A 57,671-nucleotide genomic window follows, 5' to 3' on the forward strand; every position below is an offset into this window, starting at 1 on the left:
GGGCTTGTATACCACAAACGATAGTCGTTCTCCTGAGCCTGTAGCGTTATTAACGTAAAACTCCACAAGAGTGTCAATAATAGTAATTTAAGTTGTTGCCACATGATTGGTTTGTTTTAAAGCATAATTAGTACATACTGCTGATATTTTACACCATTATATTAGCCAATCATTAAGTTATTTTAGCGTTCAATGATAAGATCAAACTTAGCTAAATTGTACGGCATTAACGATTTGCTCTTTACATCATGTTAACATCTCCCTATCGATTGTTTGATCACCTTTCTATAAAGGTGGGTCTCAAATTTTGAACAGAAGATGAAGAAGTAGTATAAATATAAAATTTTCGAGTATGGACGAAAAATTTAATGCACTTATAAAATATAATTTCTGGAATGGCAATGTTCCTCAAATAGGCTTTTTGCGTATAAATTATACCGGAACTTTAGGGGATAAAGAGGGTAGACTTTGTTGCGATCAAGGGTGATCGCTTGATTTATTTGCAAAGCACCTACCTTTTGGTAAATGAGCCAACGATACAACGTGAATATGCACCACTTGAGGCCATAAAGGACAATTACGAAAAATGGGTAATTTCATTGGATGATACTACACTCGCTTCCAATCAAGGCATTAAACATATTCAGGCCTGGAATCTTTCAAAAGCATTATTATAAGCAAAAGCCCGGGATTACGCTTTAACGTGATACGCATACATTTCCATGGGAGTTTTAGTGGATCAAACACGTATAAAAACATGAAAATAACACACGTATACCAAACGATTTTGTATCTTTGTAACTAAAACAAAAGGCATGCAAACAAAATTAACGTTAACTGTAGAGCAATCAGTCATAGAAAAGGCTAAAAAATACGCTCGTAAGCGAGAAAGAAGCCTGTCTGATTTAATAGAAAACTACCTCAAATCATTAGTTGCAGAAGAAACAATAAACAAGGAAGAATTAAGTCCAACAATCATATCGTTAAAAGGTTCATTTAAAATGCCTAAGAATTTTGATTATAAACTTGAACTTACTGACCGTTTATCAGATAAATATTTATGATGAACAGGGTGCTAATTGATACAGATGTAATTCTTGATTTCTTTTTTGATAGGCAACCTTTTTCGGATCAAGCAGCTAAAATTTTGAGTTTATGTGAAAAAGGGAATTTAAAAGGTTTTGTAACACCTGTTATGATCAGTAATATTTATTACCTTTTAAGAAAAACCGCTAAACATGAAAAAGTAATTAAAAATTTAAAACTATTGATAGACATCATTGATGTTACTACGATCAATAAAGGAGTTGTAATAGATGCGTTAAATTCAGCTTTTAAAGATTTTGAAGATGCCCTGCAAAACTATGCTGCGCAAAACGAAAAAGATATTCATATGATCATCACACGAAATGTTAAAGACTACAAAATCAGTAATTTATCTATCCTGACACCTGAAACGTATTTAAAAACAATAGGTTGTTAAAACTTATTTTGTAGTACCTTCGCCCGTCGAAATCTTCACCACCGAACTGGCATAATGCTGACCATTAAAATGCAAACCCACTTTCATCAGATAATCTCCCGAATAGGCACCCCCATGTTCATCCACTCTACTTTTACTATCCGGCATCAAATTAACTTCTTCTACCCGATATTGCTTTTTCGCATCCAATCCTTGTAATAATACCGGATAAGCTGGTTTATTACGTCTTTCGGTATTCCAGTCGAATTGAAAAACCACGGCCTCATTTTTTTGCTTCGCAACATACATTAAAGCCGCTTGGGGTTGCTCGTAAGGATTCAGTAAACGATAAAGATCGCCTTGCCAAATGATAGGTGATAGCTGTTTATAGGTGGCTACCGCAAGTTTGCTGAAAGCCAATTCCTGTTCATTCATATGGCCAACCTCAATATCATAACCCAGTTTACCCATCATCGCTACATCTGTCCTAAACTTCAATGGTTGCTTTCCCCACGAAGTAATATGCGCTGCGATGGTGTTTGCCGGGAAAAAGTTGGAATAACCCCACTGAATGAAAATCCGCTCCAAACCATCCGTATTATCACTTGGCCAAAATTCCGTAAAGTATTTTAAGCCCCCATAGTCGGTACGTCCACCACCGCCAGAACATAACATCATCGGAAGATGTGGGTATTTCTGCCGAAGCCGATCCAATACCTTATATAAGCCTTGCACATAGGCAACGGCTACTTTTGATTGTTCATGCTTTAAGTAAGGCGAATAGGTATTGGTCATCATCCGGTTGCAATCCCATTTGACATAAGCGATATGTTGATCGATACTCAAGGTCTTGTCCACTACGTCATATACAAAGTCTTGCACTTTTGGATTCGTTAAATCCAACACCAATTGATTACGATAATAGTGTTCATCGCGATTCGGTAGTTTCAAAATCCAATCAGGATGCTTTTCATAGAGCTCACTTTTAGGACTAACCATTTCAGGTTCTAGCCAAACACCAAACTTAATACCTTTATCTGTCGCCGCCTTCGCCAAGTAGCCTAGTCCATCAGGCAGCTTTTTGGGATCTTCTTGCCAATCACCTAAACTGGTATGGTCATTATCCCTTGGATATTTTCTTCCAAACCATCCGTCATCTAAGAGGAATAGATCAACACCTAACGTTACGCCATTGTCAAAAAGATGCACGAGCTTCTGTTGATCAAACTTCATTCCTGTTGCTTCCCAATTATTCAATAAGGTTAACCGAGGTTCCTTTCCATCCAGCACCGCATAATTTCTCGCCCAATCATGCAAATTGCGACTAGCTTGGCCCTTACCCTGATCGCTAAAGGTAAAAATGAAAGCTGGCGTATTAAACTGTTCACCAGCCGCCAAAGGCCATTCCGAATTATAGTTATTAATCCCCGAAATGATCCGTAAGCTATTATGATTATCTACCTCAAAGGCGAACCTGAAGTTACCTGTCCATGCCAAGGTACCCGCCAGCACCTTACCTGTCGTTTCGCTGGCGGGTTTATCTTCGGCTACATAGAATACCGGCGATTGGTACATATCGGCTCTTGCACCCAATTTGCTATCTATAATTTTGATTCCCGAATTAAGCGGAACTTCATCCATCCGCATTTCAGCAGCCCAGTCGCCATGGAATTGCGTCAACCAATAGTTTGGAGCATCTAGATGCAACATGGAAGAGGCGTATTGCTTTAAGACAACTGGTTTTTTCCCTTCATTTTCAATCGTTACGGAAGAGGTGATAATTGATTCCTTCGGGAAAGCCTTTAAAATGAGGTTCACTTTTACAGGATACTGTGGATCACGTAATTCAATAATCGTTTGTTGATGCCCATCTACTTGTTGCACGTCGTGTTTTTGATAACGTAGATCAAGGGAAGGGTTTCCATCGGCTTGTAAGACTTGAATAGCGGGTTCAAAAAGATTGTCGGTTCCCGCCGGATGGTACGCCTCATGCCGTATATCCTTTATTTTAGCATAATCTGCTGGATTCAAACGCGCACCCAGATAGCTTTGATAAAGTTTTTTATCTTTTCCTATGGTGAATACCAACGTCGTCTGATCGGTCTGTATAATGAGTTGTTCTTGCCCGTAAACGAGTTGCAAAGAACATACGGTTAAGCATAAAATAAGGATATATCTTTTAATGAACATATTTTTTATTGAATTAAACATAGATGCTGGCTTAAAATTAAGTCGGCAATTTAAAAACAATTGTTGAACATCTATTTTCTGGTAAAATCTTCCAATAGGTGCATAACTTTTACACCCGCTTCTATTGGACAGGGATTCTCTCCTTGATGTTGAAAATAGCGAACCACCGCCTCAATCATCGGCTGTTGTACGTGTGCCAAAGGTGTAAAGGCAAAACGCTGCTGTCCCTGGACACGTTCCAGTAAAATAGGTTCATAACTAAAAAACGAAAAGGATAATTTGCCAGCTGAACCAATAAGTTCACAACGATCTCGCTCTTCATGGGTAGCAAATGCCCATACGCCGTTAAATAAAACGCCATGATCGAAAAGCAGCTGTCCGCTCACCAGATCATCCGCTGCATATTGCTTCGCCTGATTGGTCGCCATTCCATGGCTTTTTCGGGGTGTGCCGAAAAAGTGGATCATCAGGTCCAACTGATGTGGTGCCAGATCATGGAATAGACCACCCCCAGATTGGGTTTCATCCAGGCGCCATTGCATCTTAGGATCGGCCATTTCCTGCGTTCTTAGGGCCTGTTTAAATAATTGCAGCGTAGCGACCCTTGGTTTTCCAATTTCACCTGCTTGCAACAGTTCTTTAATTTTCTTAAAGTAAGGTTGTTCTCTCCGATAATGGGCAACAACTAATTTACCATTCCGTTGCCGTACTTCATTAGCCAGCTCTTGGGCTTCAACCGAATGAAGTGTCATCGGTTTTTCTACATAAACCGCTTTACCCGCCCGTAACGCCATAAGGCAGTATGCGCAATGGCTCGCAGGCGGTGTAGCGATATAAATAGCATTAACTTCCTCATCATGAATCAACGCCTCAGCATCGGTATACCATCGTGCGATGCCGTGCCTTTTGGCATAGTCTTTCACTTTTTCTTCATTTCGCCGCATTACCGCTACCAAATCAGATCCGGGCACTTTCTTAAAAGCTGGTCCGCTTTTTACTTCGGTGACATCACCTGCTCCAATCATTCCCCATTTAATTGTATCTGCCATCATTAACCATTTATTTCGAGGGAACCAATGTATATATTTTTCCTTTCTCCGCCTGAAAGATAAGGATTTTTCCATCCATTTTTTGTGCTTGTGCAGGCAGTTCTTGTACACGTAGTGTTTGTTTGCTGGTTACCCGACATATACCGCCGCTTATAGCTGTTAGTTGGGCTTTTTCGAGCTGACCGTTCTTCCAGACCATTCCTAGCTCAACGTTACCTCGTGCTTTGATACCGCTAATCTGCCCATTTTTCCAAGCTTTCGGCAAGGCCGGCAGCAAGCGAATGATGCCATCATGGCTTTGCATCAACATTTCTGTCATTCCAGCGGTAGCACCAAAATTGCCGTCGATCTGGAAGGGCGGATGGGCATCAAAAAGATTGGGATAGGTACCTCCACCAGCCATCGACTTTATCGTCTTATCGTTCGGATTGATGTAGTTAAATGCTTTGGTTAGTATGGTATAAGCATGTTCGCCATCGCCTAACCTCGCCCACCAATTGATTTTCCAGGCCATGCTCCAGCCCGTGCTAACGTCACCTCGATGAATTAAAGTTTGTTTGGCTGCTGCCGCTAAATCATCCGTTCGGTAAGGGTTGATTTGGGTACCGGGAAAGAGGCCAAACAACTGTGAAATATGCCGATGAGTATCCGCTGGATCATCCAAATCTTCAAACCATTCCTGTAGCTGTCCATAACGTCCAATGTGATAGGGATAAAGCTTAGTCAAAGCCGCTGTTAATTGATTTTGGAACGCCGGATCCGTATCCAATTCCTGCGCAGCTTTTAGCACATCTTGAAAGAGCTCTCGCACGATAGCCATATCCATTGTTGTCGCCTTACTGATATGAAATGCTTTCCATTCCACGGTGAATAAATTTTCTGGCGAGGTGGAAGGAGCCGTTACCAGAAACCCTGTTTTTGGATCGTTAACCAACCAATGTAGCATAAATTGAGCAGCCCCTTTCATTAAGGGATAGGCTTTCTCTTTCAAAAATTTTTGATCTTGGGTATATTGATAATGTTCCCAAAGGTGTGTACTCAGCCAAGCACCACCCATTTGCCAACAGAACGCCTGCGGAAGATAGGTTTTATCCAGATCATAATCGCCCACCGGTGATGTCTTGGCCCATACATCTGAGTTGTGGTGTGCTACCCATCCTTCTTGAATGCCATAATTTACCTTCGCTGTTTTAGCCCCATTAATAGATAGTTCTTTTATAAAATCAAATAATGGTTCATGGCATTCCGAAAGATTGGTGTTCTCTGCGGGCCAATAATTCATTTCTGTATTGATGTTTAGGGTATAATTGCTTCCCCAAGGAGGTTGGACATGATCGTTCCAAATGCCTTGCAGATTGGCAGGCCTACTCCCCGGTCGAGAGCAGGAAATCATTAAATAGCGACCGAATTGGTAATACAAGGTTTGCAAACCTAAGTCAGTCGGGTGTGCAGCAAATTGTTTTAAGCGGATATTGGTAGGAAGCTGCGAAAGATTTGCTCCATCCAAACAAAAGGAAACGCGGCAGAATAGTCGTTGATAATCAGCGACATGTTCTTGTCTTAACTGTTGATACCCTTTATTTTCCGCCGTTGTTAATCGCGCAGTAACTTCAACAGCTGGATGGCGTCCTTCCATACCTGGCGATTGGTCAAAACCGTTAAAGCTGGTTGCTTCTGCCAAATAGAAAGTCACTTCATCAGCTTCCCTTACCGATAGCAGGGTGTCTGTAACACTTACTGTTCCTCCTTTTTTCTCCACTTTTACCGATAGTTCAAATCGCATTCCTTCTTGTTCATCGTAAACCACCTGCTCGGCCAAATAATCCCGTGCAGCTACATACTTAGGGGCTCTTCCGGTTAAGGTTAGGGTATTGCCCATAGCACGGGACTTGTAATGCAATTTACTGGTTAAGCCTGCAGAAACATTGATTTTGCCTTTCCTATCTGCTTTCAATTGCACCACCATTACTTTCGAAGGATGATTGATAAAGGTAGTCCGTGTATACTTCACTCCCTCCAACAGGTAGCTAACCGATGTGGTAGCTGTTTCTAAATTCAAGTCTCTACGGTAATCGGTTATTTTACTTTCTTCCACATCAAAATCTAACCACAGATCGCCCAACGGCAAGTATCTCGCCGAATAAGGCCCCTGCATTTTATGCCAGGTTTTTTCTGCACCAGCATAGTCTTCTTTAAAGATCTGTTCGCGCAATACCGGTAATAGTTTGGCAGCTTCCGGATTATTTCCTGCTTCAGGATAACCAGACCATAAGGTATGATCATTTAACTGATAGTGCTCTTGCTTAATTCCGCCAAAAACCATGGCACCCGTTTGCCCATTCCCTAAAGGCAGGGCCTCTTCCCATATGGCTGCTGGCTTATCGTACCATAACGTTAAATATCCTTCTTTGGATTGCCCCATCACCAAAAAAGGATAGTACCATAACACCATTAAAAAGATTCTGTATAGCATAACTATTGGTTCATCTTATGGAAGAATAGAAATCTCTTTGCATAGATACTGAAAAGTATCGAGTTGCTATTCAATTTAATCGGCATAGTCATCAGCAATATTGACAATACCTACCCCTATAATCGGCTATTTTTAGGATAAAATAGCTTACAAGTTAGCTAAACCGAAAGAATAATTCATCATATCAATTTCCTATTCTTGCTATTATAGGACAAGGAGAAGTTGATGTGTAACGAGATTACACGGATTAACTAATATAAACTCAGCCGATGGCATGTTTGCTGCATGATATTGACCTCATCATGAGGATGAAGGAAGGCGATATGGAAGCTTTCAGGCACCTTTATACGCGTTATAAGGGTCCTATTTTTAATTTTACATTAAAATACGTTCGATCTGTTCCCCTGGCAGAAGATATTACACAAGATATTTTCGTCAAACTATGGGACAACAGAACGAAGCTTGATACCGTACGGACACTAAAAAGCTATTGATCAATTGCTTGCCTATTTTCCTACGGCAACCAACAAAACGGTAGATGATCTACAAATGAAGGAATATCGCCTATTCATTGAAAAAGCGATGAACGACTTACCAGCAAGAACTTCCGAAATTTTCAAGCTCTGCCGAGAAGAGGGTAAAAGTTATGAAGAAGCCGCAATGCTCATAGGAGTTTCCAAGCATGCTATCAAGAATCATATGGTTGCTGCAATGAAAAAATTAAACATGATCATTGAAAAAAAACTGGATATTACACTCGCCCTATTAACCTGCCTAGCTGCCATTCAACAATTATTTTATTTTTTTGCTACCCTACGTTAAACTTCGATTGTCTTTTAGTATATAGGCCTCGAATGAAGAATAAGGATCACTATAAAATACTGGTGGAACGTTATCTTAGCGGAGAACTCACCAAAGAAGAATTAGTGTTATTCATGCAGCTAACGAAGAAAGGTGTATTAGATGAACACTTGCAGGCTGCTATGGACAAAGACCTACCCGATTCATTACCCCAGTCTATTCCAGTTAACAAACCTTTTTATAAAACAACCTCATTTCATTGGATCGCCGCAACAATCTTAATAACACTCCTTATCTCCATTTTCTTAATACCGAATAAAACCGATCTCCAACGTTATCCAACCAATGCTGCTGCTGTCCAACCAGGAAGTAATAAAGCAACACTTACCTTAGCCAATGGTGAACAGATTTTATTGGACACAACACATCGTGCTGGTTTCGAACATATTCCCTCGATCGATGATCAGCAGAGTAAGACAGGCGCCCTAGTGTATCGTGCACAAAAAAATAGCGCTGGAGCACTCGTGTACAATACCCTTACAGTACCTGAAAATGGGCAGTTCCACATGGTATTATCTGATGGAAGCAAAATATGGCTAAATGCCGCCTCTTCACTAAAATACCCTATCGCATTTGATACAAAAGAACGAATAGTCGAATTAATTGGAGAAGCGTATTTTGAAATCGCACCAGATGTAAACAGGCCATTTTTAGTAAAAACTGCCAATCAACAAGTCAATGTTCTGGGTACAGATTTTAACTTGATGGCCTATCCTGATGAAGATGTTATAGAGACTGCATTAATCAGTGGAAAAGTCCAGGTAAGAGACACCACATTCCATAACCCGATCGTGCTGACTCCAGGAACTAAACTGCGTTTTAATAAACGTACAGCAAAGAGAAATACAGAAACCTTCGATCCAGAAGAAGTTATTGCTTGGAAAAATGGAAATTTTCTCTTTAATGAAACCCCTTTAAAAGAAATTCTTCCCAAACTTGCTCGTTGGTACGCGGTAAAGATAGATGCAAGCTACCTGCCGGATATCCGCTATAATGGATTTATTTCGCGTAATGTCCCGCTATCAAAAGTATTAAAAATGATGGAGGAAACGGGCGATATCAAATTCGCTTTTGAAGGTAACACCATAAAAATTGATAACCAAATGAAATTGCCTATGTAGATAATTTGAATAGAAAAGAAACCGATTACGCGGCAACGTAATCGGTAAGCTAAGGTAACGGCCTTAAAAAAATTCGTATTAACTAATTAAGTAACTTACCCTTAACCGAACAAATGTATGCAATTGATTACATTATGTAAAGCATTTCTTTGCATCATGCAGCAGAAATGCGCCCATCCTTGTCAACACAGGAAGATTTTTCAATGGATGAATTTAAGTGCACTAATCATTTTCCTAACCTGTTTACAATTTCCCGCCTATGCGTTATCTCAACAAATTACGCTACAAACAAAAAACCAACCACTTAAAACGGTACTTACCGAAATAAGAAAGCAAAGCGGGTATCAACTGTTGTATAATGCCCGTATCTTAAGGGAGGCTAAACCGGTCACCGTAACGTTGACGCATTCGCCTCTGGATCAGGCATTAGCTCAAATTTTTGCTGGACAACCTTTGCAATACCAAATCGAAGAAAAAACGATCCTGATTAAAACGGGTACAAAGACAGCACTTCCGCCAAGCAAAATAGCACAGATAACGATTAGCGGTTTAGTGACCGATGAAAACAAACAGCCTTTACCTGGTGTAAGTGTAATTGAAAAAGGCACGAAAAATGGCACATCTACTAACGAAAATGGCGCATTCAGTATAAAACTAAGTAATGCATCATCGGTACTCGTGTTCAACTTATTAGGCTACATTAGCCAAGAGGCACCCGCATCCAATAGTCCACTAACGATTGTGTTGAAAGAGAATCAAGAAGCATTAGAAGAGGTTGTGGTTGTGGGATTTGGTTCTCAAAAAAAGGAGAACCTAACAGGGGCTGTTGCCTCTGTTGATGCAAAGAAACTGGCTAATCGACCGGTAGCCAACCTGGGTCAAGGACTGCAAGGTCTTGTTCCCAACCTTAACATTACATCAGCCAATGGAAAACCTGGAACAGGTTCATCATTCAATGTTCGTGGCATTGGAACCATTTCCAGTGACGGGTCTACTGCTAGCGGACCCTTGATTTTGGTCGATGGTGCACAACGTGATCCAAATTCCATCGACCCCACCGACGTAGAAAGCGTTACAGTATTAAAAGACGCAGCCGCTTCGGCTATTTACGGTGGTCGGGCAGCTTATGGTGTCATCCTTATCCAAACCAAGAACCCAGTTAATCAGAAACCACAAATTAATTATTCAGGCGAATACACCTTAGGTAGGCCAACGAAAATGGCTAAATACATTAATTCCGTTGATTATATACGTATGCATCGAGAAGCGAACCGCAACGGACAAGATGGTGGTGTCACGGCTACTGAAATTTTTACAGAAGAAGACTCTATCCGAACGGCAGCTTATTTCAATGATCCGGTAAATAACTTGCCGGTTTACGTTGATCCAGCAAACCCAGCAAAATACCGTTATGTAGGCAATACCGATTGGATTAAAGAACAATATCCCGGATGGGCACCTATGCAACGACATAATCTCTCCTTACAAGGTGGTATGGGTGCCACTTCCATGTTAGCCTCGCTAGGTTATCTTGGTCAAGAAGGATTATTTAAGGCCGCTGACCAAAAATATCAACGTTTAAATCCAACACTCAAAGTTAATTCAAAAGTAGCCGACTGGATTACCCTGAAAGGTAATTTTGCCATGAGCCATATCAGCGATGACGAAGCATCAGGAACCAATACTGGAGGCACTACCAGTGGATGGATTTCGGGCGATTTACGCCCCGTAATGCCTGTACGGCATCCCGATGGCAATTTCTCGGGCCAGGGAAGCTTTACCAATCCTTTTGCCGTAGCCCTGCAAAATGGAAGAAGAAAAACCTATACGAATGACATCTGGCTAACAGGTGGAATAGAATTGAAACCCGTAGATCATATTACCGTCAACGCCGATTATACATGGAATGCCTACAGTAACTTTAACCAAACTCACCAAATACCTTTCAAGGAATACGGTGTAGATGGTGTATTATTGGGTACCTATCCATGGACCACTCCGTCTTCACTCACCGAAGGCACAGACAACAATAACTATTTTGCCCTTAATGCTTTTGCAACCTACGAAAATACCTTCGCAGAAAAGCATTATTTCAAAGCCATGATTGGACTTAACCGAGAGCGTAGCCATTATAAGTTCATGCAGGTATATGCCAATAATTTAGTCGATCCAACACTTCCAGCCATCAATTTAAATAATGATCCTCGGCCAAGTATTACTGGATACGAAAATGAATGGGCGCTCTTTGGCACTGTATTCCGTTTAAACTACATTTATAACAATAAATACTTACTCGAAGTTAACGGCCGTTATGACGGTTCATCTCGCTTTTCAGCCAATACGCGCTATGTATTTACCCCCTCCGTATCTGCCGGATGGCGAATTTCTGAAGAAGATTTTATGGCTGGAACAAAATCGGTGTTAAGCGATTTAAAACTACGGGCCTCTTATGGTGAATTACCTAATCAAGGTTTTAATCAAGATGCGCTATCCAGTACAGCAAATTTTTATCCTTACCTACCCACAATGCCCATCAACAATAGTATTGGGTATATTTTTGGTAACCAAACAGGGGTAAGTGTTGGCTCGCCTTATTTAGTGAGTACCAATTTTACTTGGGAAAAATCAGCTACTACCAATATTGGAGTTGATTTTGGCTTCCTCAACAATAGGCTAAATGGTACATTTGACATCTATCAGCGTAAAACCCGCGATATGTTAGTAAATGGAGTACCGCTACCTGCCACGCTCGGCACAGATCCCCCTGCGCAAAATGCCGGATTATTAGTCACCAAAGGATGGGAACTGAGCCTTAGTTGGAATGATCGCATTGGCGATGATTTTTCGTATGACTTGTTATTGTCATTAGCGGATAATCATTCCAAACTAACCAAGTTTCCCCTTAACCCTAATAAAGTCTTCAGCAACGACCAATGGTACGAAGGTCGCGAAGCAGGTGAAATATGGGGCTTTGAAACAGCCGGTTTCTTTACTAGCCAAGATGAAATAGACCACGCTCCTGATCAATCACAAATATGGAACGGCACTTGGAGACCTGGAGATATTCGATATGTGGACCATGATGGTAACGGTAAAATTGACCGAGGTACCAGCACCGTTGCCAACCCTGGTGACCAAAAGGTTATTGGCAACTCAACCCCACGCTATTCCATCGGCTTTAATATTGGTTTAAACTATAAGAACTTCGATTTTACCACCTTTTTACAAGGTATCGGTAAACGCGATATTTGGATAGCAAATAGCGCATTCTGGGGTTTTACCAGCGAATGGAATGTGCCTTTTGTGTATGCAACAGATTATTGGACGCCAGAAAATCAAGACGCCTATTTTCCACGATTGAGATTTGGTAACGGTGGTAATGCGCAGGCACAAACGAAGTATCTCCAAAATGCCGCCTATTTGCGGGTAAAACAAATAACATTAGGTTATACCTTGCCTAAAACCATTAGCCAAAAGATAAAACTTAATCGCATACGAGCTTATGTAACGGCACAAAACTTTTTCACGTTTACCAGTCTATTTGATGCCTTCGACCCCGAAGTGCTTAATTTCCAAGATGCTCCTCAGGAGAAATCCTTGGCCTTTGGTATTCAATTTGGCTTTTAATGAACTCGATTGATCAACATTTATTAATACAAAACAGGATGAAAACGCTCATAATAAGAATTTCGACTTTTCTAGTGTTCCCTTTGTTATGGCAATCGTGCAAACCCGATAGCTACTTGGATAGAGTCCCCTTGTCGGCCATTTCAGAGCCTACGTTTTTTAAGAATGAAAATGATTTACAGCTCTATGCCAATCAATTTTATCCTTCACTTCCTATCCAGAGTTTTATGCAGGATAATCAATCGGACGATAAGGTACCGAATAGCATTAATACATTTTTAGCCGGCCAATATGTTGTTCCGACAACCGATGCAGATTATGACTGGAGTAATATTCGAAATGTTAATTATTTTCTACATCACTACCAAAACGCCGAAGCCAGCCAAGAAATAAAAGATCAATATGCGGGTGAAGTCCGCTTTTTTCGGGCCCTTTTCTATTGGACCTTATCGAAAAGATACGGTGACGTTCCGTGGTATAGTGAAGATTTAAATGATCAAAGTGACGAGCTTTATGCTCCTCGTACACCACGTGAAACGGTAATGGATTCAGTGTTAACGGACCTTGATTTTGCTGTAGATCACATTCCGGCGGACGTCTCCGATGGCAGGATAAATAAGTTTGCTGCCTCTGCCCTTAAGGCCCGTATATGCCTATGGGAAGGTACACGCAGAAAATATTTTAATGTAGACGGAAGCGAAAAGTATCTGAGAGAAGCGGTTGCGGCTGCCCAATTGATTATGGATTCGGGCAAGTACAGTCTATATAGTACCGGGGATACCGAAAATGACTATTATAATCTATTTATTCAACAAGAGCTATCGGGAAATCCAGAAGCTATCCTCCCTATGCGTTATCTCCAAAGCATATTGATGAATAACTCCGATCGGCAATTGGGCGAGTCAGGAACAGGCTATAGCAAAAATTTTGTACAGTCATATCTCTGCACCGATGGACTGCCTACGGCCTTAAGCGATCGCTATAAAGGCGACGACACACCTGAAAATGAGTTCGCAAACCGCGATCCACGTGCGCGTCAAACGATTGCGACTAAAGGATTTGTATTCTTCCTAAATAGCGATGGTTCGCAAGACATCATCAATTTGCCTAGAATCGGCACGAATGCTGCAAATACTGGTTATCAGCTCGTCAAAGGCCGCAGTTCTGATCCGAATATGTGGACAGCCAATCAATCAACCTTAGACTTCTTTATTTTCCGTTATGCAGAAACCTTGCTTATCTACGCAGAAGCTAAAGCTGAGTTGGGCGAAGCGACACAAACAGATATTAACATCAGTATTAACCTGCTTCGCGATCGCGTTGGTATGCCACATATGGAAATTAATAAGCTACAACAAGATCCGAATGCCGACTTTCCTGACGTACCGGTATTAATTAATGAAATTAGGCGAGAACGTCGGGTTGAACTGGCCGATGAGGGTTTCCGTTTTGACGACCTATTACGCTGGAAAGCAGGCAAACAAATCGAAAAGCCAGAAACTATTCTCGGGATGAAGCTAACACCTGAACTGCGCGCAAAATATCCTGCCTCCCAAGTAAATGGCGTTGTCGTTAATAAAAACAATTATATCCGTATTTATACTAACATCGAGCATCGTACATGGAATGATAAAATGTATTTGTTCCCCATACCCTTACAAGAACTTAGTTTAAACACGAACTTAACGCAAAACCCCGGCTGGGAATAAAATTTGTTAAACGAGGGTGTCTCCTACTACATTTGTCCTTTGACAAAAGAGAAAGACACCCTCTTATAATCGAAATCAACATGAAACACTTTTTAACACTCCTATGCTTATTATTTGCTCGTTTCTATGCTAATGCGCAAAATACAGATGTTCTTCCAAGTCCTGCACACGTGGCCTGGGCAGACGCCGAAGTGGGGGCTATTTTTCATTTAGATCTGGTTAACTTCGAACCAGATTACGATTGGCGGAACTGGGGTACTCATCCAAGTGCCAAGATTTTTAATCCAAGCAAATTAAATACCGATCAGTGGGTTCAGGCTGCAAAGTCGGCTGGCGCAACCTACGCCGTATTAGTAGCCAAGCATTGTTCTGGCTTTAGCTTGTGGCCAACAGCAGCGCACGACTACAGTGTAAAATCGAGCCCTTGGAAAAACGGCAAGGGCGACATTGTAAGAGACTTTATTGCCTCTTGTAAAAAATATGGGTTAAAGCCTGGCATTTACGCAAGTGCTTCGGCCAATGGCTACTTGTATGTCGACAACCCCGGCAAGGTACAAAAAGGAAGTCCAGTTACCCAGCAGCAATATAACGCTATTGTGAAACAGCAATTAACAGAACTTTGGTCTAATTATGGCAACCTATTTGAAATCTGGTTTGATGGAGGTGTTTTGCCTGTAGAGGCCGGCGGTCCGGATTTAGCACCGTTGCTTAAAAAGTTGCAACCCAATGCAGTGATTTTTCAAGGGCCAAGCGATGCGAAAAATTTGATCCGCTGGGTGGGTAATGAAGAAGGAAAAGCGCCGTATCCCAACTGGAGCAGATCCGACTTTACGACGTCAGCTACTGGTACGATAAAAATCGACAGTATAAATGGCAATCCAGAAGGAAAAATCTGGTGTCCTGGGGAAGCTGATTTTCCGTTACGCACGGGATGGCAAGGAGGTTGGTTCTGGAAAGCCGATGGCCAAAAAATGCTTTCAACGGATGCATTATTGCAAGCTTACTATACCAGTGTTGGCCGAAATAGCAATATGCTTTTGGGTATCGTGATCGATACGAGTGGACTGGTTCCACAAGAAGACTACACGCGCCTATCGGCATTCGGATCTATCCTTAAAGGGATAAAACGAACAAACATCGGAGGGCTAAGCAATAAGAACGGCAAAAGTTTCGAGTTAGATCTCGGTCAAAGCCATGAAATCAATCAGGTCGAAATTATGGAGGATATCCGCTTTGGTGAACGCATTAGACGTTATGAAGTGCAGGCTTGGATTGATCATGCTTGGAAAACCGTCGCCGAAGGAACATCTGTTGGCCATAAACGCCTACAGGTTTTTGAAACGGTCAAAACGCCTAAGGTGCGATTAATGATCCATACTGCCCAAGGAGAACCGAGGATTAAACAATTTACGGTATCTAAATTAGCTACCCCTGTTCTTCAACCCCTGTTAACAATAAGTACTTCACGTTAATTCATCTTAATATGAATCAAGCGGTTATCTACGGGTAGACGCTCTACCGAAACCACCTTTACCAAACTAGGATAATGCGGAAAAAGTGGATTCAATAAACAATTAAATTCTTTGGGATTGACAGCGGAGCGTACACGTATGCCTACGTACTTGGCCTCTCGCATCCACTTGTCTCCTAAGCGCTTATTCTCCAGGTTACCCAGCTTCATCCAGTCTTTCGGATAGCCAGCGTCCGGTACGGTGTAGATCAGATCGGGGCTGCCGCTCACTTCAATACCTAAGATATACAATCGGGGAGGGATGATGTCTGGATCAAAGTGCACCAGACTTTCGAGGTAAGCCAATGAGCTGTTTTCACTCGTATATAAAAGGTAGGTACCCGGGTTGTTCCAGCGCCCGCCAAATGTATAAGCTCCCCTTCCTGAAAGGTCGGTAGTACGCTGCTTCGATTGGGCGATTCGGTATAACAGCATCAGGAATACACCCCTTCTTCAATACGTCCGAGTACGGTGTTAACTAATGCTAAACCAGTAGGCATAGCAAATAATTCCAATGGACGCATGCCATTAAGAGAGCGATTAGTCTTTGCCAGCCAGTCACGCACCTTGTCTTCATCTTCAAAGACCTCCACCGCATGGGCTACCACCTTGGCAATCTCAATCAGATGGGAAGAAGTATGACGATCGAGTAAATCCCCCTCCTTCTTTCGTTCAATGGTCTTTACCGACATATCGAGCATTCCTTCCACAAAGGCTTTCTTCGGTATACCCAAAAAGGTTACCAAGGCATCAAGTGATGCTTTGGTAAGGCCTTGATTACCCAGGGCAATCAGGTCAAACTCCGTCTTGATGCTGGTGCTAAGCACTTCCTGCCCCCCCAAGAGCGACGTAACATTCCAGGCTGTCTTTACCTTTTTTTGACTCATTTTATTTGCGACATTTTATCCAAATGTAAGGATAATTTGTCGTTTTACAAAATAATTATCTTAAAATAACTCAAGCAATGGTTTTTTGCTGTTATTAAAAGAAGGTTTTAATTTTACTTTTTTTATTCGTATGTCGTTTGTTTTAAAGGTACTCATGCTACTTCGTGGTCACCGCGAAAAAAAGTAACAAAAAAAGCTCCCGCTTCAAAATTTACAGAAACGGTAGTGCCTCCCGCTACAAGATGTAAATTTTGGAGGCGGTTTTTTCGAAGCCCAGCGGTAAGTGCTTTAAACCTTACGTATTACCTTGTTTTATTTCAACGGTTTACGGATGTAATTACTTTACTGCCTGCTTGCAGCGCATCTCCGTTCTGCTTTAGATATTGCCTAGGAAATTTGCGGTTTGCAGGTTGATGCACTACCAATGAAGCAAAGTTCCAAGCGATGAGTTTATTCACTACTTATCCACTTTAAAAAGTGTTCATGAACTCCCTTCGGTCGGTTTTGGATACTTTTTGCGGAAAAAAGTATCGCAAAAAATAAAAAATGTCTAAAATAAACCTTCTTTTTAACAACTACCTTGCTTCGTTAAAACCCCAATCCTTCCAAAAACTTTATGCTACATCATTTGTTACACCTTAACGATGAATTCCACGCGACATGAAAAGGCGACTATACGTTTTGCTCTGCTTTTTGCTACCCTTGGTCAGCTGGGCGCAACAGAAACAGGATACGACAGATGCGCTCGATCGCTTATTGCGTAAGCTAGAAACCTATCAGAAAAATTATCCGCAAGAACGTGTCTACCTACATACCGATAGATCTTATTACCAATCTGGAGAAGATATCTGGTTTAAAGCCTACATTACGGTAAGCCAATTCAATTTCTTATCCGCCATTAGCAAAATCATATATGTAGAGCTGCTAAATGAGCAACAGGAGGTTGTCCAATCCAGGAGATTACCGGTTATATCAGGCTTATCCATGGGGGATTTCAAATTACCGGGAACGCTTGCAGGGGGTACCTATCATATCCGTGCTTATACCAATTGGATGCGGAATTTTGATGAAACGCTCTTTTTTCATAAAACGATCAACATTACCGATTCCCTTTCTCAAGGTGTTTTTGCAGTCGCTAATTTTCAATCCCTAAAAACCGATCAAGATACGATACTGGGTACGCTCCATTTTCATGATATCCATGGTAAGCCCATTGCATCCCGTCAAGTAGATTATACCATCCGGCTGGATGCTAAAAATAGTGTACATGGTAAAGGTATGATTGATGAGGGCGGAACATTAAGCCTTAAATTTCCCAAGAATGGGCATCGAAAAAATACAGGAAGTAGCAAGCTCCACCTCACGATTGAAAACGGTAATCGACCGCCCATTGTCAAAACAATTGCCATACAAATGGGCAGCAAAAGACCAACCGTGCAGTTTTATCCGGAGGGCGGATCGTTAATCAGCGGTATCACTAGCAAGGTTGGCTTTCAATCGGCATTAGCAGATACGCCGTATCCGGTAAAGGGTTACCTGGAAAGTGATGGCCAAGAACTACTTAACTTTGCAAGCGATAGCTCGGGAATAGGTAACTTCTCGCTAATACCCCAAGCAGGGAAAGTATATACAGCGGTTATCCCGCTCCATAAGGGAGATACCTTGCGTGCACAACTACCGCAAATCCAAACGGCAGGATTCAGTTTAGCCGTCAATAACTTTACCGACGAACGTGTTCAGGCGAAGGTTACCACACAGGCATCAGCTGTCAAACAACAAACACTGACGTTAATAGCACAAAACAATGGCATGGTGTTCTATGCCGCCAAACACCAACTGACCCACCCCGAATTTGCATTTAGTATCCCGAAGGACAAACTACCTTCCGGCGTTATCCGACTTACGGTATTGGATGAAGGGATGCACTTTTTGGCCGAGCGCGCACTATTTATTGCGCATCCATCCGATAGCTTAAACCTATCTTTACAGACCAACAAGCAGTTATATCATCCGCGGGAAAAGGTTGATGTTCAGTTCAGCACAAAAAACCAGCGCGATTCCACTATTGGTACTTTTTCGGCGGCTGTTGTCAATATATCCAAAATACCGAGTGGACAGGATAACATCTTTTCTACTCTTTGGTTCAATAACAACACCTACCAATCGCCTGCGCTACCCTTCACCGATGTTCCCTTAACACCCGAACAAATAGACAACCGTATGCTATGCTTACCGTTACACCGTCATTTCTGGCAGGATATTCGAGCGGGAAAATTTCCAGAAAACGCCTATAAACCAGAAAAGGAATTAAAAATCAGTGGAACGATCACCAACGCTGAGGGAAAGCCCTTACCGCAGGCTAAGGTTACATTGGTTTCCCTACAAAACGCTACCGCGGTATTAGATACATTGACCAACGCTGAGGGCCGGTTTAGCTTTGATAAAATTCTCTTTTATAATCAGCCTGAGTTTATTGTGCAGGCCAGAGATGCCAAAGGCCGGAAAAACGTCAACATCAAGTTGGATGAAAGTCCCAATCAAGAGCTTGCCGAAGCAAAGAACGCATCGGAAATAAAAATCAAACCCAATGCATCACAGGATAGCACAACGCGCAGTAACCGCCAATCGCTGGATGAATTACAAGAAGGCGGATTTGATGGCAATAGCATTCTATTGGAAGAAGTAAAAGTAAACGAGAAAAAAGAAAGTCCGGCAAAGTATTCTTCCAACTTGAATGGCGCGGGTCATGCCGACCAAGTGATTAGTGGTGATGAACTTTTCATGAGTAGCTGCCCTTCGTTGGATATGTGTCTTCAAGGGCGTTTAACAGGTGTTATTTTTCGTGGAGGTGTTCCCTATAGTACTCGTTCGCCGAATAGGCCGATGCAAGTGGTGTTAGACGGTATGTATGTAGATGCTTTTACCTTAAATACCATTAATCCGTTTGATGTGGCTTCTATTGAGGTCTTAAGAACGGTAGGAAACACCAGTATTTATGGGATGTATGGTGCTAATGGAGTGCTCATTATCACGACCAGAAGAGGAGATCAACCGCGGGCAACGGATCACGATTTGTATAGCCCCGGAATCACGACCTTTAGTCCACAGGGATTTTATGCCATCCGCAATTTTCAAGCACCCGATTATAGTAAAATAGCAGATGGATCTATAAGCGACACGCGAACGACAATCGATTGGCAACCCGATATTATTGCGGACAAAAATGTGCCTGGACGTTTCTCCTTCTACACAGCAGATGAACCGGGTATTTACCGCATTACGGTGGAAGGATTGGATATCAATGGGCGTTTAGCACACCGCGAAATAACTTTTCGAGTAGAATAAACCTTAAGCCATTCATCCATCTATACAAGACCATCATGAGGCAATGCGTCTTGATGCGATTTAGGAATGGAATAACAAAAGATAGCACCTGTTGGATGATTTTTTTCTACCCATATACGACCGCCAAGGCGACTAATAAAGTCTTTACTGATGGATAAAGCGATACCTGTTTCTCTTTCTCCTCGAGGTAATACGTCAGATACCTTAAAAAGGTTATCCAGCATTTTGTTATCGACTCCCGGGCCTTCATCTATCACCTTCACTGTAACCGATTGTTCATCCTCTTGCGCTTCAAGGTTAATCTTTCCATATGTCGGCGAAAAACGAATGGCATTAGACAATAGGTTGCGATTGATGAACTGAATAGCTTCAATGTCCGTTTCGACCGCTAGACTTATTGAAACATGATTATTTACCGTGATTTGTTTTTCTTGTAACCTTCTCTGAAAATCAACGATTACTTCTGCAAACAATGTGTGTAGGTTTGCCGCCTCAAAGGAAAAGGGATGTCCAGATAATTGCAGTCGAATCCATTTCAAAATACGCTCAAAGGAATGGAGCATACCGGTTGTTTCTTGTTCCAACTCATTATAGAAAATCTTTTGCTCTTCAACCGACATACCGGTCAAATCACGCATAACACCAATCATTCCTACAATAGATGAAAGCGGTGATCGAAAGTCATGCGCTAGAATGGCAACCAGTTCGCTTTTGAACCGATCTGCAGCCAACAGCGAATCCCTTTGTTCCATGATTCGCATATTTAACTGTTTCTGTCGTTTGGAATATCGGCGTGAATTTAAATACAGCACATAAACAAATATGGCCACTAATACAAGGGCTAGTATCAATCCGATTAGGAACCATATTTTATAACGATTCGTTTGATTATTTACTTTTAATAGTCGATTATTGTTTTCTAAGTCATTATATTTAATATAATCTCCAATAAATTGCGTTAAGTTTCGGTTAATATCCATCATGGATTTTTCGGTAAGCTGATGAAAATGATCTAGATCAATCTTCTTATGTAGTGCATCCTGATTTCGCCAGATTACTTCAAGTGCGGCTAACCGTAGGTGAACATATCCGTCTTTTTGGATCAGCGCATACATCCTATCAAACATCTTGATCACACTATCAGGCTGGTTCTGATAACAAGCAGCATATAAATCCAAAGCATGGATTTCATGCAAATCCATCTCTTGATCTTTTGTAAATTGTAAAGATGGTCTCACCAATAGCAAGGCTTTATCAACCAATCCTTTATTTAAAAGCTGCTCAGCTCGCACCAGCGCTATTGCAACCTTAGCACGTTCGTCGTGATACTTGTTTGCTACAACCGTAGCCTTATTTAAATAATCATCGACAGTATTATCTGGCAAATTTCCCCGATTTATCATGCAATAGTTTAGATAGACCAAACTCATGATACTGTCTTTCTCTAAGTGTTGCCCCATTTGCAGCGCCTCAGACACCAGTTTTCTTCCTTGAGGAAGATCACCCAGATTCGCATATGCTATGGAAATATTCATAGTAGCTTCTACGATATTCTCCTGATTGCCGTATTTCTTAAATTTCGGCAATACACTTTTACTATACAATTTCAGTCCTTCCTGAAACATATTCCGCACAAAAAGAGAAATCGCAATAACATTATCCGCTTCAGCTTCTCCTTTACCATAGTTTAAATGTGTAGCAAGTGCTTTCGCCTGCATGCCATAATAAAAACAACTGTCCGGATTTTTCATATGGTATAGCATACCTATACGATTCAGCTTATCAACCTTTACTACGCTATCCTTAATGAAAGGTAGATTACTCAATTCCTCATTTAAGAGTTTAGATTGAGCATATGCTTTACCACCTATAAGGAAAATGAAAAAAGTAAGAATAGGTATACGAATGTAGGCCGTATGACACATGTATAAGGGATTAAGCTGAACCAACGTGAAGGCTAGTGTCTCGATGAAGAATATTTCCTTCAAACAAATAAGTAAGCGTAGAAAGTCCGATATGTGGATGGGGCGGCACATCAAAATTTTCATGATCGCTTAGGGCAGCGGGGCCCATATGATCAATGAAGACGTAGGGTCCAACCATTCGCTTTCCACGAAAGGGAAGTAAACGGCCTACTAGGAAGTTTCCGATATCGGCTGGCCTTTCTTCAATAATCATTCCGATGTTTGACATGGTTATTCGTTATTGATTATTCGTTTAGTTGATTCTTTGTTGCTGATTGTTAACTTTACAGTTTTTCGTTTAATCATTCAAACTTACCGAAAAATATTTAATAACCTGAGTTCGATTATTTTTGATGAGCTCATTATTAATGACTCATGCCAAAATTGCACAATACTTCGCCAATTAAACGCAATGAAAAGCCTATAACAATCAGGATATTTGTATAACTTCTCTATCTCCTTCTTATGAAGTGCTTTAAGGTTTGTCTGTTTATTTGCTGCATATACCTCCAATGTTTTACTGTACGAGCATTTTGCCAAACCAAGCAACGCTATGTCGCTATAGACGGAAGTGACCAAAACGAAGGGACAAAAGACAGTCCTTATGCTTCTCCCTTAAAAGCGAAAGAAGCTGTTATACAATTAAGGAAAACCGGATATAAGGGCGCAGTAGAAATCATTATTACCGCTGGAACTTATTACTTAACCCAACCCTTAACTTTCACTGCCGAAGAGTCTGGCTCTACCCAACATCCCTATACCATACGGGCGGCTCGAGGCGAGCAGGTCATATTTAGTGCTGCGCGCGCCTTAAGGCTCTCTTGGCAAAAATATAAAGGAGACCTCTGGAAAGCCAACGTTCCTATAGGCACTTCCTTTAAGCAGCTGTTTGCCGATGGCCAAAAACTCATTTGTGCGCGTTACCCAAATTTTGACCCCTCTGTTTTACCTTTTAACGGTTATGCCGCAGATGCCATTAGTCCGGAGCGGGTAAAAACCTGGAAAAATCCGGCCGGAGCTTATGTGCACGCCCTCCATCAAGGGCGTTGGGGAGGCCTTCATTATCAGGTAAGCGGGAAAAAGAACGATAGTACCTTGCAATTAATTGGTGGTTGGCAAAACAACCGACCCAGTCCGATGCATCCCACCTATCGGTATGTGGAAAATGTTTTTGAAGAACTGGATAGTCCAGGAGAGTGGTACCTGGATAGCATACAGCACACCCTCTATTACTACCCCCAACCGGGGCAGCAATTAACAGAAGTAACCTTTGAAGCGAGTAATTTAGAAAATATCATCACGTTACAAGGCAGTGCGCAAAAACCGGTTCACGATATCACAATCGAGGGGATTGACTTTGTACAGACCGCCCCAACCTTTATGAAAACCAAAGAACCATTATTACGAAGCGATTGGACAATCTATCGGCAAGGAGCGGTGAAAATAGATGGGGTGGAACGCTGTATCATACGTCATGCTAATTTTTATAACCTTGGCGGAAATGCTATTTTCGTAAGCAATTATAACCGCAATATTGTCATTGCAGACAATCTGATCGAAAATATTGGTGCCGGAGGCATTAACATCGTTGGCGATCCGGATGCTGTACGTTCACCCGCTTTCCGTTACGAAGATGTTGTGCCAGCTACTGCTATGGATACCATCCCCGGTCCGAAAACGAACAACTATCCCGCCGAATGTACTGTGAGCGATAACTTAATCCGTAATATTGGTTTAATCGAAAAGCAAGTGGCAGGGGTTCAAATTTCGATGTCTGCGAATATAAAAGTGTTTCATAACACCATATACCGCGTACCTAGGGCCGGTATTAACATTGGCGACGGCACTTGGGGTGGACATGTACTGGCCTATAACGACGTGTTCCAGACGGTACTGGAGACCAGTGATCATGGCGCATTCAACTCCTGGGGAAGAGATCGCTTTTGGCATTCCAACCGGAATACCATGGATGCTATCGTGGCGGCACATCCAAACTGGGTAAAGTTAGACGCCATTAAAACCACAATTATTCGAAATAATCGTTTTCAATGTGAACATGGCTGGGATATTGATTTAGACGATGGCTCTACAAATTATGCTATTTATGATAACCTTTGCCTAAGTGGTGGACTAAAGCTTCGGGAAGGATTTTACCGCAAAGTGTATAACAACATCCTAATTAATAATGGTTTTCATCCCCATGTGTGGTTCAAAAATAGCCATGATGTTTTTCGCAATAACCTAGTTATGCAGGCGCATCAAGATATCCAACTCCATGCTTGGGGCGATACCGTAGACTATAATTACTATACGCAATCTATAGACCTACAAAAAGACCAGCAAAAAGGTGTTGAAGCACACGGAAAGCTTATTGAACCTCATTTTGTAAATAGCAAAACGGGTAACTTTGCTTTGATGGATACTGTTGGGCTTCCCTTCAAAAAGATGAGCATGCCACATGTTGGCGTCCAAACCCCTCGATTGAAAAACTTGGCTAAACAACCTATCTTTCCCTCGATTGCTACCAATAATTCCGAGAAAAGAGATCGCATTTTTATTTGGCAAAAAAGTACCTTAAAAAACATTGAAACATTAGGTGAACAGTCGGCCGCAGGATTATCGGATAGATCCGGCGTTTTAGTAGTCCATATTCCCGAAAATTCTCCATTGGCAAGCAGTCAACTCCAAGCTGGAGATGTGATCATTGGCTGTGAAGGTACAACTATTCACGATCTGGACGAGCTTTCATCATTTCTATCCTCCTCAACGATTAAAAAATCCTTGAACCTTACTATTGTCCGTAATCAACAAAAACAACAGATTACCATTGCTTTTAATCCCAAATGATAGGATAGGTGTATAGATCATCCTACTTAAAAACGACCTCTAATTTCACCCAGGTACTATCGTTTGGCAATTGCTTCCAGGCAGACCCTTTTCGAATAATATCCTGTGCCCGCTCATTGAGCTCTTCATTTAGTCCCTTTAAAACGAATAGATCAGTTGGTTTTCCTTCTTTAGTGATGTGGAACGCAATTGTTACGACACCTTCATTGCCAGTCGAAACCTGAGTTGCTTTGGCTAAATATTTTTTATATGCTCTCCAGCCAATGAGTGGTTCCGTCACTTTCCGAGCCTCAACAATGGCTACCTTCCCAGTTGATGCGCTCGCTTGAGCACCTTGCACACGTCCCGTTAGTAGTCTTTTTTGCTGTTTCCCGTAGCCAACTACAACAACTTCGTTCAGGGCTTCGTTGGCTGGTTGCATCGCAATGAGTAGGCTATCTTCTCCTCTTCCTTGAGCATTTACCCGTTGATGTTCATAACCGATATAGGACAACGCTAGCTGTTGATTATCTTTAGGTACGGCCAATGCAAATCGGCCATTACTATCAGTTTGCGTCGCACTACCTTGAATACCATTTACAACAACGCCTTGAAGTGGCTCACGGCTAACCTGATCCGTAACCGTCCCACTAATTATTACTGGCCGATCAGCCAGACCTTCTTGACTATCTTTTTTTACCAGCGCAGCAATGGCTTGATCTGCTACTACTGAAGTCGGTGTATCGATCTTACTATTGTCCAACGTTTTGCGAGCAGTCATTTGCGGTACATCTTTTTGTTTCTTGACAGGAATAGATGCTGCTACTCTTTTTTTCATAGGAGGATTTGCCGCAATTCGTGGTGTAGAATCTACGGTATAGGGCTCGCTGACGATTGGTTGATCCCTTGTTGGTGGAGCATGCTGTACTACAGCAGGAGCTGTCGGCTGATCTCGTTTTAAGAACCAGACCCCCACAACTAAAAGTGCAAATACAAGCGTTGCAGCGGCCATCCACCTAACACCTGGTAATTTCCTTTCTTTAACGCTAGGAGAAATCCGTTGATGCAACTGTTGTTGAATCGCCGCTATTGCAGCCTCATGTTCCCGCGGCTCACCTATTTCCATTCCCGTCATCAAATCCATCAATAAAGGATCATGCTGTGCTCTTCGTTCCAGTTCATGCATCTCACGAGCATTTAACTCGCCTTTTAGATACCGCTTGATTAATGCTATGTCTCTATTATTCCTGTCCACGGTGCTTCTCCATACAAATCTTTAAATTCCGCTTTCCATTCTGGATATAGCTTTTTACTTCTTTTAAGCTATATCCCGTCAACTCAACGATTTCCTTATAGCATTTTTCTTGCAGAAAAAACAGATCCACACTTTTTTGCTGTTGCCGGGATAGTTGCTCCATGCATCTTTCCAAAGCAGTCAATTGTTGTTCCTTTTCATTCCGGTCATCAGGATGCATGCGTATCGGAAATTCCATAATTTCTTCTATAGAAACGTGATGTATTTTCTTTTCTGCGCGTAACTGCATCAAACAATGGTTACGGCTTAACACATATAACCAAGTAACGAATTTCTTAATTTCCTGTTTATGAATTTTACTAATCAACTCCTCAAAAATCTGCATCACGGCATCCTTACAACGTTCACTATCCTCCAAATAGCGTAAACATACATAGTATACCATTTCTGCATGTCGTTGAAAAAGCTCGCCCAATACTGCCAGATCGCCCGTTTTACGATAACGGGCCACTAAGGCCTCATCGTCCTCTGGAGCTGACTTTTTGGAATTGCTGAACCAATGCATATTGGTGTTAAAATAGTTCTTTTTGGGGAAATAGCCAAGAGAAAGGCTATCCTAATTCTCCATTGATGCACAAACAACCTTACTAAACGTATGCACATCAGAAATGAAGCTTTTAATCATTGCCGTTATCGGCAAAAAACACAAAAATTTCAATATTTATTTATCGTATATTTGCCGATAACGATATTTATAACAAAAAAATGAACTATATTTCAGTAAGTGAATTTGCAAAAAAATGGAATATTCCTGAAAGAACTGTGCGAAATTACTGTGCGAAAGGAAAAATTAAAGGGGTTTTTCTTACAGGTAAAACATGGAATATTCCAGAGGATGCAAGCATATCTGAAAAAGAAAATAAAAAGAAGTTTAGTAAAAATCCTTTACTTAATCATCTCAAAGAGCAAAAGGATATGAGGCTGAAAGGAGGAATTTATCATCGTACACAGATTGACCTAACGTATAATTCAAATCGTATTGAAGGTAGTAAATTAACCCATGATCAAACCCGATATATCTTCGAAACGCATACTATTGGAGCATCCAAAGAGAGTATCAACGTTGATGATATTATCGAAACCACCAACCACTTTCGTTGTATCGATTTGATCATTGATAAAGCAAAAATCAAACTGACTGAATCTTTCATTAAGGAATTACATTTTATATTGAAATCAGGAACGTCTGACAGTCGGAAAGATTGGTTTAATGTTGGAGCATATAAACAGCTTCCGAATGAGGTTGGAGGTAATGAAACTTGTCCACCTAAGGAAGTTTCAACAAAAATGGCGGCATTACTTTCCAATTATCACAGCATTGAAAAGAAAACTTTTGAAGATATTATTGATTTCCATTATCAGTTTGAAATTATTCATCCTTTCCAAGATGGTAACGGTCGTGTTGGTCGCCTGATTATGTTCAAAGAATGTCTTGCAAATACTATTGTACCTTTTATTATAGATGAAGATTTAAAGGTGTTTTATTATCGGGGCTTACATGAATGGAAACACATTAAAGAATACCTGTTAGATACTTGTCTTACTGCACAAGATAATTACAGGGCTATACTTCAATATTTCGAAATAGAACATTAATAGGTTTTACAAAAACTGCTGTCATTTTAAAAAAACCTTTTGCATAACCTTGATAGAAAGATTTCTCAATAATCCGCAATAAACAATGTTAAAAATCAAAAACGTACCATTTTACGTACTTTCCATTATTTTTGTACATTTGTATATTAGCATCATACCATGGAAATCACGAACTACACCTTATTCAGGCAACAACTCAAACTTTATTTAGATAAGGTTTTAGAAGATCATACCCCACTATATGTCACCCGGTCTAAAGGAAAAGAGGTCGTTGTTTTATCCAAAGAAGATTATGACAGCATGCAGGAAACGTTCTATTTGTTACAAAGTCCGAAAAATGCCGCCAGACTACTGGAAGGAATCACCGCTTATGAACAAGGTAAAGGAAAAGAACGTAAACTACTGGATGAATGAAGAAAATTTTCTTAGATGGTGGTTGGGAAGATTATCTGCATTGGCAAAACACAGATAAAAGTCTGCTGAAAAAGATAAACGGTTTACTGAAAGAAATAGAAGGAACATCCTATGCCGGTTCTGGAAAACCTGAACCGTTAAAATATAATCTTAGTGGCTGGTGGTCTAGGCGAATTACACTAGAACACCGATTAATCTATAGAATAGACAACGACTCCATCATTATTCTACAATGTAGGTATCATTACTAATCCTATTCACATAACCTAAAAAGCCATAAAATCAACATTCTTTTCCTTAAAGCCTAAAGATTATTGCCTCATACTTAAAGCCGATTTATGGAATTTTAACACCCCTTGCATCCTTTGCCAAAATTCAATATGATGAAGGCAACAAGTATGTTATTTCTGCTGTTCTTTAGCCTGGTAAGCTTTACCAACAGCAACGACCGCATTATTAGCGGAACGGTTTACAGCCAAGCCGACCAGCAGGCATTGCCCGGCGTTTCGGTTATTATTGAGGGCGCGTCTAAGGGGGTTATGACAGACCAAAAGGGTCATTATACAATCACAATAAGTTCAAAAGACCAATTTCTCGTGTTCCAATACATTGGATTCAAAACGACGCGCGTTCCCATCGGTCCATCCAATACCTTGGATGTTCAACTCCAGTCGGCTGATCAAGCGTTGGATGAAGTTGTTGTCGTTGGAGCTGGTAGACAGAAAAAAAGCAGACTAGTGGGAAGCAGTGCATATGGAATGGCCGTCGTACCAAGGGGAGTCACTGTATCTAATCAAGTTCGCATCTGGGGGCAACCTCGTCCGACAGAAACGTATCAGAAAATCAAAGAAAATGGTTTTACTAGTCCGATTAAAGAACCCCTATCCACCTTTGCCGTGGATGTAGATGCGGCTTCTTACAGCAATGTACGCCGTTTTATCAATAACGGTGAACTTCCACCCAAAGATGCCGTGCGCGTTGAGGAGATGATCAATTATTTCCAGTATGACCTCAAGGGTCCTTCGGATAACCGTCCGGTTGCCATCTCCACCGAACTTTCCCAAGCTCCTTGGAATCCACAACATCAGTTATTACGTGTTGCCCTCAAGGCCAAATCAGTGGACACCGACAAGCTGCCTCCCTCAAATTTTGTTTTTTTGATCGATGTATCGGGCTCTATGGCGGAAAGCAATCGCCTACCTTTAGTAAAAACTTCACTCAAAATGCTAGTCGATCAGCTACGGGATAAAGACAAGGTCGCGCTCGTGACTTACGCAGGCACCGCAGGAATTAAGCTTGAAAGTACGCCAGGTAATCAAAAGATGAAAATCAAAGATGCTATCGACGACCTCTCCGCCAACGGATCAACGGCTGGTGGTGCAGGTATCAAGATGGCCTATAAATTAGCACGGGAACAGTACATCAAGGAAGGGAATAACCGCATTATTTTAGCCTCTGATGGCGACTTTAATGTTGGCCCATCCAGTGATGAAGACATGGAAGAACTGATTACCGAAGAGCGCGAAAGTGGTATCAATCTCTCTATACTAGGTTTTGGTATGGTGAATCTCAAAGACAGTAAAATGGAAATCATGGCCGACAAAGGTCGTGGCAATTATGCCTATATTGATAACCTTTCGGAAGCGCGGAAAGCCATCATCACCGAATTCGGTGGTACACTTTTTACCGTGGCCAAAGATGTAAAAATACAAGTGGAATTTAATCCGGCTAAGGTACAGGCTTATCGTTTACTGGGTTATGAAAATCGTTTGCTTGAAAGCAAAGACTTTAACAATGACCAGAAAATAGGTGGCGATATGGGGGTTGGACACAGCGTTACCGCTTACTATGAAATCGTGCCTTTTGGTGTTCGCGACAACTATGCGGGAAATGTTGATCCACTTAAGTACCAAACAAACAGCAAACCGATAAATAATACCTATAACCATGAAATTGCCCAAGTTAAGTTTCGGTATAAAGAACCTGGCGGACAAAAAAGCAAATTAGAACAGCTTACGATAGCTGATAAACCCATTGACTTCCACCATGCCAGTGCCGATTTTCGCTTTGCCAGTGCCGTAGCGGAACTGGGAATGCTTTTACGGAATTCTGAATACAAACAACAAGCAGACTATGATCGGCTTATTGCCCGGGCTAAAGCAGCGAAAGGTACTGATGAAGAAGGCTACCGCGCAGAGTTTATTAGATTGGCGGAAAGCGCCAAACTACTGGCCAGAAGTAAAGCCGTTGCCAACCTAGGTGAATATTAGCTGAAATGAAAACGAGCGTGTCCGAAAAGTCTTGGGCTTTTCGGACATGCTCGTTAAATAACTATTTGTCCTTACCTCGAATTTCTTTAGTTTTGTATTAAAACATAACTGTTATGGTAACTGTAAGAATCAAGAGTAGCAACAAACAGGCAAAAGCATTAATAGAAATGTTAAAAACTTTTTCTTTCGTTGAAGTAGAGGAGGAAAAACGATATAATGCAGAAACAGAAAAAGCTATACAAGAGGTTCGAGACGGAAAGGTTACGAAAACCAAGAATTCAGAAGATTTATTTAAACAACTGGGCATCTAATGTACAGTATCTTCTATTCCAATAAAATCAAGAAAGACATCCGACTTGCCCAAAAAAGAGGATTGAATATAGCGCTATTCAAAGCAATTATTCAAAAGCTTGAAAATAATGAACCTCTACCCGTAAAGCACAAACCGCATAAACTAACAGGAAATTACAATGGGCTTTGGGAATGCCACATTCAACCAGATTGGCTATTGATCTGGGAACAAAATGACGAAATTAAACTTATCTCGCTTATTAGAACTGGTACGCATGCAGATTTATTTTAACGCTCAATTAATCGTTCTTTAGAAAATTTAACACAATGTGGGCAAAGGCCATTAAGTGGCATTTCTTGGTGCAATAGTCAACCGCAACAGATAATGATCGGTCGCGAACCTTTGCAAAAATGCCTGACTTTTCCTAACTTCGTTTGATACCATCAGCGAGAGTAGCTCAGTCGGTAGAGCGCAACTTTCCCAAAGTTGAGGTCGCGGGTTCGAACCCCGTCTTTCGCTCCACTTATAAACACAATAACCAATCCCCACAGTTTACTAAATAAGGAATACCAGCAATAGGATATTTCACAGAAACTTCCACGTACACAAATTCAACAACAGCAACCCATTAAACAAAGCGTTAATTAGTGTTACAACATTGTTAATAAACCACCATTAACAATGTTGTAACACTTATTTACACAAAACCACCTTAAGTTTGCCTTATTATAACTTATATAATTATCTAAACAAAAAGAATTAACTAACAACCAGATTGTCAGGTATCTCGCTTCATTGTAAACAGACCGCCAAAACCTGTTTACAAGCGCTATAGCTTGCTTTATCACATAAAATAAAATGTTAACAAATGGAAAATGACAACTAAACCAATCAGATCTATACATCGCTAAAACATTTTAACCAATCAAAAACAAAACAAGAACCATATGACACAAGAACCAATCAACATCCTCAGAAATCCGAAGAAAGGAAAATTATGCTTCATTTTCTTTCTATTTGTATTTCGAATGACGGTAGCTCAGGAAATTAAGGTTACCGGACATCCAACACCTCCTGCTACATTTTCTGGTATGGTTACCGATGCTGAACATAATCCCTTAGCCGGCGTATCGGTTAACGTAAAAGGGACAAGCAAAGGAACCTCCACCGATCCACACGGTCGGTTTTCCATCCAAGCTTACGAACACGACATCTTAGTCTTCTCGATGATCGGTTATACCAGCCAATCTATCGAAGCAAACAAAAGCTTTTTAGAAGTAACGCTTAGCTTAAGTACTCAAAATATGGATGAAGTAGTCGTGGTAGGTTATGGATCTATGAAAAGAGCAGATGTAGCAACCGCTATTGCCTCCGTAAAGCCCGAAAAGTTTAACAATGCCGGCAATAGAGATGTTCGATCTTTGCTGGAAGGAAAAGTCGCTGGCCTTACGGTCACTCGAACGGAAGGAAGCTCGCCAACTTCAGGTGTTGCCATCCAACTGAGAGGAGTAGTATCCATCAATGGCAGTCAGTCTCCGTTAATGGTCATCGATGGTATCCCCGGAGGTAATGCAGACCTACTCCGAGCAGAAGATATTGAGTCTATCGAAGTGTTAAAAGATGGATCAGCTGCAGCCATTTATGGTTCTAGCGCTAATGCTGGAGTCATTCTCATTACAACGAAACGTGGGCAATCGGGCGCGCCTACCATCGAATATAGCAGTTTTGTTAATCGCCATTACCAGACAAACACCCCTAGGTTTCTAACGGCCGATGAATATCGTTCGGCGATGGCCGACTTGGGCTACAGTGCATCGGCCTACGACAGAGGAGGTAATACCAACATGTATCAGGAAATTTTAAACAAAGACAACATTTCCCACAGCCACGACCTATCGGTATCGGGCGGTAATGAGAAAACGGTATACCGGGCATCGGTCTATTATAACAACTTAGAAGGGATAGGTAAAGCAAACGAACGGGAACAATATGGTGCCCGCATGTCGCTCGAGTCGAAAGCTTATGACGATAAGCTCACATTCCAATCCAATTTAGCAACCAATTACAATAACATGAATATGTTAGGCGATGAAGGCTGGGAAGCGGCCAGCAGAGCGAATCCTACGAACCCCATGTATAACGAAGACGGTTCATTCTATGAAGATTTATCCTCAGACGAAAATAAATATGCCCGCCTATTTCAGCAAAAATATGATCGCATTCAACAAACCAGTTCCTTAGATGCAAAACTGATCTTTGAACCCCTTAAAGACCTGAAATTTTCTGCCTTTGGAAGTATCCAGCGAGATGACCAAAAGAACAATAAGTATTATGATAAAGATTCTAGAACCTCTATCAACAGTTATAATGGAAATGGTTATGCCTATAAAAGTTCTTACTTGAACACACAGTACGCTTTTGAACCTACTATTGATTATAAATACGATCTCCAGGATCACCACTTAAGTGCTGTGCTTGGTTATAGTTACCGCTATCAAGTGGAAGAATCTTTTGACGCTACCAATTATGGTTTTTTAAATGATGCAAATGAGGAAAATGACATCGGTAGTGGAAGTTATTTAGTGGATGGTAAGGCTGGTATGAGTAGCAGCAAAGAAGATCAAACACTTATCGCCTTCTTCGGAAGGATAAACTATGTGTACAAAGATCGTTATGTTTTACAAACCTCATTACGAAGGGAAGGTTCTTCCAAATTTGGCGCCAACAATAAGTGGGGGAACTTCCCTGCAGTCTCTTTCGCATGGAATGTGAATAACGAAACGTTTATGCGAAATATTTCGTCTACCTTATCTACTTTAAAGCTCCGCGTAGGATATGGTGTTACGGGAAATTCGGGTATTGACCCCTATCAATCGATGTCGACAATCGGTACGGGAGGCTATTATTTAACTGATGAAGGTACCTGGGTGCAAACCTATGGACCCAACAAAAATCCAAATCCCAACTTAAAGTGGGAGACGAAAAAAGAATGGAACCTCGGTGTCGATTTTGGCTTATTGGCAAACAGAATATCGGGAACAATTGATCTTTACCGTAGAAAAACAGACGATTTATTACTCACCGGCGTTACATCGGCCATACCTGCCAATATCATTTCCACCTACACAACGAATATTGGCACCATATCCAGTAAAGGTATAGAATTGACAATAAATACGATTCCCTATAGCAATGAGCATTTCACCTGGAAGGCCGATTTACTGGGCAGTTATACGTTCTCCAACACCTTGGATAAGTTTTCAAACAATGCGGCCGACTATTTAGAATACGGTTCTATTGGCGGATACGGAGCGCTTGGTAATGCCATTCGTATGTATGAGGGATCAAATATTGGCGACTTTTTTGGAAAACGTTTTGCTGGTTTTGACGAAAATGGTGAGTGGTTGTTCTACAACGCGGCAGGAGAAAAAGTAAGTGGAAGCGCCATTACAGACCAAGATAAAACCGTTATTGGAAACGGTGCACCTAAATATTACCTGTCTTTTGCTAACTATTTTCAATATAAGCAATTTGATTTAACTATTGCTTTTAGGGGAAAGTTCAAGTTCGACGTCCTAAATCGTCAAAAGATGGCTTACGGAAATCTTAAAACCCTGAGCAGTGGGTATAATGTACTAAAAGAAGCGATCAATGACGGGTTAAATGCCTCTTACCAATATTCGGATTATTTTCTGGAAAACGGCGATTTTGTGAAATTGGATAACCTAACCTTAGGTTATACCTTAAAACAGCACAATCCCAAAATTCCAAGAACACGCTTATTTGTAACAGCAAGAGACCTCTTCACCATTACAGGTTATTCTGGTGAAAATCCAGAAGTAGATGATACCGGACTTGCACCTGGCCTAGCCTCCTATGTCTCCACTCCGGTAACCAGAAATTTTACGATCGGCCTTAATGTTCAATTTTAAACGGCAACCTACACACTCCTGCATACCAATCATACAGCCCAGAAGTGTGAACAAAACATATGAGATATGAGTACAACACTAAAAACGCTCCTTAAACCATTAGCAATTATCGCGAGTTTAGTCATCGCGAGCTCCTGTACTAAGTTGGATGAACAAGTTTATAGCGACCTGACTACTACCAACTTTTATACCACAAAAGACGAAGTCATATCAGCAGTTCTGAGGCCTTATACACACAGTAGGGCGGTTTTTGCGGCCCAATCTCGGGAGAATATTTGGCGATTAAACGAACTATCGGCAGACCAGCTGGCCTGGCCACAAAAAGGAATACATGGATATGATGACGGTAAATGGATACAGCTGCATTACCATACCTGGACGAACATGCACGCCACCATAAGTGATGCCTGGAATCTTTTGTTTATGGGACTTGGCTATTGCAATAGCGGCGTTGAAAACTTAGAGGCACATGAAGCGTCGGAGATGGGAATAACCGAAGAAGAGAAAAGCGAATACATTGCAGAATTAAAGGCTAATAGAGCTTTTTACTACTTGCAGGCTATCGGCACCTTTGGTAATGTACCCATCGTGACAGCTGTTGGAACTCCTGAATATCCAGCAACAAATTCAAGACAGGAAGTATTTGATTTTATCGAGTCCGAGATGCTGTCTGTCATTGATGCCTTGCCCGAAATGAGTAGTGCGAATTCGGGTAGATTCACCAAAATTGCTGGTTACGCGATGTTGGCTGATCTCTACCTCAATGCCGAAGTATGGACAGGAACTGCCCGCTGGAATGATTGTCTCACGTACTGCAATAAAGTTCTTGCTGGTGAAGGAGGATCCCAACATGGAACATTAGCGTTGGATAATGATCTTTTAACACCGTTCAGTACACAAAATACCGAAACTTCCAATGAAAATATCCTAGTACTCTCGTACGATTACCAATCTTCCTCCGACCGTTGTAACTGGGCTAGTGATTTTTATCATTTTGCACAAAAATACATTGATGGTGGTGATCGCAATGGAAATAATGGGATTGTCGTTATTCCCTCTGCTTATGATGCTTTTGACGATCATGATCTGCGAAAAAAAGAATGGATGCTCATTGGTACGCAATATTATTACAATGATCCTACCACGCCGGTTAAAGGTACCGTTGAATATGCCGGTGAACCCCTTACTTTTGTTAAGGAAATTAAACTCAACAAATCCGGAGGAACAACTTCAACCATGTACACCGGAGAGGAGAATAGCGGTGCCCGGTTTAATAAATACCGTGGCGGAGTGTATGGTAGTGACGACTTCTGTAATAACGACTACGTGCTGTATCGGCTCGCCGAATTTTATTTAATGAAGGCTGAAGTGTTAATGCGCCAAGCAGGCGGTACCGCAACTACGGAAGCTGTTGAACTGGTGAACACGGTTAGAAAACGTGCCTTCACAGAGACCGATTGGGCGACTGGAAATTACAGCTATACGACATCTTCACTCACGATGGACGAACTGCTGGCGGAAAGAGGTCGAGAGTTTATCTTTGAAGGCAAACGACGCATCGATTTAATACGGTTTGGGAAATTTGTAACAGGAACTTGGTGGGACCATAGTGCAACGACAAACACCAATTTACAATTATTTCCTATCCCTTTTAGCCAAACATCTGTGAATCCGAATCTAGTACAAAACGAGGGATACTAAGTAGTAAGCGCTTGTCTAAAAGTCCTATTATTATCCTATCGAGCGAAATGAAACTGCGTTTCGCTCGATAGGATATGGAGAAAACCACCACCCTAGTTGGCAGCACTCGCCTGAAGCGATGAACGATCAAAGCTAAAACTGCCAAACATGAATATATCGGACAACTGAAATTTTTTCTTATGTCTTTTATTCGTATTGAATAAAGTTATTCATTAGTAATAAATAAAGTTATTTAATGGTATTGAACAAATCGCTATATTTGTCCCTATACGATTCATGATGATACGCCAGGAACAGATAAGTGCTATAATAGTTTCTCAGCAAGAAAGCTTTTTAAATAAGAGGGCCGATCTTCCAAGAGAAGCATTGCCATATATTCCTATCGTTGATGGTTATGCAACGATCATAACCGGTATCCGTCGTTGTGGAAAGAGCACGATGTTGCTGCAACTATTGAAAAAAAAATATAAAAATGCTTTATATGTTAATTTTGAAGATATCCGTTTAGCTGGGTTTGAAGTTTCGGATTTCAACCGATTGAAAGAAGCCATCGATCAGCAGGGAACCCGAGTTCTGTTTTTTGATGAGATCCAACTGACCGAAAAATGGGAAATATTCGTGCACCATTTGCTACGGGAAGCATACACCGTATTTATTACCGGATCCAATGCATCACTTTTAAGTAAGGAATTAGGAACACACCTTACCGGTCGCCATTTATCCAAAGAGCTTTTTCCATTCTCCTTCAACGAATATGCTCGTTTTAAAAAGCTGAATACGGACAAACAGGCACTCCTTTCCTATCTAAATGACGGCGGATTACCCGAATATGTCAAGCACCGGGAACCGCTAATCCTACAGCAACTACTGGAGGACATCCTCGTGAGCGATATAGCCGTGCGGCACGGCATTAGAGATACAGGATCATTAAAACAGTTAACGGTTTATCTCATTTCCAATGTGGGAAGTCCGGTTTCTGCAAACAAACTGGTCGACATGTTCGGCATCCGGTCGAGTGCCACCATATTGGAATATTTTAATTACCTTACTGATGCATACCTCATTGAATTTTTACCACAATTTAGCTATTCGCTAAAAGCACAATCTCGGAACCCCAAAAAAGTCTATACGATAGACAATGGTTTCTTGTCTACAGTTGCCACCTCCTTCACCGAAAATCTTGGCAGGAAATTGGAGAACCTAATTTACCAGCAACTGCGCAGAAACTATCAGGAACTTTACTTTTTCTCAGAAAAGGGCGAATGTGATTTCATTGTATTCGTTAAAGGAAGAATCCATCAGGCCATACAAGTATGTTATCAGATCAACGACCTCAATTTTGACCGGGAATACCGTGGTTTATTGCAAGCCCTTCAATTTTTCCAGATCAAAGAAGGATTTATGATCACATGGGATCAAAAAGACGTTTTTCAGGAAAAGGATTATACCATCCACATGGTACCTGCTTATGAATACCTGATGTTAAGTGGAAAGTAACTACGCTTAAGTGTAAGGGCAGACGACCGTTTAATTTCCACGGCCCATATTTCATTGTTCTCGTCTTCCAAAATAAGGTCGATCTCTGTTTGTGTACTCGTTCTGTAATAGCTATACCGCCATTTGCTGGAAAGCCGTAAAATGATATTCTCTACAACAAAACCTTCCCAACTTGCCCCAAGTATCGGATTACCGAGCAAATTGTCAAAATTGGAAACATTAAGTAAACGATGTAAGATTCCAGTGTCTCTCAAGTATATTTTTGGTGATTTAATAAATCGCTTTTTGGTATTACCAGACCAAGGTTGAACTTGCCTGACCATATAAAAGTCAGTTAGAATATCTAAATAAGAGCGAATAGTTGTATGGCTTACTTCCAAACTTTTCCCCAGTTCGGAAAACACAGCTTGCTGACCATGGTAATGAGCCAACATCGACCAAAATGTTCGCATTCTCGAAGCGGAGACTTTGGGACCTATTAGTGGAATATCCCGTTATCCTAAAGCTCCCTAATAACCATCATATATTTTCTGTAATTCAAAAATAACCTAATACCCTGTAATTTGAAAGTTAAACTTTCAAATTACAGGGTATTAGCTATTTAAAGCTTACCAATTGAAAATTTAGCTTTCAATTTGCATCATTTTTAATGGTTCTCTAAAGTTATATGATCGAAAATTTAGTTATTGGTATTAACCGTAACGACGCCCGTACCGGAACATTTACGTTACCTTCCTATACCTTATTGAATGCCAGTATTTTCTATGATGCCAAATCTTTCCGTATTGGGTTTAAAGCAAATAATATCACCGATAAACACTACTTCAAAGGTTGGAGCACCATAGAGCCGCAAGTAGCTCGTAATTTCCTGGGCTCGATCGCTTATAAATTTTAAAAAGGCCATTGGCTATCTGCGTTTCCCGACTGTTAGTGAGGATATGACAATCAACGACTAGCAGTCGGGTTTTCTTTTTAGTAAACAAGGAAATGCGCTATAAAAGCCATTGATTTGCTAAAGCCAATTCTTCACGTGATATACTGTGCATTTTCCCTGGGTAAACATTTAACTCCACTTGTCCACCTAATCCTTCCAGTACCACCACGCTTTCTTCTACGCGAGAAAGCGGTACATGCGGGTCAGGATTGCTGGTTGTCACGAGAATAGGTGTTTGCTCAAAATCACCCTGATAATGACTGACGACTAACCTTTCCCCAATCAATCCACCTGTAAAAGCAATGATACCACCATATTTTTGTGCATTTCTTGCGACATACTCCAGCGTCAGACAAGCGCCCTGAGAAAAACCCAAAAAATAGGTGTTTGCCGGAGAAATGCCATTTTTATCGATTTCATCCATCGTCTCGGCAATAGTTGCCATAGCCGAATCTAAGGCCGGTTGGTTTTGATTTTCAGGAGCCATAAAACTATAGGGGTACCAACTGTTGCGATTCGCCTGAGGTGCTACGATGGCCATATCCTGAAGGTGTAAAAAACGCTGCAAAGAAATAATAGCTGTTGCCGAACCACCCCTACCATGGAACATAAGTATGGCCTTATTAGCTTCCGACAATGGAACTCCCGCTGTTACCAGCTGTTGTTGATGCGTGTACATGTTTTTACTAGTTATTATTGAAGAAATATCGAGGAGAAATCAATTATACTTGTTATAGGTAACTCGATTATATTGCATATAAAAAAGTATTTATCTAAGTTTGTTTTATGACAACATTAACCATAGAAGTTTTAAACAAAAAAGCCTTAAGGCTATTGAAAGATTTAGAACAACTTGACATTATACGTGTCCGAAAGCATAAATCTTCGAATCATGCTACGCCTAATCATCGTATTGCTGGATATAAAGGGGCTATGAAAGCCCAAACTATGGATGAAATCAACCAACAATTAGAAGACCTACGTAACGAATGGCAATAAATTATCTTTGGGACACCAATACCGTTATTTATTATCTACAGCAGCATTTTCCTAAAGAGGCAGAGACTTTATAGATAAAACGTTAAGTCAATCTATTCCTGCTATTTCAGCGATCACTGAAGTGGAGCTTCTCTGTTGAAAAACTGCAACAAAAAAAGATATTACTATATTAAAAAATTTCATTTCGGATGCATTCGTTATCGAATTAATTCAAGAAGTTAAAGAAGAAACGATAAAGATTCGACGACGATATAGCATTAAACTTCCTGACGCTATTATTGCAGCAACAGCAATAAGCCATAAATTGACATTAATTACCCGTAACACAAAAGACTTTTCCGCCATCAAAGGATTGAAGTCAGTCAATCCGTTTGCACTGTAAAACCTGTAATCAACGTATTTATATCTCCCTATTATGAGGAGCCTGTTTAAATTATTATCCTCTTAATCCAATGCCGGAAGCACTTTTTCCAACTGTTCCCGATAAGCTTCATATTGCGCAGGCAGCTTTAAACTCGTGCCCAATTGATCAACAGGTTCGTCTACGCTAAACCCGGGATTATCCGTTGCCAATTCAAAAAGTACGCCGCCCGGTTCTCTAAAATATAAGGAATAGAAATAATTGCGGTTGATTTTTTCGGTAATGTGCAATCCTGCTTCCTGTATTTTTTCACGATAATGCATCAAAACCTCCTCGTTTTCAACTCGGAAGGCTACATGATGCACCGAACCTCCTGCCACATGGCCAACGTGTTCGCCCGGAACTTCCACCACATCTACTACATTTGCTTGCGCTACCGTATCGGTGATGAAGCGATAACGATTGACTTCCTGTTGCAACAAACGATAACCTAAGATATCCGTTAACACCTTTACCGTGGTATCCATTTTATTCGTGGTTATCGTAATGTGGTGAAAACCACGCAAGGCTTGTTGCTCACCAAGCTCATTTGTCGTCCATGGCTTACGTTCATCTGCAATTTTTGGAACGGTCAGCTCAATTTTCAACCCATCGGGATCGAGGAAGGTCAGGTACGCTTCACCAAACTTTTCTGAAGGTTTATTATAGGTTACGTTATTTTTTTCCAATCGATCTAACCAAAAATCTAGACTACCTGCCGGTACCGCATAACCAATTTCCGTTACCTGCCTACTACCGCGCCTTCCACTACTGATTCCATCCCAAGGAAAAAAGGTCAAGATCGTACCAGGTGTTCCTACTTCATCACCGTAATAAAAATGGTAGGTCTCTGGATCATCAAAATTTACCGTTTTTTTGACCAATCGTAAACCCAATATCCGCGTATAAAAATCGTAATTTTTCTTGGCATCACCTGCTATAGCCGTAATATGGTGAAAACCTTTTATTTTATTTTCCATGTTATTTCCTTCACGCCTATGTTGATACAAATATCGGCCACACAGGGTTCGAAAAAATTGATGTACGGTAAGAAATCTCTTTGTTGTTGTCTGGATTCCCCTACCATATCTAACCTATTTCCTAACTATTTCCTGAAAAGAACAAAGATTAAATTAAGAATAAATTAATTTTAAATCTATAAAGATATCGAGTTTTACCGTTTTTTTACCGTAAAGTCACCGTATTTTTATCGTATTTTATACGATAAAAATACGGTGACTTTACGAATTAAATACGATTATATTTACCTTTTAAATACTTTTATTAGTTTTTCTTTATACTTTTTTTATACCTTTGTTTTAGGAGTTAGTAAGAATTTGGAGGGCTGTTGGACACAATATTAAACCAATTAATCGTACAATATGGGTATCATCAATCAAGGTATTAATGGTTCTTTTCGCGGAAAGGCAGGAAGCGTTATCGGAAGCGGATGGAAAAAAATTGATTACATCAAAGGAAGACCTCGGCGTTATAAAAACAAAGGCAATCCCAGCGCAGCACAATCTTTACAGCAAAAGAAATTTACGTTACTCAATCAATTCTTCAAGCCGGTCTCTCACATTTTAACCATCGGTTTCGGCAGCGCGCTCCAAAAATCGACTGCCCGAAATGCGGCTTTCCGTTATAACTATGATCACGCTTTTCTGTTTGCGGGAGAAGAACCATCGCTCAATTATAGCGCATTAAAATTCAGTCATGGTTCTTTATTTCCACCGGGACAAGAAAAAGCAGTTATGCTTAATGGAGAGATCAAGATTACGTGGAATACGAAAACCTATGGCCTCAGCGGTGGATTGGATGATGAAGTACATATTATCCTATATATCCCCAGCATAGATCAATTTGTTTTAGTGAGACCGACAGCGCTGCGCTATTCAGGGGAGGCCTCTTTTGCCATGGAAAATTTTGGGGAAAAGGGAGAATTGATTCATCTGTGGATGTTTCTATGCGATAGCCAGCGTAAACGTGTTTCACCTACCGTTTATTTAGCTGTTCAACATGATTAATACGCAACCAAGACATGGAATTTTTCTTTGATAAGCATACGCCGAAAAAACAAAAAGAACCTTACGGAAAATTAGCCAGTCAGCAAAAAATGCGCTTGGCCATGACCTTTCTCCATCCATTAAGACCGATCATCAATGAGAGCTGGGCCAAATATGGTGAGGGTAAGAAAACGAAAGCCTTCGGACAAGCACTTCGAAAGGTCATACAAGATGCGATCGAGGGAAACTATCCCGATCAACGGATTATTCCTGACCGCGTACTGATTAGTATGGGTACAGTACCGCTTTCACCCATTACTGATGTGGTACGATCGGAGGCATCGCTGGAAGTATATTTTGAAAATCAAGCCCATCCCATGGCTAAAGATGGCGATGAGGTGACCATCATTGCTTATAGTCCGGATCTAGGCATCGGTGCGAAAAATGACCAAATATGCAGTCGCAAAGACGGTCGTATTGAAGTAGAGCTTCCACCTCAATTCGAGCAAGGTGCTTTCCATGCCTATCTATTCTTTCGCGATATCAAAAAAAATAATTTCTCCAAAAGTTATTACCTCGGGTATTTTGAGCCGTTGATTTAGCGACTATTTAACCTGAATTTAGCAATAGGCAATAAGCCGTATGCTTTAAGCTATTTACACAGCCTGCAAGTCTATAAAATCAGTAAATGCTTATCGCTTAAAGCCTAAAGCGTGCGCGTTCAAAATTAACTATACCCATTTAAACAGTATCTTAATGGTTCCTAGCTGGTCAGCGATATTGTCGAGAAACGGACTTACCTTTTTCTCCAGGTTTAAGCGGTAGCGGGATCACGATATCCGTAGTGTGGCTTTCTGGATTAAACACAGCTCCTTCTCCTGTTAATTTTCCTTCAATCCGCAATTTAAAGACCGTTAATTGTTGTGTAGGGTCGCACACCGTAATTTGCAAATCTTGTTCATCCTGTTTTAGTAGGAATAAGCCTGGGGTTTCGACAATCAATTTCCTTGTTCCTTGCGTGACAGTCGCTGTTTGGTAAAAGACCCCTGCGACTGCTTGCGCTTTATCGGATTGAATGACCTGTGCACAACTGTCATTCTGAAGTAAGTGTACAGTTGGCTTTGAGGCAAATGTTGCCATTTCGTTAGGCGTTACATTAGGCACAACCATATAGGCGTAGCTTTGTTGCCGCGGCTTTACGCCATGATCAATCCACGCGGTTAACACTTGAGCACGAACAGGCGTATCCGTATAAAAAGGAGCGATCGACCGCCAGCTTCCGTTATGCTCTTCGGCACTGATATGCACTGGAGTTGGTCTAAAAAAATAGCAGGCTAATTGATCATGCAACAACCAATGTATAGTCTTTTTTTCCCGATAAGGTTGTTGAACATTTACCTGCCGTCTATCAAGCCACAACGATCCGCTTAAAAAAGTCTGATCTAAGGTGGTATGAATAGGCGTTGTCTTAGTAGAATGGATAGCAGCACCTAAGCAAGTGATGGTACCATCCAGAAAAAAATACGCTTTCTTTGCCTGTAGACTGTCTTTATACAGACTTATGGCCGCTATACCAGCGGTACCAACCGACAGTCCGCCAACAAAGTCGGAGTGATTAGGAAGATAAGGGACGGCTTGCTTATGCAAGGGCAAACCATCATCTGGGCACGTTACGCCTGGGAGATATTTCCAGTTCCAGACGGGAAAGATGTCGTCATAAGTATTACCCACCGTCCTGGTTAACAAGGTTCCATCTGCTGCATATTGCCCTTGTAGATTTTCATCATTTGTCATTTCATAACCCGTGGTTCGATTGGAGTACATCCGTATCGAAGCATAAAGACTGGACGAGCGATAAATCCCAAAATCTGACCTCGGAAAAAAGGAAAAAGACAAGGGTTCATTGCTATCCGTCTTTTCTGCTAAGCACTGTGTGATATAAGCTTGATAATAGTGCTTATAAGCCGGATCCAAACGCATCATATACCGACAGGTCATTACCAATGCTAAGGCTTTTCCACGTTGGGCATGTTGAAAAACCTGACGTCCAAGCGCGTTGGTATCCATATATCCTCCATAAATGGTCTTTAATAACCCATTTACCAGATAATTACGTAACGTTAGTACCTTTTCTGAAGGCGCCTGCAATTCGGTTCCCGAGAACACACTTAGCCAATAAGACAAGGTGCTTGCATAGGCCAATCCATAGTTACCAAACTGCATTTGGGGGCCGTGTTGATGAAAAGAATAATCCGGTTGAAGTCCTTCATTTAAAGAAACATACAACTCGGAGAAGATCGAGTCCCTCGCGCGTTGCACCAGCTCCAAGCTATCCAACAGCAGTCCTTTCATCACCTGATTACCCGCTAGCCACACTTTGTTCTGGCCGGTCATCTGAAAAACAGGGCGTCCCATGCGTTGGGCAAGCGCATGCTTCTGTTCGGCAGTCAATTCGTCTTTCAACAACAGTAGCGCAGGCCCTAAAAGTTTCGGGCATCCAATTTCATTATACCACCAATTGGGGCATACCAAATGTGCATTTATCCAAAAATCGATTGCCTCTTTCAGGCTTTTTAGTAGATCGGCGTTATGGTAATAGGTTGATTCTTTAGATTGGTAAACTTTAGCTAGCGCTTGAATCCGCGTTACATGAAAGGCAGGTTCCCAGCGGCTTCGTTTTTGATCGTGATAGTCGATATCTGGCCATGAGCCATCGGGAAGTTGTTTCGCTAGGAAGTTATGTACCCAATCGGCGGAAAGCAAGGTTGCCAGATTCACTTCCATCAATACGGCATCATTATTTTTACCCGTATCCGATACGGCCAAAAACTCTTCCGTTAAATTTTCGGTGGGTGCACTATTGGTCAGCGTTAACGTATTCAGTTGATCAACTAAAGTATGTATGGTATGCTTGTCTGCTTGTGCATGTACTGGATTGCCCATAAAAAGGATAATGCAAAGCAATCCGATACCATAAAATTCCTTCATATTGCGGTTTATCTTTGGCTAAAATAATAAAAAAACCACCTGATCGGAACTTACGGTTGTCCAATATGGACACTTAAGTTAGGCAATTCAACCTGAAGTTTCACTTTTGCTTTCAATGCGGTAAATACCTTTAGCAACGTATCCATTGTCACATTACTTGCGTTATTTTCGAGACGTGAAATCTGAGCTTTTTGAACACCAATTAGTTTTCCTAATTCTTCCTGTGTCAGATTTCGTTCTCGCCGGGTTTGTTTAATGGCTTTGCCGATCAGGTCCATCTGAAGTTCATATTCAAATAAATCCCTTTCCGCAGTTCCTATTGCTCCGATAAGCTCGTTTTGCACTTCATCTAATGTATGTGTTTTCATCTATTTATTATTTTACTATGGCTGATGAGCGCTCGATGTAAATAATCATGCGCTGTGTGTCTATATTATTTACACCTCGATTTCATACGTTCCGTTATATTTATTCTTTATTAAAGTATTTTATCCTCAATTGTATTGCTCGCTGCATTTCGTTATCTGGGACTTTACTCCGTTTCTTAATAAAACCATGTGTTGAAACAACCAGCGTATTCGATGTGGATGTTTTGTCCTAAAATGCTAAAAGCCTATATTGAATTCCCTGATATAACGTCCTAAATTCCCATATGTCGTTATTCAACTTTTTGAATAATTCTTGATCGTGTTGTATCTGAGCTTTACGAATGTTATAAAGGATCTTCTCATAGTGTTTCCGTTCCAATTTTTTCAAAAACTCAAAAGCCTCATCCAAAAACACAATTTCAAAAAAGTTTATCCATTTATTTGTAGATCTTGACACAACAAAGGTACCAAAAGTTTCATTATAACGAAACTTTTGGTACCTTTTATAAGCAAATACCTAGTCTAAATTTAATATAGATCTATGCCGTTTTAATCGAACATAAGTCTTTAGGTTTTTGCCTTTTCATACCGCACATCGCTGTCTTGATCCAGATCGGAACTTTCCCACACGATGACTTTGGGTTGCGTCGGTTTATCCTTTAAATGGATAAAATATTCATTACCTTCGGCGCTCCGATGAATCTCTTCAGTCTCATATTGCTGCTCAGGATGGGCGAGATCATAGAGTTTTCCGATTCCTTTTCCGCTCGCATTCTTGATCTTTAAGGTTCCGGAAACGGGCACATTGAACACAATCAGGTAATATTTTCCAGTTTTTCTATTCTGTGTGATGTATCCCCAATCTTGTTTCTCCAGACCGGCATAACCGCAATCATAAATAGCCTCGTGATTTATTTGCATCCAATCGCCAATTTCTTGCGCCAGTTTAGCCTCTTCTGGTCGGATTGTGCCCTGTCCATCCGGACCGAAATTAAGCACGAAATTACCGTCCAATGCCACCGATTGTGCCATCATTTCAATTAGCTCGGTACTGGTTTTTACATGTCCGCGCCATTCCGAATGATAGCCCCATTGGTTTTCCGGCACCGTCATAACACAATCCCAATCGTTACCATGTATGTCTGCTATGGTTTTGGGCAATTTACGTTCCCAGCCTTGTTCATAATCGTCCATCAGATCCCCATTGGTATCAAAATGCCGTTTACCGTTCTCATCAGCGCGAAAACGACTACCGATAATTAAGCCCGGGCGCATTGCTCGTAGTTCCGTTTCCAAGCTATCCGCAAAGGCTGCCTGCGCGACCCATGCCGCATCCCAGGTACCGTCAAACCAAAGTCCTTTTGCACTGGGATAGTTCGTTAAAAGCTCTTTTAGCTGGTTTGCCGTAAACGTTTTGAATGTTTCATAGTCTCGTTTTTCAGCAACGGTCTTCGGTGCGGCCGATTGATATCCTTTATGGTTCCAGTCGATAATCGAAAAGTAAAGGTATACATCTATCCCTACTGCATCATAAGCATCAACAATCTCCTTTAATGCGTCTTTTTTATAGGGCGTATTGGCGATGGTATAATCGGTATATTTACTTGGCCAAATACAAAAACCATCATGGTGTTTGGTTGTAATTATCACATAGCGCGCGCCCATGGCTTTTGCCTGTGCAGCCCAGGCGTTGGCATCAAAGTTTTTTGGATTGAATTGCTGATATAGATGGTCATAATCTTCGTTCGGCATACCGCTCCAAGAGCGGATCCATTCCGCCGCACCTGGATAATATTTACCTTGCCAATGCCCACCGGGAATAGCATATAAGCCCCAGTGGATAAATTGCCCTAAACCATAGTTCCGCCAGATTTCCATTTGGGCATCGGTACGCTTGCCGATATGATGTGCGCCGTGTTGCAGTGCTATGGATGAACGTTGGGCAGTAGCCCCCGGGAATTGAGCTTTTAGGGGTTGAATAATTCCTATTGAAAGGAATAAAATAAGGTATGTAAGTTTTTTCATTTTGGTATTGTTGAGTAGTTGAATCGTTGAGTAGTTGAGTAGTTGAATCGTTAAGTTGTTGAGTCGTTGAGTTGTTGCGTAGTAAAGTAGGCGGTTACCACTATCACTACTTAACTACTATCACCACTTAACTGCTTCTAACATCTCATGTCTAATATCTAATCATCAATTTTCCTCCGCATTTAGATCTTTCCTATCTTTTTTAAAATACACCGGCTCAGGAATTTCCGTTGGATCGAATGGATTATAGAAATAGATGTTTTGCTCACGGTATAAAGGCAGTTGTTGTTTTAACCTTGCTATGAATTGATCATAGTTCTTACGACCATCACGTGACCATGCTACTTCTGCCAATGCGGCTATCCGTGGAAAAAGCAGGTAATCTACGCGCTGAAGGTTGGTCACGGTCTCTGTCCATAGATTCGCTTGTATCCCTAACACTTGATTTTTTACCGTTTCCGTTAGTAAACTATCGGCATTGAAATGGTAAACCGATTGCATACTACTAATCTTTTTACCCCATTTCCTACCCGCGTGATGCGTACTATCCTGTACAAAATCAAAATAAAAGGGAAGTCTAGGGCACAATACCGTTTGATAACCTTTAGACAAAGCCGTTTGCAATTGTTCAGGTTTATCATGTCGCCACCAGAAAATGACCGTTTTCTCTTTCGGTAAGTTGATGTCGGCCATTTCGTCCCAAACCAACAATTTCGCATTCAGCTGATAAACCGAGTCGGCCATACGCTCCATAAACGCATGTTCCACATCTTTTAGATTTTTCAATTGATGTTGTTTCATCAATCGTTTAATCCCTTCGTTTTGCGACCATTTATCCGTTCCAAAACTCACTTCATCTCCTCCCAGGTGCAGCATACCCGATGGAAACAAAGCATTGGTTTCCCTCAGGATGTTAGCAAGGTAGGTATACGTTTCCTCCTTACCAGGATCAAAGGTAAAATCAGGATGTTGCGGATTACCGCCGCCACTATATTGCGGATAAGCTCGATTCGCAGCCGTTGCATGACCGGGCATATCGATTTCCGGTATAATCGTGATGTTTCGGTTAGTAGCGTAATCAACGATTTCGGCAATTTCCCGTTGACTATAAAATGCCGCAGGTTTCTTCGGATCATTATAATCCCCCACGCCGCCAAGTAACGCTAGTTTGGGATATTTTCTAATCTCAATGCGCCAAGCCGGTTCGTCTGTCAGGTGCCAATGCAGTTTATTCAGTTTATAAAAAGCCATCCAATCTAATAAACTGAGGAGCTTCTCTTTTCCAATAAAATAACGGGATTCATCCAGCATTAATCCACGCCAAGCATAACGCGGGCGATCCTTAATATTCCAACAAGGGAGTTCAATCTCCTCTTTTATTTCTTTTTGCCCAGCAATTAATTGCACCAAACTGCTAGCTCCATTGCATATTCCGGCAACACTTTGTCCTTCAATAGTAATAGCTCCACTACACATGGTCAAGCGATAAGATTCATCATCGGCAGCCCCATTTTTCAGCTGTAGCACAATAGCCGAACGGTTTGTTTTGGCTGTTTGTCTTGTTAATGGTAGCGATTTCAACCGCAGCAATTCTTGTTGGATATAGGCAGCAACAGTTGCCAACGAAGGGTCATTCCATACGAGGGCCGTCTGCTTATTCAGTTTAAAAGTTGCTGCTTGTGCCACAGCTTCTTCTGGTGCCGGTATTATGGGGCACAGTGTCTGCTGAGCGCCTACTTGAAAGGCTATGAGCAGCAAAAAGAGAACATTTAAAATCCGCATATATGTTGAGTTGTTAAATCGTTAAGTAGTTGAGTGGGAAAATTTATAGGATAATACGTAAGCCTACTCAACGACTATCACTACTCTACTACTTAACTACTATCACTACTTAATTAGTATCAAGACCTCCGTTCTTAGTTGTTAGTCGTACGTACGCATCATCAAATTGGCTAATCATCAAATTGGCTAATTACCTACTTCAATACCTAACCACTATCACTACTTAACTTTTTCTCCAACCAACTCCCATTCCATTTCATCGCTTAATGTCTTTCCCTTAGTTGTACCTTTAGCTTGAATTTTATTAACTCCTTTTTGTAAGGTGATACCCTCAAAAACCCAATGCCGCTTATTAACACCCTGTTTACCCACTACTTCCTGACCATTGACGGTCAAGGTTACCCGGTCGAGGTTAGCAAACACCTGAACTTGGGTCTGCGCATGGGTACGCTTATTGTCCCTCCGGTTGGCGATATAGATCATGGGTTCTGGGTTCCAATTGGCTTTATACCAATAAAAGCTATCTTTTTTTCGTTTCCTATCGAAACTGATTAAGCCTTTCAAGTTCCGTGCATTCACCCCTCCACGGTTCCACAGCGGCACGGCAAATTCAAACGTATTCCAGAGATAGGAAGCCAAAATATAGGGGTGCTTTTCGATGATCGCCCACTGCTGGATATGCGTTTCAGTTTGATAATTTTCGGGATAAAACGTTCCGCTAACAGGATTAATTGTTTTAGGATCAGGTAAATCTTCCGCAGCTTGGTCCATATTTCCATCGGCACCGTACTCCGTTAACATCACCTTATAACCCGGATATTCCTTTTCCAATCCGCTAGCCCATTCTTCTAAATCGCCTATTTTTCCTTCGTACCAACCATAGTAACGGTTCATTCCTTGCACATCACCAGCAAGATTTGCCGGTCGCCCCATTTCGCCATAGCCACTTACGGATGCGGTATAACGATCCGGATCATTTGTTTTCGCTAGATCATTCAATTCTCTGGTCAGTACCGGAACATGCTCATCCTTGGTTTTTGAATACACTTCGTTGTGCATCCCCCAGATATAGATCGAGGGATGGTTCATATTTTGGCGGATGAGTTCAGTGAATTGCTGCTTGGCATTATCGCCTTCTTCGAGCGAGCTGGCATTCACAAAAGGAATTTCAGCCCAAATTAAAAAGCCCATTCTATCGGCCAGTGCATATATATCTTCTGCTTGCTGATAATGCGCTAAGCGAATGGTTGTTGCCCCCATCTCTTGAATCAGCTGCATATCTTCCTGATGTTGTTCATGTGAGAGGGCATTACCATATTGCCATCGATCCTGATGACGGGTAACGCCATACATCGGATACTTTTTACCATTTAAGAACATACCCACTCCTGCCCGGAGTTCAAATGTTCGCAGGCCCAAAGGCTGGGTTACCGCATCTATTTCTTTTCCGTCTGCCAACAATGAAGTCGTAAGTGTATACAGATAAGGATCCCTTATCCCATCCCACAAATGCGGTTTTTGCATATGGATCGACTGTTCTACCAAGGTCATGCCCTGCGGGTTTACCTCGACATCTTTTTCTACTTTGGCCACTTGTTTCCCTGAAGCGTCTTTCACAAGGGTACTCACCCGGATTTGCCGGATGGACTTTTCCTTATTTTCCAATTTCGCCCTAACCACTACGTCGGCTGCCTTTTCCGAAACATGCTTCTGGGTAATATATATACCGGGAGACGCATAATCGGTTAAGGTAATATTGATTTTGTTGGTCACGATCATGCTTACTGGGCGATAAATACCACCATATAAGGGGAATAAAAATTGATTAACCGGGATAACATCCTTGCGGGCATCATTATTGGTTTTTACGAGAATGGTATTTTCTTTCCCATAATCCACCGAGTTGGTAATTTCGAATGCAAATGCAGAGAAACTCCCTTTGTGTTCGGTTAAGTAGTTTCCATTGATGTAAATCGTCGCTACCGAACCCACACCTTCGAAACGTAAGAAAATCCGTTTACCTTGCAATTCCTTTCCTACGGTAAACACTTTTTTATAAAAGGCATCACCGGTATAGAAATTTTTGTCGAGCTGCATGTCGGTACGGTTATAGGTGTGGGGTATGGTCACCTGCTCCCAGTTAGCCGTTATAAAATCGGTTTCTTTTATATAGTCATGTGCTCCCTTTTTAAACTGCCAATCGGTATTGAAAGGAAAAACTTGCCGTATCGATTGTGCCTTCACACAAGGGTTTACTAAAAAGAATACCGCTAAGAGGAATACAGCAACAAAAGGTGTTTTTTTATCGGTCGGATAAGACATGGAATGGTATCGTTTATAGCTGTTTATTAGTTAAGATGCGTTGCTTTACAATATTAATAAGGTTTTTAGTTTAAACCAAGTTAACATTTGACACAATCGGTTGCGTGATTTATCTACAACCTTTATCTTTTCTTAATTATAGCCTGGATTCTGCGGAAACTCGGCGCCCGAATTCGCATCGATGACTTCCTGTGGAATGGGCCATAAGAGGTGATGTTTTTGAACTTTTCCTGCCGATTGTTCATTTAAATCTTTCACTCTTCGCAAAAACACCTCTTCACCAAAGCGCGACAAAGTCATTCGCCGCATTTCTTCGCCGATCAATTCCCTTGCCCGTTCGTCCAGCAAATAATCCACATCTACTTCAGCCACAGCAATAGGACTTGCATTCGCCCGTTCACGCACCACATTAATAGCTTCGGCTGCCGCAGCTTGATTATGCTGTTGTAGATAAGCCTCTGCCAATAGCAAATAGGTTTCGGCAAGTCTTATCTTAACTCGGTCTTTCATGTTTCCTTCAAAAGCTGGGTTGTCTGCTGTTTTACCATAAAAGAATTTGGTCGTGGTTGGAAACAAATTACCTGAAGAGATGATTTGCTGCGTGATCGTCACTTTCTTACCATATAAGGGAGATGTTGGATCATTGTAATACCAATTCCGCTTAATGTTGTATTCCGAATTACGGATATCTTTTGCTTCATAGCTATTCAGCCACCAATCAAAAGGCCGAATTTGCCCTAGACCACGGCCTCCTAGCGAATCGGCCAAGGTAAAGCCACCCAAGTTCGCATAAAAGGGCACCCAAGCGCGCTTACTCCAATCCGTGTACAAGTCGCCACCCCCTTGGGTATTATATTCCAATTGTATAGCCCATATGGTTTCCCGATTACCCGATTTTCTATTTTGATTATGTTCAATAAACATATCATGAAAAACATCGCCATCTTGATCCTTCTCCGCACCGAAGCGCGCTTTATTTAAGCTATAGTGACCAGATGCTACCACTTGTTTTGCAGCGATAATTGCCGAGTCCGGTTTTTGGGCAATTAAATAATCCTCTGCCAGGTAATGCAGGGCAGCCCATTTCGTTAACCTGCCATCTTCCAATGCATCTGGATTATCGGGTAAATTTTCGGACGCAAATTTAAGGTCGTCAATCATGTGTTGTATTACCTCCATTTTAGGCATACGAGTAAAATCCGTCCGCGGTTCACTGCTCACTTCTTCCACCCAAGGCACATCGCCATAGAGGTTAATCAGGTAACGATAGCCATAGGCACGGAAAAACAGGGCTGTGGCTCTCACCCGTTGCGGATCATTATCCGGGTCATCCCAGGCAATTTCATTGTTATCCAGGGCATGGATAATGGTATTGGCATTGGCAATCAGGCCATAGCCAAATTTATAGTAGTTACGCACATAACTGGAATTATTATCCAGGGAATAGTTTGCAAAAGGAACCAAGGATCCATCCGGTCCATTCGTTTTAGTCGCAACAATGTCAGTACCAACCTGCAAAGCTTCCTGAGGGGTTGCTCCCTGCGTAAACAGTGACCCGGCAAAATCCCATGTCTGGAACTCCAAACGTGCGTAGGCATATAGGCCATTTAATCCCGCTTCAAAACCAGCGGTGCTGGTATAGGAATTTTCAGGCGATAGGAATCCGCTGGTATCTTCATCCAAGAAAGATTTTTTGCATCCGCTCAATGTAGCTGCCAACAATGCGATATATATGATTTTATTTGTCATTTTCTGCTGATTAAAATTGAACATTCACACCTAAAGAAAACACCCTCGGAACCGGATACGGTGATAAAATATTGGTTGATGTCGGATTTCCCGTGGTAGAACTGACGGTTAACGCTTCCGGATTATATCCCTTCACTTTGGTAAAGGTATATAAGTTACGTGCATTGATGTAGGTACGAATAGAGCCGATATGCAACTTATCCAGTTTTTCACCCTTAAAGGTATAGCTCAGGGTGAGGTCGCGGATACGCCAAAAAGCCGCATTGATATAGTATTTGTGCGTATTGACCGGCACATAGCCCGGAGAAGGCACTTCATTGCTAGGGTTTTCCGGCGTCCAGTAATCCATATCCGATAAGTAATTGGCCCCACTACCCGGTACAAAGCGTTCCACATTGGTAAAATTATCCTCCTTGGTGACACCAAAGGCCCCATTCATAAAGAAGGACAAACCAAATCCTTTATAGGTAAAATCATTACCAATACCCAGTGTATATTTCGGTAATTTCGTACCCATCACCGTACGGTCGTCTGGTGTAATGGCTCCATCTCCATTAATATCGGCCAGCTTGGCATCTCCGGGTTTTGCATCCGGCTGCCAGGAGTTAGCAATGTCATCATCTTGCTGCCATACACCAATGACCTTATAATCGTAAAAAATACGTATCGGCTGACCGATGATATAACCTGCCGAGGGGTTACTTTTCCCATCACCTGTTAATTCCACAATTTCATTGTCGTTGTAGGCGAAAGTAAGGTTGGAGTTCCATGTAAAATCATCTTTGATGATATTTTGGGTATTCAGGTTAACTTCCAGTCCAAGGTTCTTGGTTTTCCCGATATTGCTCACAATGGTATTATAACCATTCATAATGGGCACTTGCCTGCTCATCAGCAAGTCATTGGTATGTGTTTTATAAAAATCGATACTACCATTGATCCGGCTATTGAACAAGCCAAAGTCAAGCCCTGCATTAAACGAACCCGTAGATTCCCATTTCAATGTTTTGTTTCCGATAGCATCGAAACCTAAGGCCAAGCCGTTTACTGCATTTCCGGCATCACCAAAGAGGTATTGCATATTGGTGAAGCGATCGTAGGTCTGGTAAGCACTGATGGCTTGGTTACCATTTTTACCGTAAGAAAGTCTTAGCTTTAAATTATTGATCAGCGCACTTGAAAAGAAATCTTCCGAAGAGATGACCCATGCACCGGCAATGGAAGGAAAGAAAGCCCAGCGATCATCTGTTGAAAAGGCCGAATAACCATCCGATCGTCCGGTCAGGGTTAGTAAATAACGGTCTTTGAAGCTGTAATTGATCCGGCCCATGTATGAAAGCAGCGCGGTATTTACTAAGCCCGATTCAATTTGTTTATTATTAGCCGCTGCTTCCAGGTTATTATAGCCATTATCGACAACGAAATCTTCCCCATACAAGCGGGTATCTTTTATTTTTGATTTTTGGGCGCTATATAGGCCAACCACATTGATTTTATGATCACCAAAAGTCCGATCATAGGTTAATAAGTTCTCCCAAGTCCAGTCGTACGCATTTTGTCCGGTAACTTCTCCGTAACCATGCACGCCTTGACCAGATAAGGTGTTTGACCCGTAATAACTTCCTGTCTCGGTATTCCGATAATTAATGCCAAAGGTGGTTTTGAAGCTTAGGCCTTCTAGGGGAAGCTTTACATCCAAAAAAGAATTAGCATAAACCGACCGCTTCGTCTCATCATTGATTCCATTTTCATCAGCAAAAGGGTGTGCGTACAAGGTTTGTGCATACATCGGATAGGTCACAATGTTACCGTTTTCATCACGATCTTTACCATAGGGACTCATTTTGACCGCATTATCGATAGACGGTTGCACGCCATTATTGTCTGATTGCGTCAATTGCGCAATAAATCCTAGCTTCAGCCATGAATTTAAATTTTGATTCAGGTTCAGGTTTACATTATACCGCTTAAACGGAGAATTTTTCACCACTCCTTCCTGATTCAGGTAAGCAGCAGAAGCATAATATGTGGCATTTTCATTACCTCCCGAAAAACTAAGCTGATGTTCCTGAATTGGGGCATTGCTTTTAAAAATACGATCCTGCCAATCTACCTCAATTCCCTTTTGCGCTTGTTCCCACACATTCGCAAAAAGATAATTTTCCGGATCAAGCTCATCGCCTGTACGTCCCATAGCCACCTGGTAATCATGCATGTATTGCAAATACTCCGGTCCATTCATTAATGGAAGGCGCCTAGCCACGTTTTGCACGCCAAAATAACCGTTGTAAGCAATTCTAGGCTTACCTACCTCGCCTTTTTTTGAGGTGATTAAAATAACACCATTCGCTGCTCTAGAACCATAGATTGCTGTGGAAGAAGCGTCTTTCAAAACGGATATATTAGCAATCGTATTGGGGGAAATATCGCTCATAGAACCGCTAAACGGTATTCCGTCTAAGATAATTAAGGGATCGTTTGAGGCGGTGATGGAATTCTCTCCGCGCACACTGATCGATGCGGTAGCACCTGGACTAGCGTTGCCGGTATTAATGCTCAATCCCGCCACCTTTCCCTGCAGTTTATCCACAATATTTGGTGAGTTTACATTTTCCAAATCTTTGGACGAAACTGTAGCAATACTCCCCGTTAGGTCAGATTTCTTCTGTGCGCCATACCCGACAACAACTACTTCATCCAGCACATCTTGATCTTCCTGTAAAACAACTTTCATTGTGCCCGCTGTTGCCGGAAGTTCTTTTGTCTGACTACCCACATAGGAGAACACTAATATTGCTCCTTGCGGTACATCCTTTAAGGTAAATTTCCCTTCACTATTCGTGACCGTACCTTTGTTGGTAGATTTTGCTCGTATAGATACCCCTGGTAGTGGTTCACCGCTAACATCGGTAACCATCCCAGTAACGACCGATTGCTGGGGTCGTGTATTTACGTGAAGCATCTCGCCTTTTGGTTTTAAGGTAATCGTTTGGTCAACGATTTCAAAAACAAAGGGCTGATTGGCAAAAACCTGATTGATAACGTTTGTTATGGGTTGGTTATTTACCTGAATAGAAACAGGGTTGGCCTGCGCCAGGTATTTTTGGTCATAAAAAAACGTGTAACCGCTCTGCTTACTCAATTCTTCTATAACCTGTTTCAGTGAGGCCTGTTTAACATGCAGTGAAACTTGCTGTGCATATCCGGCTTGCGCAATTTGCAAGCCAGTAAGGGTTAAGAAAAGAACCGTTAACCGCGTCATACGTCTCAGTGTAGTAGTGGTTTCTTTTAAGGTAAGATAGCACTGTTTCGATAAAAAACAAGCTTTACCTACCTTATGCGTTTTAAAATTCATAAGTTTGTTTGTTAGGTTCCATTAAACATTAATTCCAGCGTTGAACGGGCCTGATTAAACCGGTGATGTTGGCGCATCGCCGGTTTCTAGCCTTGACGTAATTTATCTTATCAAGATTAACCTCCTTTCTTGTCCGTTACTTAACGGAGCTTCTATTCTAAATTTAAGATCACTCGTTAATTCAAGAATTTGTAGCACTTTGGAGAGCTTGGCCTCTCGTGTTAATTTACCATTATACGTATTGTTCGGAAATTGTTCCAATCCAACCACATCGATGTTATACCAACGTTCCAACTGTCGCATAATCGTCTTCAAGTCTGTATTGTCAAATACAAATTGACCGTTCTTCCAAGCAATAGCCGCTTCGGGATTCACCTCTTGCACCAATACTTGATGACCATAGTTTTTGACCACACTCTGTTCATTTGGTTTCAACACCTGACTATCACCGGTAGTAGCAGAAACTTTCACCTTTCCTTCAATCAATGTTGTTGTGGTTATACCTTCATTTTCATACGCATTAATGTTGAAATGCGTTCCCAAAACCTCCACCTTTTGGTTCAAGGCATAGACCACAAACGGTTGATGTGTTTTCTGCCTTGCTACTTCAAAATAAGCTTCTCCTGTCATTTCAACTTTTCGTTCTTTTGCGGCAAAGGTTAAGGGATAGCGAATGGACGATGAAGCATTTAACCATACTTT

The 57,671-nt window shown here is 41.4% G+C and carries 46 protein-coding genes, 1 tRNA gene and 1 pseudogene (2 of these 48 running past the window's edge); 26 read left to right on the forward strand and 22 right to left on the reverse strand.

What is annotated here, in order from left to right:
* Nucleotides 1-104, reverse strand: the 5' end (the start) of a protein-coding gene (locus tag ABD930_RS17135; RefSeq protein WP_345233446.1) for a glycoside hydrolase family 95 protein. The gene continues 2,269 nt to the left of window position 1, outside the view; 104 of the gene's 2,373 nt are visible here — the first part of the coding sequence; its start codon is at nucleotides 102-104; its stop codon lies off the left edge, out of view.
* A gap of 387 nt (nucleotides 105-491) precedes the next feature.
* Between ABD930_RS17135 and ABD930_RS17140 the strand changes: the two genes are divergently transcribed.
* The 3 genes from ABD930_RS17140 to ABD930_RS17150 all read left to right on the forward strand — a co-directional run bounded on the left by ABD930_RS17140 (nucleotide 492) and on the right by ABD930_RS17150 (nucleotide 1,483).
* Complete coding sequence (locus tag ABD930_RS17140) at nucleotides 492-677, forward strand: hypothetical protein (RefSeq protein ID WP_345233448.1); 186 nt, start codon at nucleotides 492-494, stop codon at nucleotides 675-677.
* Nucleotides 678-815: 138 nt separating this feature from the next.
* The gene (locus tag ABD930_RS17145; protein WP_345233451.1) at nucleotides 816-1,064 is read left to right on the forward strand and encodes a DUF6364 family protein; all 249 of its coding nucleotides are present in this window, start codon (nucleotides 816-818) and stop codon (nucleotides 1,062-1,064) included.
* Nucleotides 1,061-1,483 carry a PIN domain-containing protein gene (locus tag ABD930_RS17150; protein ID WP_345233454.1) on the forward strand — a complete coding sequence of 141 codons (423 nt, stop codon included), beginning with the start codon at nucleotides 1,061-1,063 and terminating at the stop codon, nucleotides 1,481-1,483. Before ABD930_RS17145 ends, ABD930_RS17150 begins: the two co-directional genes overlap by 4 nt.
* A gap of 3 nt (nucleotides 1,484-1,486) precedes the next feature.
* On the opposite strand, the gene ABD930_RS17155 is transcribed toward ABD930_RS17150, so the two are convergent.
* From ABD930_RS17155 to ABD930_RS17165, 3 genes are all read right to left on the reverse strand, one after another.
* Nucleotides 1,487-3,652: an alpha-galactosidase gene (locus ABD930_RS17155; protein WP_345233457.1), complete on the reverse strand. Its 2,166-nt coding sequence runs from the start codon at nucleotides 3,650-3,652 to the stop codon at nucleotides 1,487-1,489.
* A gap of 71 nt (nucleotides 3,653-3,723) precedes the next feature.
* Nucleotides 3,724-4,704, reverse strand: coding sequence for a Gfo/Idh/MocA family protein (locus ABD930_RS17160; protein ID WP_345233459.1), 981 nt, complete (start codon nucleotides 4,702-4,704; stop codon nucleotides 3,724-3,726).
* A gap of 7 nt (nucleotides 4,705-4,711) precedes the next feature.
* Nucleotides 4,712-7,174 carry a glycoside hydrolase family 95 protein gene (locus ABD930_RS17165; RefSeq protein ID WP_345233461.1) on the reverse strand — a complete coding sequence of 821 codons (2,463 nt, stop codon included), beginning with the start codon at nucleotides 7,172-7,174 and terminating at the stop codon, nucleotides 4,712-4,714.
* Between the two features lie 323 nt (nucleotides 7,175-7,497).
* Here ABD930_RS17165 and ABD930_RS21910 point away from each other — a divergent pair, with 323 nt between their 5' ends.
* The 6 genes from ABD930_RS21910 (at nucleotide 7,498) to ABD930_RS17190 (ending at nucleotide 15,964) form a co-directional block, all read left to right on the forward strand.
* Nucleotides 7,498-7,668, forward strand: a complete 171-nt coding sequence (locus ABD930_RS21910; RefSeq protein ID WP_425571140.1) for a sigma factor — start codon at nucleotides 7,498-7,500, stop codon at nucleotides 7,666-7,668.
* A 55-nt stretch (nucleotides 7,669-7,723) separates the two neighbouring features.
* Entirely contained in the window at nucleotides 7,724-7,996 is a 273-nt protein-coding gene (locus ABD930_RS17170; protein WP_345233463.1) for a sigma factor-like helix-turn-helix DNA-binding protein, read from the forward strand.
* A gap of 32 nt (nucleotides 7,997-8,028) precedes the next feature.
* Nucleotides 8,029-9,156, forward strand: coding sequence for a FecR family protein (locus ABD930_RS17175; RefSeq protein WP_345233466.1), 1,128 nt, complete (start codon nucleotides 8,029-8,031; stop codon nucleotides 9,154-9,156).
* Nucleotides 9,157-9,312: 156 nt separating this feature from the next.
* Nucleotides 9,313-12,783, forward strand: coding sequence for a TonB-dependent receptor (locus ABD930_RS17180; RefSeq protein WP_345233468.1), 3,471 nt, complete (start codon nucleotides 9,313-9,315; stop codon nucleotides 12,781-12,783).
* 38 nt (nucleotides 12,784-12,821) lie between these two features.
* Nucleotides 12,822-14,492 (forward strand): RagB/SusD family nutrient uptake outer membrane protein, encoded by a 1,671-nt coding sequence (locus tag ABD930_RS17185; RefSeq protein WP_345233470.1) that lies wholly within the window; start codon nucleotides 12,822-12,824, stop codon nucleotides 14,490-14,492.
* An 80-nt stretch (nucleotides 14,493-14,572) separates the two neighbouring features.
* On the forward strand, nucleotides 14,573-15,964 hold the full coding sequence (locus ABD930_RS17190; protein ID WP_345233472.1) for an alpha-L-fucosidase: 1,392 nt from the start codon (nucleotides 14,573-14,575) through the stop codon (nucleotides 15,962-15,964).
* On the opposite strand, the gene ABD930_RS17195 is transcribed toward ABD930_RS17190, so the two are convergent.
* Both ABD930_RS17195 and parS read right to left on the reverse strand, forming a co-directional pair.
* Nucleotides 15,961-16,437 carry an RES family NAD+ phosphorylase gene (locus ABD930_RS17195; protein ID WP_345233474.1) on the reverse strand — a complete coding sequence of 159 codons (477 nt, stop codon included), beginning with the start codon at nucleotides 16,435-16,437 and terminating at the stop codon, nucleotides 15,961-15,963. The genes ABD930_RS17190 and ABD930_RS17195 overlap by 4 nt on opposite strands.
* A complete protein-coding gene (gene parS / locus ABD930_RS17200) occupies nucleotides 16,437-16,889 on the reverse strand; it encodes a type II RES/Xre toxin-antitoxin system antitoxin (protein WP_345233477.1) in 453 nt (150 codons plus the stop codon). The genes ABD930_RS17195 and parS overlap by 1 nt, the downstream gene beginning before the upstream one ends.
* A gap of 660 nt (nucleotides 16,890-17,549) precedes the next feature.
* Here parS and ABD930_RS17205 point away from each other — a divergent pair.
* The gene (locus tag ABD930_RS17205; protein ID WP_345233481.1) at nucleotides 17,550-20,234 is read left to right on the forward strand and encodes a TonB-dependent receptor plug domain-containing protein; all 2,685 of its coding nucleotides are present in this window, start codon (nucleotides 17,550-17,552) and stop codon (nucleotides 20,232-20,234) included.
* Nucleotides 20,235-20,254: 20 nt separating this feature from the next.
* Here the strand turns inward: ABD930_RS17205 and ABD930_RS17210 are convergent, their stop codons facing one another.
* Nucleotides 20,255-22,159, reverse strand: a complete 1,905-nt coding sequence (locus ABD930_RS17210; RefSeq protein ID WP_345233483.1) for a sensor histidine kinase — start codon at nucleotides 22,157-22,159, stop codon at nucleotides 20,255-20,257.
* Nucleotides 22,160-22,193: 34 nt separating this feature from the next.
* Nucleotides 22,194-22,427 (reverse strand): annotated as a pseudogene (locus ABD930_RS17215) (pirin family protein); the annotation flags it as partial.
* Between the two features lie 236 nt (nucleotides 22,428-22,663).
* Between ABD930_RS17215 and ABD930_RS17220 the strand changes: the two are divergent.
* Nucleotides 22,664-25,045, forward strand: coding sequence for a PDZ domain-containing protein (locus ABD930_RS17220; RefSeq protein ID WP_345233485.1), 2,382 nt, complete (start codon nucleotides 22,664-22,666; stop codon nucleotides 25,043-25,045).
* A gap of 22 nt (nucleotides 25,046-25,067) precedes the next feature.
* Here the strand turns inward: ABD930_RS17220 and ABD930_RS17225 are convergent, their stop codons facing one another.
* Entirely contained in the window at nucleotides 25,068-26,279 is a 1,212-nt protein-coding gene (locus tag ABD930_RS17225; protein WP_345233487.1) for a TonB family protein, read from the reverse strand.
* Nucleotides 26,266-26,844, reverse strand: a complete 579-nt coding sequence (locus tag ABD930_RS17230) for an RNA polymerase sigma factor (protein WP_345233490.1) — start codon at nucleotides 26,842-26,844, stop codon at nucleotides 26,266-26,268. The genes ABD930_RS17225 and ABD930_RS17230 overlap by 14 nt, the downstream gene beginning before the upstream one ends.
* A 200-nt stretch (nucleotides 26,845-27,044) precedes the next feature.
* Between ABD930_RS17230 and ABD930_RS17235 the strand changes: the two genes are divergently transcribed.
* From ABD930_RS17235 to ABD930_RS17280, 10 genes are all read left to right on the forward strand, one after another.
* A complete protein-coding gene (locus ABD930_RS17235; protein ID WP_345233492.1) occupies nucleotides 27,045-27,935 on the forward strand; it encodes a Fic family protein in 891 nt (296 codons plus the stop codon).
* A gap of 159 nt (nucleotides 27,936-28,094) precedes the next feature.
* Nucleotides 28,095-28,349 (forward strand): type II toxin-antitoxin system Phd/YefM family antitoxin, encoded by a 255-nt coding sequence (locus ABD930_RS17240; RefSeq protein WP_345233494.1) that lies wholly within the window; start codon nucleotides 28,095-28,097, stop codon nucleotides 28,347-28,349.
* Nucleotides 28,346-28,600, forward strand: coding sequence for a Txe/YoeB family addiction module toxin (locus ABD930_RS17245; protein ID WP_345233496.1), 255 nt, complete (start codon nucleotides 28,346-28,348; stop codon nucleotides 28,598-28,600). Before ABD930_RS17240 ends, ABD930_RS17245 begins: the two co-directional genes overlap by 4 nt.
* A gap of 129 nt (nucleotides 28,601-28,729) precedes the next feature.
* Nucleotides 28,730-30,619 carry a vWA domain-containing protein gene (locus tag ABD930_RS17250; protein WP_345233498.1) on the forward strand — a complete coding sequence of 630 codons (1,890 nt, stop codon included), beginning with the start codon at nucleotides 28,730-28,732 and terminating at the stop codon, nucleotides 30,617-30,619.
* 113 nt (nucleotides 30,620-30,732) lie between these two features.
* Entirely contained in the window at nucleotides 30,733-30,930 is a 198-nt protein-coding gene (locus tag ABD930_RS17255; protein ID WP_345233500.1) for a hypothetical protein, read from the forward strand.
* Nucleotides 30,930-31,202: a type II toxin-antitoxin system RelE/ParE family toxin gene (locus ABD930_RS17260; RefSeq protein WP_345233502.1), complete on the forward strand. Its 273-nt coding sequence runs from the start codon at nucleotides 30,930-30,932 to the stop codon at nucleotides 31,200-31,202. Before ABD930_RS17255 ends, ABD930_RS17260 begins: the two co-directional genes overlap by 1 nt.
* Nucleotides 31,203-31,357: 155 nt before the next feature.
* Nucleotides 31,358-31,433 (forward strand) — tRNA-Gly (locus ABD930_RS17265).
* A 425-nt stretch (nucleotides 31,434-31,858) separates the two neighbouring features.
* The gene (locus ABD930_RS17270) at nucleotides 31,859-34,843 is read left to right on the forward strand and encodes a SusC/RagA family TonB-linked outer membrane protein (protein ID WP_345233505.1); all 2,985 of its coding nucleotides are present in this window, start codon (nucleotides 31,859-31,861) and stop codon (nucleotides 34,841-34,843) included.
* A 66-nt stretch (nucleotides 34,844-34,909) separates the two neighbouring features.
* A complete protein-coding gene (locus tag ABD930_RS17275) occupies nucleotides 34,910-36,544 on the forward strand; it encodes a RagB/SusD family nutrient uptake outer membrane protein (protein WP_345233507.1) in 1,635 nt (544 codons plus the stop codon).
* Between the two features lie 276 nt (nucleotides 36,545-36,820).
* Nucleotides 36,821-38,041 (forward strand): ATP-binding protein, encoded by a 1,221-nt coding sequence (locus ABD930_RS17280; protein ID WP_345233509.1) that lies wholly within the window; start codon nucleotides 36,821-36,823, stop codon nucleotides 38,039-38,041.
* Here ABD930_RS17280 and ABD930_RS17285 read toward each other — a convergent pair.
* Entirely contained in the window at nucleotides 38,011-38,529 is a 519-nt protein-coding gene (locus tag ABD930_RS17285; protein WP_345233659.1) for a DUF4143 domain-containing protein, read from the reverse strand. The two genes, ABD930_RS17280 and ABD930_RS17285, sit on opposite strands and share 31 nt — an antisense overlap.
* A 179-nt stretch (nucleotides 38,530-38,708) precedes the next feature.
* On the opposite strand from ABD930_RS17285, the gene ABD930_RS17290 reads away from it, so the two are divergent.
* Complete coding sequence (locus ABD930_RS17290) at nucleotides 38,709-38,936, forward strand: hypothetical protein (protein ID WP_345233511.1); 228 nt, start codon at nucleotides 38,709-38,711, stop codon at nucleotides 38,934-38,936.
* Nucleotides 38,937-39,033: 97 nt separating this feature from the next.
* On the opposite strand, the gene ABD930_RS17295 is transcribed toward ABD930_RS17290, so the two are convergent.
* A complete protein-coding gene (locus tag ABD930_RS17295; RefSeq protein ID WP_345233513.1) occupies nucleotides 39,034-39,654 on the reverse strand; it encodes an alpha/beta hydrolase in 621 nt (206 codons plus the stop codon).
* Nucleotides 39,655-39,761: 107 nt separating this feature from the next.
* Between ABD930_RS17295 and ABD930_RS17300 the strand changes: the two genes are divergently transcribed.
* Both ABD930_RS17300 and ABD930_RS21915 read left to right on the forward strand, forming a co-directional pair.
* On the forward strand, nucleotides 39,762-39,974 hold the full coding sequence (locus ABD930_RS17300) for a hypothetical protein (RefSeq protein WP_345233515.1): 213 nt from the start codon (nucleotides 39,762-39,764) through the stop codon (nucleotides 39,972-39,974).
* A 208-nt stretch (nucleotides 39,975-40,182) separates the two neighbouring features.
* Nucleotides 40,183-40,356 carry a PIN domain-containing protein gene (locus ABD930_RS21915; protein ID WP_425571141.1) on the forward strand — a complete coding sequence of 58 codons (174 nt, stop codon included), beginning with the start codon at nucleotides 40,183-40,185 and terminating at the stop codon, nucleotides 40,354-40,356.
* Between the two features lie 62 nt (nucleotides 40,357-40,418).
* Here the strand turns inward: ABD930_RS21915 and ABD930_RS17305 are convergent, their stop codons facing one another.
* Complete coding sequence (locus ABD930_RS17305; protein WP_345233517.1) at nucleotides 40,419-41,354, reverse strand: ring-cleaving dioxygenase; 936 nt, start codon at nucleotides 41,352-41,354, stop codon at nucleotides 40,419-40,421.
* Nucleotides 41,355-41,756: 402 nt separating this feature from the next.
* Between ABD930_RS17305 and ABD930_RS17310 the strand changes: the two genes are divergently transcribed.
* Nucleotides 41,757-42,401 (forward strand): DUF6266 family protein, encoded by a 645-nt coding sequence (locus ABD930_RS17310; protein ID WP_345233519.1) that lies wholly within the window; start codon nucleotides 41,757-41,759, stop codon nucleotides 42,399-42,401.
* Nucleotides 42,402-42,415: 14 nt separating this feature from the next.
* Nucleotides 42,416-42,982, forward strand: coding sequence for a DUF6266 family protein (locus tag ABD930_RS17315; RefSeq protein WP_345233522.1), 567 nt, complete (start codon nucleotides 42,416-42,418; stop codon nucleotides 42,980-42,982).
* 169 nt (nucleotides 42,983-43,151) lie between these two features.
* Here the strand turns inward: ABD930_RS17315 and ABD930_RS17320 are convergent, their stop codons facing one another.
* From ABD930_RS17320 to ABD930_RS17360, 9 genes are all read right to left on the reverse strand, one after another.
* Nucleotides 43,152-45,368, reverse strand: coding sequence for a polysaccharide lyase family 8 super-sandwich domain-containing protein (locus ABD930_RS17320; RefSeq protein ID WP_345233524.1), 2,217 nt, complete (start codon nucleotides 45,366-45,368; stop codon nucleotides 43,152-43,154).
* Nucleotides 45,369-45,418: 50 nt separating this feature from the next.
* Complete coding sequence (locus tag ABD930_RS17325) at nucleotides 45,419-45,736, reverse strand: helix-turn-helix domain-containing protein (protein WP_345233526.1); 318 nt, start codon at nucleotides 45,734-45,736, stop codon at nucleotides 45,419-45,421.
* A gap of 229 nt (nucleotides 45,737-45,965) precedes the next feature.
* Complete coding sequence (locus ABD930_RS17330; RefSeq protein WP_345233529.1) at nucleotides 45,966-46,193, reverse strand: type II toxin-antitoxin system RelE/ParE family toxin; 228 nt, start codon at nucleotides 46,191-46,193, stop codon at nucleotides 45,966-45,968.
* A 110-nt stretch (nucleotides 46,194-46,303) separates the two neighbouring features.
* Nucleotides 46,304-47,761 carry an alpha-L-fucosidase gene (locus tag ABD930_RS17335; protein WP_345233531.1) on the reverse strand — a complete coding sequence of 486 codons (1,458 nt, stop codon included), beginning with the start codon at nucleotides 47,759-47,761 and terminating at the stop codon, nucleotides 46,304-46,306.
* 165 nt (nucleotides 47,762-47,926) lie between these two features.
* Entirely contained in the window at nucleotides 47,927-49,543 is a 1,617-nt protein-coding gene (locus tag ABD930_RS17340; RefSeq protein ID WP_345233534.1) for a beta-N-acetylhexosaminidase, read from the reverse strand.
* 219 nt (nucleotides 49,544-49,762) lie between these two features.
* Entirely contained in the window at nucleotides 49,763-51,865 is a 2,103-nt protein-coding gene (locus ABD930_RS17345; protein ID WP_345233536.1) for a glycoside hydrolase family 2 protein, read from the reverse strand.
* 132 nt (nucleotides 51,866-51,997) lie between these two features.
* On the reverse strand, nucleotides 51,998-53,614 hold the full coding sequence (locus ABD930_RS17350) for a RagB/SusD family nutrient uptake outer membrane protein (protein ID WP_345233539.1): 1,617 nt from the start codon (nucleotides 53,612-53,614) through the stop codon (nucleotides 51,998-52,000).
* Nucleotides 53,615-53,624: 10 nt separating this feature from the next.
* The gene (locus ABD930_RS17355; RefSeq protein ID WP_345233543.1) at nucleotides 53,625-56,969 is read right to left on the reverse strand and encodes a TonB-dependent receptor; all 3,345 of its coding nucleotides are present in this window, start codon (nucleotides 56,967-56,969) and stop codon (nucleotides 53,625-53,627) included.
* A gap of 102 nt (nucleotides 56,970-57,071) precedes the next feature.
* Nucleotides 57,072-57,671: the 3' portion of a FecR family protein gene (locus ABD930_RS17360; RefSeq protein WP_345233546.1), read on the reverse strand. It continues 579 nt past the right edge of the window; only the last 600 of its 1,179 coding nucleotides appear in the window; the start codon falls outside the window, past its right edge; the stop codon is at nucleotides 57,072-57,074.

Origin of the sequence: Olivibacter ginsenosidimutans (genome assembly GCF_039542865.1) — a bacterium.
Classification (GTDB): domain Bacteria; phylum Bacteroidota; class Bacteroidia; order Sphingobacteriales; family Sphingobacteriaceae; genus Olivibacter; species Olivibacter ginsenosidimutans.

Coding starts and splice junctions, on each gene's coding strand:
- ABD930_RS17145 (WP_345233451.1), top strand. CDS start 816: ATGCAAACAAAATTAACGTTAACTGTAGAGCAATCAGTCATAGAAAAG.
- ABD930_RS17150 (WP_345233454.1), top strand. CDS start 1,061: ATGATGAACAGGGTGCTAATTGATACAGATGTAATTCTTGATTTCTTT.
- ABD930_RS17155 (WP_345233457.1), bottom strand. CDS start 3,652: ATGTTCATTAAAAGATATATCCTTATTTTATGCTTAACCGTATGTTCT.
- ABD930_RS17160 (WP_345233459.1), bottom strand. CDS start 4,704: ATGATGGCAGATACAATTAAATGGGGAATGATTGGAGCAGGTGATGTC.
- ABD930_RS17165 (WP_345233461.1), bottom strand. CDS start 7,174: ATGCTATACAGAATCTTTTTAATGGTGTTATGGTACTATCCTTTTTTG.
- ABD930_RS21910 (WP_425571140.1), top strand. CDS start 7,498: ATGGAAGCTTTCAGGCACCTTTATACGCGTTATAAGGGTCCTATTTTT.
- ABD930_RS17170 (WP_345233463.1), top strand. CDS start 7,724: ATGAAGGAATATCGCCTATTCATTGAAAAAGCGATGAACGACTTACCA.
- ABD930_RS17175 (WP_345233466.1), top strand. CDS start 8,029: ATGAAGAATAAGGATCACTATAAAATACTGGTGGAACGTTATCTTAGC.
- ABD930_RS17180 (WP_345233468.1), top strand. CDS start 9,313: ATGCAGCAGAAATGCGCCCATCCTTGTCAACACAGGAAGATTTTTCAA.
- ABD930_RS17185 (WP_345233470.1), top strand. CDS start 12,822: ATGAAAACGCTCATAATAAGAATTTCGACTTTTCTAGTGTTCCCTTTG.
- ABD930_RS17190 (WP_345233472.1), top strand. CDS start 14,573: ATGAAACACTTTTTAACACTCCTATGCTTATTATTTGCTCGTTTCTAT.
- ABD930_RS17195 (WP_345233474.1), bottom strand. CDS start 16,437: ATGCTGTTATACCGAATCGCCCAATCGAAGCAGCGTACTACCGACCTT.
- parS (WP_345233477.1), bottom strand. CDS start 16,889: ATGAGTCAAAAAAAGGTAAAGACAGCCTGGAATGTTACGTCGCTCTTG.
- ABD930_RS17205 (WP_345233481.1), top strand. CDS start 17,550: ATGAAAAGGCGACTATACGTTTTGCTCTGCTTTTTGCTACCCTTGGTC.
- ABD930_RS17210 (WP_345233483.1), bottom strand. CDS start 22,159: ATGTGTCATACGGCCTACATTCGTATACCTATTCTTACTTTTTTCATT.
- ABD930_RS17220 (WP_345233485.1), top strand. CDS start 22,664: ATGAAGTGCTTTAAGGTTTGTCTGTTTATTTGCTGCATATACCTCCAA.
- ABD930_RS17230 (WP_345233490.1), bottom strand. CDS start 26,844: ATGCATTGGTTCAGCAATTCCAAAAAGTCAGCTCCAGAGGACGATGAG.
- ABD930_RS17235 (WP_345233492.1), top strand. CDS start 27,045: ATGAACTATATTTCAGTAAGTGAATTTGCAAAAAAATGGAATATTCCT.
- ABD930_RS17240 (WP_345233494.1), top strand. CDS start 28,095: ATGGAAATCACGAACTACACCTTATTCAGGCAACAACTCAAACTTTAT.
- ABD930_RS17245 (WP_345233496.1), top strand. CDS start 28,346: ATGAAGAAAATTTTCTTAGATGGTGGTTGGGAAGATTATCTGCATTGG.
- ABD930_RS17250 (WP_345233498.1), top strand. CDS start 28,730: ATGATGAAGGCAACAAGTATGTTATTTCTGCTGTTCTTTAGCCTGGTA.
- ABD930_RS17255 (WP_345233500.1), top strand. CDS start 30,733: ATGGTAACTGTAAGAATCAAGAGTAGCAACAAACAGGCAAAAGCATTA.
- ABD930_RS17260 (WP_345233502.1), top strand. CDS start 30,930: ATGTACAGTATCTTCTATTCCAATAAAATCAAGAAAGACATCCGACTT.
- ABD930_RS17270 (WP_345233505.1), top strand. CDS start 31,859: ATGACACAAGAACCAATCAACATCCTCAGAAATCCGAAGAAAGGAAAA.
- ABD930_RS17275 (WP_345233507.1), top strand. CDS start 34,910: ATGAGTACAACACTAAAAACGCTCCTTAAACCATTAGCAATTATCGCG.
- ABD930_RS17280 (WP_345233509.1), top strand. CDS start 36,821: ATGATGATACGCCAGGAACAGATAAGTGCTATAATAGTTTCTCAGCAA.
- ABD930_RS17290 (WP_345233511.1), top strand. CDS start 38,709: ATGATCGAAAATTTAGTTATTGGTATTAACCGTAACGACGCCCGTACC.
- ABD930_RS17295 (WP_345233513.1), bottom strand. CDS start 39,654: ATGTACACGCATCAACAACAGCTGGTAACAGCGGGAGTTCCATTGTCG.
- ABD930_RS17300 (WP_345233515.1), top strand. CDS start 39,762: ATGACAACATTAACCATAGAAGTTTTAAACAAAAAAGCCTTAAGGCTA.
- ABD930_RS17305 (WP_345233517.1), bottom strand. CDS start 41,354: ATGGAAAATAAAATAAAAGGTTTTCACCATATTACGGCTATAGCAGGT.
- ABD930_RS17310 (WP_345233519.1), top strand. CDS start 41,757: ATGGGTATCATCAATCAAGGTATTAATGGTTCTTTTCGCGGAAAGGCA.
- ABD930_RS17315 (WP_345233522.1), top strand. CDS start 42,416: ATGGAATTTTTCTTTGATAAGCATACGCCGAAAAAACAAAAAGAACCT.
- ABD930_RS17320 (WP_345233524.1), bottom strand. CDS start 45,368: ATGAAGGAATTTTATGGTATCGGATTGCTTTGCATTATCCTTTTTATG.
- ABD930_RS17325 (WP_345233526.1), bottom strand. CDS start 45,736: ATGAAAACACATACATTAGATGAAGTGCAAAACGAGCTTATCGGAGCA.
- ABD930_RS17335 (WP_345233531.1), bottom strand. CDS start 47,761: ATGAAAAAACTTACATACCTTATTTTATTCCTTTCAATAGGAATTATT.
- ABD930_RS17340 (WP_345233534.1), bottom strand. CDS start 49,543: ATGCGGATTTTAAATGTTCTCTTTTTGCTGCTCATAGCCTTTCAAGTA.
- ABD930_RS17345 (WP_345233536.1), bottom strand. CDS start 51,865: ATGTCTTATCCGACCGATAAAAAAACACCTTTTGTTGCTGTATTCCTC.
- ABD930_RS17350 (WP_345233539.1), bottom strand. CDS start 53,614: ATGACAAATAAAATCATATATATCGCATTGTTGGCAGCTACATTGAGC.
- ABD930_RS17355 (WP_345233543.1), bottom strand. CDS start 56,969: ATGAATTTTAAAACGCATAAGGTAGGTAAAGCTTGTTTTTTATCGAAA.